The following is a 57671-nucleotide window of genomic DNA, read 5'->3' as shown; positions in this document are numbered from 1 at the left end:
CAGCTTCTTCGCTCAGGCGAAACGGGAGATTGATGATTCCTTTTTGCACAAAAGAAATTACTGCTGCTTCCCCTCCATAAACATTCTGTAAAAGAAAACAAGCTTCTGTAATCACCACTTCACAAGTTAACAAAGGGGGTTCAATCTGTTGAAACTGATTTGTCACCCACTGATGAAACTGCTCTCGACGATTGACTAAAGCAACTATTGGGCCTGTATCTAGCAGTATCCCTTGCTTCATTCTGCTAATGGTCTTTTAAGATACTCCTTGTTTGTCGAGAGATCCCCAGGGCCAGAATCCACACAGCCTACTAAGTCTCCTGCTGCTTCTAAAGCAGACATTAGCGTGCCATCATGGTGCTTAAACTCCACTATTGGTGATTTCAATTGGAGAAATTCTACAAAGTCAAGTACTTGCTGCTGCTTTCGTATCGATAAGGTTCTTACCTTTTGGGCAATAATTTGCTCTAAATCAATTGCTTTTGTCATCAGTCTTTCCTCTAGTCCCATCACTTTAAGTCTAAGTCCAACTGCCTCGGTGGTATTGAGCCGATATCTGAACAAAACGAAAATAGGGGCTGAAAAGGCTTAATTTCCGAATATGCAGCAATCTCGGCTCTATGCCATCAAGTCAAATTGTGTCGCTTTTGATGCCACTGCCACGCATGAGCAACAATATCTTTGATCAGTGGATACTGAGGTTGCCAGCCTAAGATGGTTCTGGCTTTCTCGCTGGTGCCAATGAGAATTGGAGGATCGCCAGGACGCCGATCGCGTTCTTCTACTGGTATCGAAATTCCTGCCACCTCCTCGGCAGCTGCAATTACTTCTCTGACAGAGAAGCCACTGCCATTACCTAAATTGAAAACTTCGCTATCGCCACCTTTTAATAAATATTCCAATCCCAAAATATGGGCATCTGCTAAATCATTAACGTGAATATAATCACGAATACAAGTACCATCGGGCGTGGGGTAATCGGTGCCAAAAATTGAGATGGATTCTCTTTTGCCTAAAGCTGTCATTAGCACCAAGGGAATCAAATGGGTTTCTGGATTATGATCCTCGCCAAGTAAACCACTGGGATTAGCACCAGCAGCATTAAAATAGCGGAAACGCACTGATTGGAAACCGTAAGCAACATCAAAATCAGCGAGAATCCGCTCTACCATCAGCTTAGTAGCGCCATAAGGATTAATCGGATTTTGAGGATGGGTTTCTGGAATGGGTACAAATTCTGGCACGCCGTAGGTGGCACAGGTAGAAGAAAAGACAAATTTCTTTACAGATGCCGTCAGCATTGCTTCTAACAGAGTCAAAGTGCCAACAACGTTATTGCGGTAGTATTTAGCCGGGTCAGTCACCGATTCTCCTACGTAGGCATAAGCAGAAAAGTGCATCACAGCAGCAATATCGCGGGTTTTAAATAAGTGATCAAGCAAGGCGCGATCGCCTGTATCCCCAACTATCAATTCTACCTGTAAAACCCTTTCTACCAGGTCACGATGCCCATAGACCAGATTATCAAGGATGACAACGTTATAACCCGCTTGCTTCAAAGCAAGCACCGTATGAGAACCAATATATCCAGCTCCCCCCGTTACTAAAATGGTAGGCTTTCCAGGCGACATAGTTTTTCCTTTTGAGTGGATTACTCAATTAATTTAGTTTACCGGTGTCACATTACTCTTCACGAAAATTATAAATATTAGACGCAGTGGCAAAAAATTGCACTAAAATCACTACGACGGTAGTCTTTGGGTGTGAGGTTTAAGGTATTTTAAGTCAAACAGTACGATTACAATTTGACAATAAAATAAATTCATTTCCCAAAACCTCTAGATTGACCCTTACGGTTGACGCTCCTAGCGTCGCGATCGCTAAGAAGTCGCTAGTTGTTTTATACAGGGAAATCATGCACGGCAGTTCCGCTTGGAGAGCCTCTGCGTTAGTGGTTATACTACTCCCACAGAGAAGCAAGCTAACAAGAGCGTCTTTGACAGGAAAAGCCGGTGGCGTGACAACCCCTATAAAGGTGGACTGCCTCACCACCATACTGGCTCACCGCACCAGAAAATTTGAGAGTTAATCTATGTTTCTATTGTTAAGCCGGGTACTGCTGTGGCTGCTGATTGGCACTATCGTATATTCTCTGTTCCAGCGATTTTATCCCTCTGGAAGTTTTGTCGGGCGATTAATCTTAGTCGTTATCTTGGTAATCGTAGCCCTATCATTTCTTAACCCCAATGAACCAGCTGTGGCGTCATTGTGGAGAATGCTGTCTTTTCCACTCAAGCCTCTAGGAGCCTCTGTTTTACTGATGATTTTTGCAGCTCAGAAAATCAAAGGAGGTGGGATAGAGAAACCAGGAGGATACTTAATCGGTTGGGCGCTGACGATTTTGCTGTTGGCAAGTACACCAGCAGTCGCCTATTTCCTTTATCGGGCACCTTTAGCAATGACGACAGGTGAAACCTATGTAGCAACTGCTGCACCAACATCTGGGACACTGGTGGCATTCGGGCAACCAACCACCACAGCAAACATCTCAGATGTAACAGGCGATCGCATTCTTTCTTATAATTTGAGAGTGCCTCCCTACCTATTACAAGGAAATGTTCAAGATATCCGCACACGCGGTTTACGACTTGAAGACTTTGTACCGGACGCGCAAACGTTGCAATTGACAACAAGAACTTGGGAAAGTTATCTCGTTGAAATTTACAGGTTCTTGCGTGTTCAACGGTAATAAAAAAACAACAGGGGTAAACGCAAGCTAAGTTCCAAAGCCAGTTATAAACCCTGTTTTACTTCTGAATTCTGAATTCTGAATTCTTCTGTAGCTGCCTTCTTGAACTAGCAGTTAATCTTCAATGATAAAGTTGCAAAATTGCTTTAATGGCAAAATCTCGACGAATCGCTAAACTCAGTGCTTACTTACGACCCCATTGGCGGGAGGCGTCCTTAGGGATTCTCGCTTTGTTGTCTGTAAATGCACTGGGCGTTTATATCCCTTGGTTGATTCGTGATGGTGTTGATAAACTCTCGACAACCTTTAACTGGAACCAAATACTACATTACGTAGTAATCATTGTCTTGCTCAGTTCAGCGATGTGGCTAATGCGGATGGCATCCCGCATTTGGCTATTTGGGGTGGGGCGTCAGGTGGAATTTGACCTGAAACAACGGATTTTTGAACACTTACTCAAGCTGGAACCGGCTTATTTTGCCAGTAATACTGCTGGCGATTTGATTAGTCGGGCTACCAGTGATGTGGACAATATCAAGCGGTTATTGGGTTTTGCAGTTTTGAGTTTGGCAAATACCGTGTTTGCCTACGCCCTGACACTGCCAGTCATGCTGACGATTAGTGTGGATCTGACACTAGCTTCTCTGGCAGTGTACCCTTTTTTGCTCTTATTAGTGAGTCTGTTTAGCGATCGCTTACGCAAACAACAAGCAGCAGTTCAAGAGCAACTCTCTGACATCAGCGAACTCATCCAAGAAGATATCAGTGGCATTGCCTTAATTAAAATCTATGCTCAAGAAGCAAATGAGCGTCGAGCCTTCGCTAAGAAAAATCAACAGCTATTAGCGGCTAACTTGGAATTAGCAAAAAGCCGAAATACACTGTTTCCTTTAATTGGCGGGCTAGCTAATATCAGTTCACTGGTAATCATTTGGCTAGGGACGGCGCGGATGTCTTCTGGAACCCTTCAGGTTGGGGACTTTCTAGCACTGTTAATTTATGTAGAGCGTCTAGTTTTCCCCACAGCCATTTTAGGATTCACAATTACTGCTTACCAACGGGGTGAAGTTAGTATCGATAGGCTTGAATCTATTCTCTCTGTCACACCGAAAATTCAAGACACAGCCGATGCAATACATTTACCAATAGCTGAACTTAAAGGAGAACTGTCAGCTAAAAATCTCACTTACATTTATCCTGGTTCCACTACTCCAGCTTTAGCAAATGTTAACTTTACCATTGCTCCCGGAGAAACCGTGGCCATTGTTGGGGCAATTGGTTCAGGGAAATCTACTTTGGCCAATGCTTTGCCGCGCTTGTTAGATATTGAATCAGGACAATTGTTTTTAGATGGACTGGATATTACTAAAATTGCTTTGACAGATTTACGAGGTGCGATCGCCTATGTTCCTCAAGATAGCTTTCTATTTAGCACTACAATCAAAAATAATATCCGCTACGGTGATCCACTTAGCGAACAAGAGCAGGTAGAATCTGTTGCTCAACTTGCCCAAATTGAATCAGAAATTAACAATTTTCCCCAGCAATATGAAACTATAGTTGGTGAACGCGGTATTAATCTTTCTGGCGGTCAACGACAACGTACTGCCTTAGCTAGAGCGATGCTGGTCAACGCTCCAGTGTTAATTTTGGATGATGCCCTCTCTAGTGTGGATAATCAAACAGCCACGCAAATCCTTAAAAATCTCTCTGGTGATACTGAACGCAAAACAGTAATTTTCATTACCCATCAATTATCGGCGGCGGCGGCAGCTGACCGAATTTTTGTGATGGAAAAGGGAAAAATTGTTCAGATAGGCAATCATTTAGAACTTGTACAACAACAGGGTTTATATAGAACTTTGTGGAGCCAGCATCAAGTTGAAGAATTACTCCACTAGTACAACATTGTGTAAGTCCTAACTATATTGATTCTGAATTCTGACTGCTGAATTCTTCTTCAAGATTAAGGACAGTTTTTTGTGTAGCGGATATAATTTGTCATTCAACAGTTGACAAATTAGCTTATTTGATCATATATGCTGGAATTTTTGCAAAATCTTTTTAGTGATAGCTCATTTATTCCACATGGACATTGTTACCTCTGGAAGCCGAGTTTAGTGTGGCTAAACATCATCTCAGATTCTCTGATTGCTTTGGTGTATTATTCTATTCCGATCATCCTTATTTACTTTGTCCACAAGCGAAAAGATTTCCCCTTCAAATGGATACTTTTCTTATTTGGAGCTTTTATCGTCTCTTGTGGTACAACCCATGTAATGGATGTATGGACACTTTGGCATCCAACTTACTGGCTGTCCACTTTCATCAAATTTATTACGGCTATTCTCTCAGTATATACAGCGATCGCACTGTTACCGATCATTCCCCAGGCTCTGGCTTTGCCAAGTCCAGCACAACTAGAAGCAGCTAATTACCAACTGAAACTGACCTTAAAAGAACTTGAAAATACGCAAGTTCAACTGATTCAAACTGAAAAAATGTCTTCATTGGGGCAATTAGTTGCGGGTATCGCCCATGAAATTAATAATCCTGTGAATTTTATTGATGGTAATATCGTTATTAGCGATGAATATAGTAAAAATTTACTCGATTTGATTACGCTTTATCAAGAATGCGATTGCCATTTTGGAGCAAAAATTCAAGCTTTTATTAAAGAAATTGACCTTGATTTTATTAAAGAAGACTTACCGAAAATCTTATCTTCCATGAAAATGGGAACCGAGCGGATCTCCAAGCTAGTCTTGTCCTTGCGTAACTTCTCGCGGCTAGATGAAGCAGACAAAAAAATAGTTGATATCCACGAAGGTCTTGATAGCACTCTCTTAATTTTGCAAAATCGCTTGCAGTCCGAAGGAAATTATCCAGATATTGAAGTGATAAAAGAATACGGCAATTTGCCTAAAGTAGAGTGCTATCCTGGACAACTCAATCAAGTATTTATGAATATCCTGAATAATTCTATTGATACTTTGAAAGAATCAATATTTGGTTGTCGTCTTTTCGGGGACAATCTCCAAAAAACTGGCAACCAACAACTGACAACTAACAATCCCCAGATTCGCATTTGCACTGAGGTTTTAGACAGCAATCAAGTGATAATTCGGATTACTGATAATGGCTGTGGGATGCCAGAAGCAGTAAAGCAAAAAATGTTTGATCCATTTTTTACAACTAAACCTGTTGGTTCAGGTACAGGTTTAGGGATGTCGATTAGCTACCAAATTATCAACAAGCATGGTGGCCAACTCAAGTGTATTTCTGCACCGCTTCAAGGCGCAGAGTTCATCATCCAGATTCCGATTCGGATAAAGTCTGTTTGATGGTCATTTTGTCTACCCATTAAGATGTAAGTCCTTAAGAATTACAGTATGCCCGTTCTCCTAATGTGACATCTAGCACGAATGGATTGTCATTACCTTGAAATTGCGCGATCGCATGACTGCGTTCTATTTCAGTAATATCAGGTAAGTCTTGTTGATTCCATTTACACAAAGTCTGACGCTGATTCTGAAAGTAATTTTCGTCTACTTTCTTAGCCTGATCTCGATAGATAGTGTAGAAGTAGAAAATTGACAAGTCAGCTAAAATTATCTCACCGACAATTTGGAGAAAGTAATTTCTGACATTTACTCTACTAAAATAAAGACTGTAGATTTTGAAATAGATGCCATGACAACCAATTTACCTATGAAATTGTCACACTTGCCCAGCAGTTTGCCATTAGATGGTGCTGTCCGCATCGAGCTAGTAGAAGGAGTGCCGATATTTCGAGCTTCCAGCTTAGTACAGGGACGAATTGAAGCCTTATTAACTAAACAAAAAGAATCTGCACTTACTTTAGAGGAAGAAAAAGAATTAGATGAATATGAAGAATTAGACGATTATCTGAGTTTGGTGAATCGGATGATCAGAAATTCATCGCTAACTCAAAACCAAAATTAATTATAGGGAATTAGAGATTTGTCTGCGAATCGTTACATTAGTTCCTTAGCTAGTTCTTTAACTAGAGCGACTTTGGATAATTGAGGCAATATAATCGCCGAATCACTTGCGGGTGTAGATTGGCTAACAAGACGAATAGTATCAGAGGTAGACTGGTTAGCAGGTAATGTAAACGCAGCAATCACCGGATCGTGGTCGCTAACAGGCTTACTAAAGCCAACATTTACATGTACAATGTCAATTTCCGGTTTAGCAAAACGGGAAAGATTTTCACTAACCAACAAATGATCAATAAGTTCAGGATTTCCCCGGAATTTGTAAGTAAACTGATCACTAACAGGTAAACGCTCCGTCAGATTTTCAAGAATGTTACCCTTCAAGGTCTTCAAAGGTAAAGAATCTAGTAAATCGTTTAAATCACCCAATACAATTACTTTGGCTTGCGGGTCAACTTGTAGTAGTTGCGCTACAAATTCATTAACGATTTCGGCTTGTTTCACTCGTTGAGCATCACTGGGAGAACCTCCAAGCTTGGAAAGAAAGTGATTAGCAATGATAAATACTTTTTGATCATTAAATATAAATTCTGCTGCAAGTGGCTTACGACTTTGATCAAAAGCACTATTTGTAGGGTCAATCCGACCTGGGTTAAGCGAGAGGTCAAAACCATTTGAACCTTCAGTAATAGCCACAGCATCTAATGAACCGCCTTTTCTAGGCAGTTTTGCTAGAGTTATCTGGTTGGGTTGAAACAATAAACCAATACGGATATTGCCTCCAGGTTCTCCACCATCTTGATCGTCATTGGGTGCAATGTCTACAAAGTTATATTCTGGACTACCAATATTTTCAAGCGCAGCAATCAGTTTTTGGTAAGTCTGGTTAGCATTAACAACGTCATCATTAATTGGCCCGTTGTTATCCTGAACTTCAATTAAACTGATCACATCTGGTGCATTCAGATTATTAACAATAATTTTGGCAATATTATCAAAGCGTCGATCTTTCGGGTCTAAATTCTCGACATTAAAAGTTGCAACAGTTAATACATCCTGTGAATTTTTCAGAGATGTTGTTTCACGTTCAGCAACTAAAGGTAAAGGAGTTGACAATTGAGCTATTGCACTAGCTTGCAATGGGCTAATCCATGCAAAGAAGATTAGAGGAATACTAAATAGTAGCAATTTGATGAATTTCATTCTCTCTGCCAATGAACCTACTTTCTAGATTAGTCTTTTTCCTAAAATAGTTCAGTTAAGATAAGTTTTAAGTTAGGTAAAGGGGAACATTCCACTAAAGAAGTCGGAAGTCGGAAGTAAAAGGGCGATTAGAAACCGCGTCTACACAAGCAAAACCCACCTTCGTGGGTTAAAAAACCTTAATTTTCTCTCAGTCCACGGAGGTAGACTTTGTTTGTGTAGCCGCGTTCGCGTCAGCGTGCCGGAGGCTCTAAGTTGACACGCATGAGCTACGTTAGTTTGTTTGGCTATGTGGGTAGTATAAATTACCGAAAAAACTAATTTGGCAGATGCTAATGTTCAAAACTAAATTCTCAGAATTCCGTGCATCAGGAGAATTTTATACATTGAAGCTAATACATCGGCATATTGGAGCGATCGCAGCTCTAATTTTAATTAGCTTACTGAGTTCATTAAGTGGAACACCAGTTAAGCATACCATATCTAACTGCTGGGAAGGCTTTCTCTGGGGACTGGCAGATCCAGTAATTAGCTTGAATTGTTTAGTTGGTATTATTGCTATTGGCTTACTCTCATCTGTATTTGTTCGTGGCGCTGTCATCGCTGGATGTTTTGTCTTAGCAGCAGTCTTGGGCATTGTAATTCATTTCTTCCAGCTAAATTTACCAGGCACAGAAATAGCGATGCCTTTGGCGGGCGCAGCGATCGCTATTTCTACCATCCTTTTTGGTACTATGCTGATGATGCCAAATCAACTAAACTTGATAGTATTTGCTCTAGTGGGCATCAGTGCAGGTTTATTTCAGGGTTACGCTGATGCTGAATCTATTATTGGGGCAGGAATGATCCCACTAATTGCCTATATACTAGGCATTACCTTAACTCTGTTTGTGGTTGCCATGAGTGCCAGAGAAATTGGTGTTGCAATGGGTATGAGAGAAATCAACCGAATTTTACCCTGGAAAATGAGCATTGCTGGCTTCGCTTTCTGTGCGATCGGCATCGTGTTTTTGAGCAATTTGATCATTTAAATCAAATATTTCAATTGGGTGGAATACATTCATTTGTGGGGGCGTACACTTAGCTGTACGCCCCCACTACGTGTTCAGGGTAAATGAAACTTTACCACTAGAAATTGTCTAGGACAGTAATTCAGTAATCCTGGAAGAACCTCTCCCCCAACTCCTCGACCTTGGTGTCAGCCTGCCGTTAGGCAAGCCCAGAGGGGAGTTTGGCTCCCCCAACGCTAGTAGGGAAGCAGGGTGGTTTCATACAACGAGAGAAAAATAATAATGATTTGTAGAGGGTAGAGAAAAATGGATAACTAACAAGTATGAATCTCATCGAACAATTGCAGCAAGTCCCAGACTATAGGCACATCGGGGGACGAAGACATGAATTATGGTTAGTATTATTGCTCATATTGCTCGGAGCAATGACTGGGTATTGGGGCTACCGTCCACTGGAAGATTTTACCTGCATTACACAGACAAAGCTTAATTGAGCTGTTAAACCTAGATGAGGCAATGAAGCCAGTCAATTGTTTTAATTCAAAGGTGTTACTCCTCAACTTGCAATCGTTCCTTACACACTTGTTGTACAACATCCGTAGAATCTTGAGATAAATCGTTCGTAGCGATAAAATCCGTTCTGTCGGTGGAGACAGTTACCCGGAACAGTTTCACTTTTTTGGCGGCTGGAAACTTCTTAATCTTAGCGATCGCACGCAACACCTGCCCAGTTTCTTATGTTTCATATCTAGCAAGCTTTTTGCCGTTTTATAACCGTCGAACTCACGTATATTTACGGGGATAATGACGCTCTGGGTCGGGGTTTTGGTAAGGCAAATAGAGCTGAAATATTGAATTTTTGAATTTCATACTTATATTCAGCAACACTGAAAGTTACAGGGGATATGGGAGTCGTGATTCTCCCTCTCCTCTGTTCTTTCTTTCTAGGGTTTCCAACCTGCTAGCAGATTTGGGTAAGCGGTTGGCGTCGGGAAGATTTTTTGGAAGCCAGTTTGACGCTCTTGGGGCTTTTCTTTGCTCATATTCCAGAGGGTTTCATAGAAAAAGAATGAGACTCCAGCAAAATTGCGATCGCATACTTTTTGCACATTAAGTTTTGTAACAAGGATTTAGCGCTGCATTGCGGTCTTGGGGTTTCCCCCGCCGCAGGATGCGCGATCGCTTTGCGGACGCACCAGAAGCGCACTAAAGGAGCAACTTTGCAAGACAGACCCCGCCACAAAACTTGCTTTTCTATTGAACCGGGGGACTTAAACTAAACCGTTTTTGGTTAAAAAACCATGACAGATTCTTAAGTGTTTGGCGGTGAACCTTCACTTACAGCTATTTTTAGGTAAATAGACCACGCAGTAGGGGTACACCAATGAGCAATGTTCCCTACCAACGTATTTGTATCATTATTTATGAAAGTGAAACGGTATTAGGAGTACCCTAAACTCCATTTGTTCTTTTAAAATTTGGAAGAAGTTGTAGTTGTGGAAGACAACAACTTTACTACATCAGCCCTCTCTCTTCATACTCTTTTTTTGGCGAAGGTATTGTCTTTAAAGAATACTTATTAAAAACATAATCACACTTTAACGGTGTACCACTAATCTGAAATGAAGTAAGTCGGCGCTAATATTTCAAGCTATGTTAAGAAATTTAAATCATGTACGGTGCGTAACGCTTTCAGCTAACGCACCGTCAACAATTCAAGGTGCGTTAGCTCATTGCACAATACACCCTGTTTCTACTTTAAATTTATATTTCTTCATATATGAATTTTGATCGCCAACTTACTTACAGCAGTTCATTCATTATAGTAATCTCATGTTGGACAAACCTCTTAGAAGAAAATGTTTAAACTACACATCAATTGGTGTAGTTATTATGGGGCTTACTGGAGTACCGATAGTCTCCACTTTTGCCCAGGCTCAGGAGATTAAGAGTCTCGATACTAAAACTCTCACTCCTATCAAGCACGTCATTGTCATTGTTGGCGAGAACCGAACCTTTGATCATGTCTTCGGTGTCTACCAACCGCGATCGGGTCAAACAGTGTCTAATCTGTTATCCAAGGGCATTATCAATGCTGATGGTACGCCTGGACCCAACTTCCAAGCAGCAACTCAATACAAAGCTTCCGTCACCGATACCTTCTCATTGAGTCCTGCTAACAAAAAACCCTATACAACACTACCACCGCCTAAAGCTGGCGGTGGACAAGTTGCAAGTGACACAAATCCGCCTCCCTTCAAGACCTTGGCTGCCGTCCAAGCTGCCAAACCTGCGCTGCTGCCGGAGGATTTCGGACTCCTACTTACCGGTGCAACTGGATTGCCGAGTGGTACTGTAGATACCCGAATCAGGAACGTGAATAAGTTACGAAGTGGTCCTTTCCAACTGACGCCTGGTGTGCCCTATGAGGCCTACGCAGCAAGCCCTGTACACCGCTTCTATCAGATGTGGCAGCAGGTGGATTGCGACATTAGCCATGCGAGTGCAAACAATCCCAGTGGTTGTCTTAAGGATCTTTTCCCTTGGGTCGAGGTGAGCGTCGGCGCAGGCAGCAATGGCAAGCCGTTTTCGACTTTCACCGATAGCGAGGGTGCCACCTCAATGGGCTTCTACAACGTCAATACCGGAGACATGCCATACTTCAAATCTCTGGCTGACAATTACGCAATCAGTGACAACTACCATCAACCTGTCATGGGTGGCACCGGCGCTAACTCAGTGATGATTGGTATCGGAGATGCCATTTGGTATAGCAATGGCAAAGGCAGTCCAGCCACACCGCCGCCAAATGAGATCGAGAATCCCAACCCGCAGCCTGGAACCAACAACTTCTACACACAGGATGGCTATTCTGGCGGCACCTACACTAATTGTTCTAACCCCAGCCAGCCAGGGGTTAGACCTGTTTTGAATTATCTGAATTCTCTCTCCTACAAACCAAAGTCCAACTGTGCGCCGAATACCTACTATCTCCTGAACAACTACGATCCTGGCTATTTTGGTAACGGAACGGTTAACAACGGGGTCACTAATAATGGCTTTGTGATCCCGCCGTCATCTGTTCGCACCATTGGTGATGCCTTGTTGGAAAAGAATATTTCCTGGCGGTACTACGGTGAAGGTTGGAACCGATACGTTAAAAATCCAAGCAGTAACACCAACGTCTATTGCAACATTTGCAACCCCTTCCAGTACGTGACGTCAATTATGACGAACGAGAAGGTACGGACGGAGCATTTGAAGGACACCACGGATCTGGATAACGATATTAACAACAATAAGCTGCCCGCAGTCTCCTTTGCGAAACCTGGTGGCTTACTTGACGGTCATCCAGCATCTTCAAAGTTTAATCTGTTTGAAGCTTTTACTAAGAAGATTATCAAAGAGGTTCAAAGCAAGCCCGAACTCTGGAAGGACACAGCAATTCTGATCACAGTTGATGAGGGTGGTGGATATTGGGATTCTGGCTACATTCAGCCCATCGACTTCTTCGGCGACGGAACACGGATTCCTTTAATTGTGGTGTCGCCATACTCTCGCGGTGGTCGCGTTGTTCATACGTATTATGACCATGTTTCGATTCTGAAGTTTATTGAGAAGAATTGGGGACTGTCGCCACTCACCAATCGTAGTCGTGACAATCTACCTAATCCTCAGACCCGCCGCGCAAATCCTTATGTACCGATTAACGGCCCCGCAATCGGCGACTTGATAGATATGTTCGACTTCTCAAGACCAAATTCACGGGGATAATGACACTCTGGGTCGGGGTTTTGGTAAGGCAAATAGAGCTGAAATATTGAATTTTTGAATTTCATACTTATATTCAGCAACACTGAAAGTTACAGGGGATATGGGAGTTGTGATTCTCCCTCTCCTCTGTTCTTTCTTTCTAGGGTTTCCAACCTGCTAGCAGATTCGGGTAAGCGGTTGGTGTGGGAAAAATTTTCTGGAAGCCAGTTTGACGCTCTTGGGGCTTTTCTTTGCTCATATTCCAGAGGGTTTCATAGAAAAAGAATGAGACTCCAGCAAAATTGCGATCGCGTACTTTTTGCACTTGTGTCTGAATCTGTTGCATCGGTACGGATCTGTTTTTCAATCCCGCCAAAATACCTATACTCACTGGAATATGGCTCTTTGCCGCTTTCACTTCTGGATACTCTAATTCACTAATAAAAACATTCAACTCATCCCGATATATCTGCAAAACCAAATCTTCAACAATTCCCAACCGTTCCCACTCCTGCCAGTCTGCTAAAGAGAAGTCGTAGGAAAAACGTTGAGGATTCGGAGCAACGGAAACCAAGCAATCTTTTTTAGTAGCTTTGATGCTTTTGAATACCCGTTTCATAAACTCGGTGATTTTGTTAGCTCTCCAACTTACCCATTCTGGATATTGAGAGTCTTTCGAGGGAGCTTGACCACGGTGTTCTTTTTTATAAAGCGCCACTGTATAGGCATCGTACCCTAATTCTGATGGTAAGCCAAAATGGTCATCAAATTGAATGCCGTCAATATTGTAATTTCTAACAATTTCAACGATTAAATCTTGGATGAACTGTTGTACTTCTGGGCGAAAGGGATTTAACCAGACGCGATTATCATTCCCGTCTTTGACAATCCGAGTCCCATCACTGCGACTGGTGAGCCATTGGGGACGATTTTTAGCTAATAGAGAATCCGCCGGTGCCATGAAGCCAAATTCAAACCAAGGTATCACTATTAAGCCTTTTTGATGTCCCACATCGACAATTTCTTTGAGGATATCTCGCCCTTTGAGTCCAGGTGTGGGATCGAGCGATCGCCCGATAACTTTGGCTGCAACTTTGCTAGGATACAATGTATATCCCCAATTCCAAACCGCCGGATATATTGTGTTAAAATTGAGTTGGTCAAGGCGTTGCAAAGATCCCTTGAGGCGATCGCGCTCAAATAACACATCACTATCAATATTTGTTAACCATACTCCCCTTAACTCAGATGTGGGCGTTCGTGGCAGATTAATTTGAGCGTTCAAGGGGAACGATAGCATCACCGTAGCTACCATACTCAAGGTAACGATAACGGGAAACAAAAGAGACTTTCTGCTTTGGCGAATATCCCACCAAGAATGAAACTCAACACACCACTTTACAAACCTTTTCATCATTTGGTTACAGACGTGATCAAATTATGAACAATCAGCATGAATAGCGATCGTTTCGATTGTAAGCGCTAAAACAATCGCTATTTCAATCCATCAAAACAGAGTTCTGACTCCTGAATTCTGACTCCTGAATTCTGATTCATTATTGGGCGCTGACTGCAATCTGATTCCAGGCTTTGACTGCTGCTTGTAAATTCTTTGGCAGGTTATTTTGAGAAATATCGTTGTATTGAACCGTACCCTCTTGGCTGGTGAGAGTGAAGGTGATATAATCAGCAGAGCCACTGGGGGCTGGGTAACTCAGATTCTGGAATTTACTAAATTTAGAACCTTCTAAAAATCTCTGAAATTGTTGCACCTGTTGCACGGAAACACGGCGAACAGTACGCTCAGAATCATTGGCATCACCAATCTGCACGCGAATCAATCGCCCATCTTTGAGTAAAACAGTCTCGTAGGTTCTGCCAGTAATACCACCACTGGAGATTTGCCGAAATACTACATCTCTATTTAACGGTGGTGGTAACTCGCTGACTGGAATTTGCACAGGGGCTAGTGTACTTTGATTAGCTTTTTCATTCAGCCTGACTGCGGAACCTGTTTGATTGGTATGATAAGTCCAGTTTTGTTTGCCATTAGATACCACAACCAGCCAACCCGGAACTAACGCTTGGGTGCAGAGTTCATCAGATTGAGGCAGTTCCAAGCAACCATTGCGCCAAGTCTGTTGATTATAATCAATAATTTTCAGTTCTTTGGTTAAAATTCCCTGTCTGCGGGCTAAATCTCGCAGTACCGCGTTAGCTACTGGACGTGGCAAGCCGTTTGGTTTAACATTGTCTTTGAGAACTTCATTGCTTGTTTCTACGGAGAAGTTCGCAGAAGCAGCTGTAGCCCCTTTGATAAGTATTGAACCACTAGCAACAGACAAAATTCCAGTCAAAATCAAAGCAGTGAAAATTCGCCCTTGATTAGTGTTAAAGTAGTTTTTCTGCATGATTTTCATAGTAATATAGAACTAAGAAATAGTATCCAACTACAAATGCACAATATAAAGCACATAATTCCAGAACTTCACCAGTTGGAATTAGTTTAATATCTTTGTTCTGAAATAGATATAAAAACAGACGCAGATGTACTAATTGTTAGTTCCTTATACAAATTCTAGATGAAAATGCACTAATTGAACCTCGCATGACTAGAAGTCACGAGTGTGTGGCTTGAAGAAATCAAAACGCCCTCTAGTCCTACGGCAATCAATTAAGAATTCAGAAGCTCAGGTTTCATTGATTAGGTGGGCTGAATTAAATAATTCGTAATTCGTAATTCGTAATTAAGTTTTGTAACCGGGATTTTGAACAAGACTTACATACTTGCGTGATTTTTGAACCGGGGGACTTAAATTAAACCGTTTTTGGTTAAATATAAAACTGCTGTAGCAACTGGCTGCCCTACACCTATTCCATCTTCTAAGAAAGGAAAATAGCTTGCGAGGAAAGCTGGTAACGCTTTTTGTCTCACCTTAGTCAGCGAGGATTCAATAAAAGTAATTTTAGAAAAGAATGAGACAGAACCGTAGCTTAGATTTTGTAATCTCAGCCAATATTAGGCGCTGATGGCTTGTTGTTCAGATTCAACGAACTGATTTTGAGGTACATCAAATCTAATGGTACTAGCTGCCCAGTCTTTGAAATCGGGTGCTAGCCAGACTAGCTTGCACAGAATTTCATCATTGACCCACAACACCAAGGGAAACCGAAACTGTTTCCGAAATTCATCTCGCATGATGTTGGTACTGATGATTAGTTGGTTAATTGCAACTACAGATTCTAAACCCCGTACCATCAAAGCTTCGGGTTGAGTAGTACCAATTGCAGTTGTAATCGCTGTATACAATGTGTCAGCCGCAGATGAGAGCAGGACTTGGTGGATATCTGCTGATGAAAATTCTCTTAACAAATTCAGCACTTGCTGCTGCCTTGGAACAGAGTTACAACAGGCTAATAACAGTGAAAACTCTCCACCAGAAACCATCATCGCCCTTGCCAGCCTCTTAGTGGCTGCTGTGCCGTTTTCCGAATTACTTAAGCTGATCATTAAAAAATCCTGCTTCTAATTTTCAAAAGGTGTGAGTGATATTCAGTGATTCTACCCGATTAATTTTTACTCAAAGGTGTTATTGGGGTAGCTTGGATGAGCTTTTCTCTGTAATACTAAGTATTATATAACGAATAAGGATATGGTGTATTATCTCAATATTCACAATTCAGGGATAATGTAAAGGTAGTATCAACGCAATGTAAGTAAAAGGGGTCAGGCAAAGAATTAGCAGTTGAATTATCACTGTATTGTCATAGATTTTCGCATTTCCCAGCAATTAAGTAATTATTTCTTAAGATAAGGTTAAAAAAATGCTCGGTAAAAGCTTAACAACAAACGTTGGAAAATGGGAGAAAACTTAACTGGCTAATAGCCAGCTATCGCCTACGATCATAGCTGGCTACAAATTATTTTCCTTTACCAAGCCACTTCGGGGCGGGTGTAGAGTGTGGAATAGTGAAATGGTATCAGCTGAAGATGCGAAAATCTCCCTCCATTAAAATTAATTAAAATTAACGTTTCTTTACCACGTACTATGCTACTTGGCTGGATTATTATCCAGAACAGACTTGTCTACGACTCGTGATGCGTAAAGCCCCTGTCATTCATGCAGGGGATATAAGCGAGTAACCGAATAAATTGGTCATGGTATGAAACAATTAAGTGGGCATGGCCACAAGTCCATTGGGCTACATGATATCAGACGGGTTATACCTGCAATCATTGTTTGACCCCAGAATCCCTCGTTTTCTAAACGGGGGAGTGTGTCAAGAAAATGACTTTGGGAAGCAACAACCTAATAATTAGCAATAATAGGTAGTGAAAACCCAAAGTAACTCATCCATTTGATAGAATTGTAGCTCGAAGATGTCGCCTTGTTAGGAATTATGTTTTGTTGACATCCTCCCACCGCTAACCCTTGCGGGTATAGCGGGGGATTCCAAAAATCACTTATTGGGTTTCCTCTTTCCACGAGTTGACTTGCATAAAATTGACTTTTGCTTGATTGAGCCTATAAAACACTCGGCATCGCAGAACGAATTGCACTAATAAAATTTTGGGCATAATTCTGCGTTGAGAAATCGAGGGCGCGTTGTCGTGCAGCCATTCCCGCACTCTGGGCAAATTCTTGCTCGTCAAGAAAGCGGAGAATTGCGATCGCTAATTTATCTGCATCGCCGTAAGGTGTTAATAGTCCATTCATGCCATCGGTAATAATCTCTGTCGGGCCGCCTGCACTGCCAGCAATTACAGCTTTACCCAGCGCCATTGCCTCAATAATCACAATCCCAAACGGTTCTTTATTTGAGGCATGAACAAATACATCCATCGCCTGCACCCACTCAGGGATATTACGCTGTAGCCCAGCCATAATTACTTGGTCTTTCAAACCTAATGCGGCGATTTCTGCTTTTAAGAAGCCCTCATAATCCGGTTCCAAATCGTGTTTACCGCCAACCACTACACAATGAGCATCAGGGTACTTCTGTAAAATTTTGGGCATTGCTTGCACCAGTACGTGCATTCCCTTCCATCGTTGCAATCGTCCAACAATTCCAATCAACGGCCCGTGTAAAGGTAAGCCCAACTTCCGCCGTGCTTCTTCTGGAGTTGGTAAAGCATTAGGCTCAAATCGGTCTAGTGCTACACCAGGATAAACCAAAGGTGTTGGTCTGTGAGGCCAAATCTCTGCCTGTGCTTGCTTGCCATCTTGAGAAAGGGTGATAATTGCCCGCGCTGGGATTAAAGTTGCGATTCGCACCAACCAAGTTTTGTCACTAGGTACTTCTAGTTGATACCACAGAGCAGGCAAGCCCGCCAACATCGCCGCCAAACCTCCAGATATATGCGTAATCCACATCCAATTGACAATTATATCTGCACGTTCGCGGCGGGCGATCGCGGCTATCCGAAAAACAGCGCCAATAAAACGGTGAATTTGGCGTAAACGTCCACTTTCCACAACTCGCGCATCAATACCAAGAGACTTTACTTGTTCTACCATCGGGCCGTCTTCTAAAAATATCACCAGCCACTCAACATCAGCATTACGTCCCTGCTGTACCAAATCCCAAAGCATCATTTCACCGCCGCCTCGTTGCTCGGCTAGTGGCATTACAATAATTACTTTCATAATCTATAAGAGTCCTATTTAAGTTGTAAAATTTATCAGAATCTCGACTTATTAGAGAAGTCGGGAATCTGAGGATTGGTATAGTACTTATGTCCTGCCATAGCCATAGCTAAAAATCCCCAAAGAATCATTCCTGCCACGCTTAACATCCCGCTACCAATAACTAACTGTGCAGAAGAACTGATGCCAATAGCGCGGGCAGCACTAATAAAACTATCAAAACGACCTTCACCATAGTTGCTAACACTAATAATCAACAAGAGTAATCCACCCATATAAAAGATGGCTCCAAACCAACCAAGGGTGAAAAACATATCTAAAATGCCACTATCAATTACCACGACTTCAATTTGACCAGTTTTTTCGTTGACTTTCCAGATATTTCCTAAGCCATTACCTAGACCATTAGAAAGGGCTAAACCAAGGTTTTTGTCGTAACTTCCCGATCTATCTTTAAAACTGTTATCTTCTTCAAGATTAGAAAAAGTTTGCAACCGGGCTGCTACAACCCCAGCAATTGGCTGGATAGTTGTCAATGGCACAACACAAATTGCCATGACCACGATTATGGTAATTAAACGCATTTGAATCCGCGCTTTGACTGAACCCATAATCATAATTATTCCAAATAACCAGCCTCCCCAATTAGTACGTGCTTGTGTCAATAGGAAGGATAAGTAACCAACAGCTGAAGCCGGAAAAATTAAGTTTCCTGAACTGGTAAATAATAACAGCAATCCAGCTTGCATGACGGAACCAAAGGGGCCAACTGAGTGCAATGTACTCCAGACACGCATCCCAAAAGGTACAGGGTTTCCAGAACTCATGAATAGTTTTGATTGTATAAGCCAGTATCTATCCCACTCAGGAGCTACCACAAATTGATATACGCCATAAGTTCCTAAAATCAACACACACCAGAGGAATGTTCGGTGAAAGTTCTGGCGATAGCTGGGATAATCTCGCCAGTTTATAAATAAGTGAAAAGCGAAAATGATCGGACTGAGCCAATCCATTAATCCGCGTGCGACAGGGATAGGTGGATTGTAAATCAGACCGATTAGAAAGCCATAGAACACTCCGATAAAAGCCAAAACAAACGGCAAGCCCCCTTGACGAGAGGCGCGGGGAAAGTGTCGTAAGAATGTGGCTATGGTGACAAACACCACTAAATAGGGTGCTATGAGCATTTGACGGGTAGGGTCCCAGCCTACCCGATAGTCAACTAAGCGAGTAGCTAAGGGCGTGAGAAACCAGATCCACCAGGTAAAGCTGATGTAGAGAATGGGATGCCGCAAGTATAAAAATACGCCTACTGCTAAAGCTGTCACCGGATAAATTAGGCGCAATGCGGCAGTAGCACCAGCAAAATAACAAACTACAGTCAGTAATACAAAACCAGCGATCGCCATCCAACCCTGTAGCGATCGCTCTTCGGGAGAATAGCTTTCTTGTAAAAAACTATTGAAAAGTATCTGCTTAGAAGTCATTCAATTTTAGATTTTGGATTTTAGATTTTGGATTTACACATAAGTAAATTTGAAGGATGGAAAGGAATTCACAATGAAATAATCGGTCTGCAATTACGAATTACGAATTACGAATTGTTTATATCCTTGCCAACGTCCACGCCAGGATGCTAACAACTTCTTACCCGCCAACTGCCTTTGGCTAGGTAAAAATCTCAGCCATTGTACTAAGCCCAAACTATCGCACGTACCCACGAATATTGCCCAGAATAAAAATACAATTCGACGGATAAATGGCAAATGCTCTAATAAAACTAAAGTTTCATTATGGACTAAATTAATAAAGGCAATTTCATTAAAGTTGTTTCGCTGATCTTCATCAAAACGTTGTGCCGGATAGTGATCAACAGCAACGTTAGGATCATAAATTATCTTCCAACCAGCCCGCTTTAATGTCAGAGTGAATGCCATTTCAAAGTGTACCTGCGCTCCTGTACCGCGCATCCGCTCATCAAAGCGCAATTGCCCGATTGCTTGGGTACGAAAACTCATGTTTACGCCTTTGAGAATATCGACTTCGCGGGGTTCTCCCACTCCCAGGTGATGGTTGCCAATCACTCGCCCAAACCACTGCAACTGTCCAACTACCAAGCGGGATTCGTCTTCTAATTTGCTGCCGTGGTGTATCCAATCACGCCCACCAAGACCACCAATGCAACGATCGCAGATAAAGTGAGCGGTAATGCGCTCTAACCAATCTGGGTGAGGTGCGGCATCATCGTCAGTAATAGAAACAATATCGCCCTCCACTGCTGCTAGTCCGGCGTTGAGAGCTGCTATTACCCCCGGTTGTGTCACTTTCACGGTATGCAGTGGCAAATTGTGTGCGTTGAATTGGGCGAGAAATTGCCAAGTTTCTGCATCCGTATCGCGGACAACCACTATCACCTGATCAACGGGTTTAATTTGCTCCTGTAGCGCCAAAAGGCAGCGTGATAGGTCTTGTGGACGGCGATAAGTCGGTATGAGAACCGTGTTTCGCATTCTTGCTTAACTCCTCGAATAGATCCACATAAGTTTGCGCCATAGTAGTCCAGCTATATTGTTCTGCCACAGAGCGAGCTGCTTGACCCATCTGTTGCATAAGATAGCGATCGCTCACCAAAGACATCAACGCCACAGCTAAAGCATCAATATCATCTGAGTCGGGCAAGACGATGCCACATTCTGGTGTCACCAACTCTGCACCTCCGGTAGCTGTGGCAGTAATTACTGGCAGTCCTGAAGAAAGTGCTTCTAACAATACGAGGGTGCAAGCTTCGTATCGGGAAGGAAAAACAAATAAATCTAGTGACCGCATAATTTCGGGGATATCACGTCGATATCCCAGAAAATGCACGCGTTCACTTAACCCCAACGAAGCCGCTAATTGAGGAAAGGGGCTACCTTCGATATGACCCACCACCGCCAGATGTAAATCGGGAACTTTCACCAAAGCGTGCAACACTGTATCTAAATTCTTTCTGGGTGTGCGGATGTCTCCAGCGAATAATGCTAGGATGACATTCTCTGGTAAACCTAATTTTTGGCGAAAGCTTTCACCAGGGGCAAACTCTTCTAAGTCAACGCCATTGACAATTACCCGAATCCGAGAACGCGGCACACCAATGTTGACTAATTCCTCAGCTACCTTTTCGGATACAGCTACAACAACCTGCGCTTTTTGGAAAGCCTGTTTTTCCCAACGGGCATTAAAAGCCGTAAACAACCACTGGTAAAAACCATATAAATCGCGGCGATTGCGGGAAATATGAACAGGCGATCGCAACCATGAACTGTGGACAAAATGTACAGCATTCACATCAGCCGCAGCCAGATTAATTGCTCCATTGACTTTAACTAAATCAATGCCAGAGCGATGTTTACGCAACCAATCTGCACTTGTTTGGGCAAATATAAAATTACGAACAAATTCTGTAGGATAGCTTTTAACTGGAATTCTAATCCAATTAACTTGACTATTTTCTTCTAGTTCTGGTGCGACTTCACTAGCTAATAATGTCAGATGATGACCACGACGAATTGCTTCATTCGCAACCTCATAGTTTACCCGTCCTTGACCATCACCTTTTTTGATTTTATGAGTAACAATACAAAGTTTCATATACTACCTTTCTTAATGATAAACCTATTGCATAAATTCTATTTAGCTCACGCGGAGGAGAATCTTTTTTTCTTCCCTTTGCGTCCTTTGCGTCCTTTGCGGTTCGTTAAAAAAATACCTTCCACAACTCAGACAATACTCTTATATAGCGGTTATCGAGTAGGTAGTGAACCCCACCCCCAACCCCCTCCCCGCTCTTCGAGAGGGGACTATGATGTACCTCATGTGATTAGGAAACGCTATATTATTTCGATATTTTAATTAACTTACTTGCAAAAAATCGGGGAGTAAAACTAAGACCAAGTGCCGCTATAGTTCGCACATTAAACTTTTGTTTTTTCAATACCTGCCAAAAATAAGGACGCGCTGTTGCTATCTGTTCACTTCGTAGCAAACCAATTCCCAAAGTTGTATTAGCTTCTAACCATTTCTGTTGAAAGTACCTCCTAAATTCCTGTAGACGAGAATCTTCCATAAAGACTTGATAACAAAACATTTCGCTTTTAGCTTTGCGAATTTTTGCTTGCACATCTCGACTACCACTGAGCATAGTATCAGTTTGCTCATGGGCACGATATCGCGTCAATCTTTCTGGATAGTAGTAAGCGCCATAACCAGATATACAGCAGAGATAAGTTAAATATAAATCCCACATTCCGCCAACTTCTGGGGGAATAATATCCCAATCCACAAAATTATTGCGAATCACACAAGCCGCCGCAGTCGGTATACTTTTATCTATTAACCCAATTTTATAGAAAGGTTGATGAATTCCTGGTGTTAGTTTATCTCGCTTGTAACCGCGTGTATTTTCTTCAGTTCCAACATGATTAATTATGCCATTAGCATCGATGATATATTGGTCGCAGAAAGCGATAATTAACTCAGAATTTGCTTCCAGAAGTGGTACAAGCTTTGCTAAAAAATCTTCATTCCAGATATCATCGTCATGGAGACTAGCAACATATTTACCTCGTGCGATCTTGAAACCATGTTGCTGATTAGCTAACATACCCACATTTTGCTGATGTCGCCAAAATTTGATGCGTGAATCACCAAAAGATGCGACAAGTGCTTGTGGATTTTCTGAACTACAATTATCAGAAATAATAATTTCAATATTTTGATAAGTTTGTTTTATAGCACTAGCGATCGCTTGTTTGAGATACTCTGGTCGATTATAGGTGGGAATGATAACGCTAACTAAAGGTTGTTGGTATTCTTGATGCAATGACATATTTTTCTCTATTGATTTTTTCTAGATAAAAGATGCAGCATTTGAGGTTTTTAGTGAACTATTTCTGTCTTGTCAGGAGAATAAATAAGAATTTTTACGAACCGCAAAGTACGCAAAGTACGCAAAGAAAGATAAGGAAGTCAGCTTATTTAGCTTGAGGGAGACTATATAATTTTTTAGCTGTAGAAGTAAATTCAGCGATTGTTTTTGCATAAATTGTTCGCAGATTATTTACATGAGCATCCATTGTAAATTCCTTCATCAATAAAGCATGACCTTGTTCGCCCATGTATCGGCTTTTTTGATGATCTATATACAACTCATTAATGGCATCAGCCAGCTTTTTGATATCATTAGCTGGAACAAGAATACCCGTTTCTCCATCTCGTAAATGTTCTGGAATACCTCCGACTGCACTACCAATTACAGGTCGATAACGAGAGTATGCTTCCAGAGTTACAAGACCGGCAGGTTCAGGCCAAACACTAGGAAAGATGACTGCAAAACACTGTTGATAAAGTTTATTTATTTTATCGCGATCGCACCAACCATGCCAAGTGATGCGGTTACTCAATCCGAGGGTGTTTGCTAACTTTTCTAAGCTGGCTCGTTCCCATCCTTCACCTGCAATATCAAGTTGAATTTGCGGGTTTGTATGTATTAAGGTTTTGAGTAACCATTCCAGACCTTTATCAGAAACAATCCGTCCCGCAAACAAAATTCTATGATTTTGGTGAACTTCTAAACTTAGGGGTGCAGTTGCTATTTGCGGTACAGAGATTCCACAGTGTAGCGTTACAGTTTGCTCAGGGGGTACACCGTTTTTAATCAACTCTTGCCGCACATATTCACTATTAGCAATGAAAGTAATTTTTATCTTTTTTAATACATCTAAAAACTGATGAGTGGTTTGAAGTTCTCTAAAACTTCTTAAAGGTTTACGGCTACCACATTTATCTACCAACTTCCCCCAGGTACATCCTAAGTAAGAGAAGTTGCGATCGCAGATTGTCCGTTGCCCTGCTAAATACTTTGTGCCACTAGGACAGTAGAATGAGTGATTATGAACGCTGAAGATCGTAGGACATTCGCCTGTCAGCTGCAATAGCAAATCTGGGCTGTGGATATGTAGCAGTTTAAACTGGCTTTGATCAACATTTTTAAGCGATTTTATCACGCGATCGCTAACATCAGGTGGTCGATGTTCAAACAAAGAACCTAAATAAGTTTCAACACCTCCGCTCCCACCTATGTCAAAATTTGAGCATTGATAAATCAGGTTTTTCTCAAAAGTTTCCCCGTGCAATTGTTTCTTGTTTTGCTTGGCATTATTGATTAATTTAGGCATTATTCACCAGTTATTTTCACGTCCTTATTAGTTGGATTGCTCATATAAATAGAGTCTAGTCATCATCGATTTATATGCCAACATTAAACCAAAATTTGTGTCTGACATCACTAACATAATGCCTCAGAGCATTTTTTTTACTAGCAAATTTATCTGGATAAATGAACTGATCTTCTACATTTAGAACATATTGTTTTGAGCAGAGAGGCTTACCATGATTATGGTGCATTGTCAAATGCACAATTGTTTGCTCAGTAAAATAAGTGGGTTTTTCTTGAAGATTTGCTAAACGTTCGATAGCAAAACTCCAGTCAAATTCATGCCTAAATAATATAAATCCACCATTTACTGGATTTGACTTCTCAGAATCATCATAAATAATTCGTTCGTCTAGTGACATAGAACAATCAGGTAGATAAAGAGAGTATTTTTCATTGGAGTTACTCAAATTAATTAAGTCAATACCGCCGGGAAAAAATAAAATATCTGAATCAGTGTAAATCGTAGTACCATTAATAGGAATTGACATTAATGCCGCCAATTTTTTGCCCATTGGATGCAGTTGAGCATAATCAAGAACACATTGAGGTAAATCCGTTCTCAGGAAGTTTTGTAAAAGTATTACCTGAACGCAGGGATGGATGCGGCGGAGTAAATTACAACTAGAGTCAGTGTAACTGCCATCAGAAACTACAGTGAATGTATCTGGAATGCCAACATGACGGATGAAGGAGCGAATACTTGCTACTTGTTCAGGCAAATCGCGTTCACATGATAAGGCATAGACACTTATCGGAACTTGCCGAGTTTGTTTGATTGGGATGCTGACAATCTGAGAAACGGCTGTTTTATATAGGGAGCGATTAAATTTACCCTGAATTTTAGCAGTGTGGTAGCCTAGATTCACCATTTATTTTTCCTTGTCAAAACTATAAATAATTGAGCAGGGTAATGAATTCGTAATTTACGAATTACGAATTACGTTCGCGTAGCGTGCCGGAGGCTCTATTACGAATTACGGTATTGCATATTGTGATATTCCCAAAGCTTGCCTTTGAGTTCCAGAAGTTCTTGATACTTACCTTGCTCTACTATCCGTCCCTGTTCTAAAACTACAACTTTATCTGCTTTAGAAATGGTAGAAAGACGGTGAGCGATCGCAATTACTGTTCTACCAACAGATAGCTTTTCTAATGAATCTTGAATTAAGCGTTCGGATACCGAATCTAAGGCGCTAGTTGCTTCATCCAAAATCAAAATTTCTGGGTTCCGTAGTAAAGCACGCGCAATCGCAATTCGCTGTCTTTGTCCTCCAGATAATCTAACACCCCTATCTCCCAATTGGGTATCAAAACCTTCGGGCATTTCTAAAATAAATTCTAGTGCATTCGCTAGTTTAGCAGCTTCTTGAATTTCCTCATTAGTGGCTTCTGAAGTACCGTAAGTAATATTCTGCCAAACATTAGCATTGAAGATAAAAGTATCCTGACTAACGACAGCTATTTTGCGACGTAGGGAGTTAATTTCAAACTCCCGTATATCAACTTCATCAATGTAAAGATATCCATCTGTAGTATTATAAAATCGAGGAATTAAATCAGCAAGAGTTGTTTTCCCAGCCCCAGATGCTCCGACTAATGCTGTCATTTTTCCCTTTTCAATGGTTAGGGTAATATTATGCAGCACTAGATTTTCATCGTCGTAGCCAAAATCTACAGATACTAAATTAATTGACCTTTTCAAAGAATTAAACTTGATTGTTCCATTCTGAAAATAATTTTTATCCTCACTTTTTAAGAGGTTTTTAACGTTGTCTGCTGAACCTTGTAAAGTACTAAGAAATGCTCTTGTGCCATTAATATCTTGAACGAAAGGGATAAAACGAAATAGCACAAAGAAAAATGTTAATAAAGAAGCAACTTGTAGCGTTCCATTCGTAACCAGGCTAGTGAATGCCAAAATAATCATTCCGACCAACACCGTAGTAGCGACCCCTTCAGCAATTGGCTTGACAAGTGTCCAAGTGAAGACAACCTTAGTTGTAGTACTGATTATCTTGTCGCTAGCTTTGTAGTAACGCTGGCGCTCAAATTCTTGAGTACCACAGGAGTGAACAGTGCGAATGCCATTAATAAATTCTACGGCTGTTGATGTGAAATTAGCATTAGCAGTTGTCACGCCAAAACTTGATTCTCTCACCCTGGCATTTAGATTAGATAATCCAACACCTAAAAGGGTAAATAATAATGCTGAAATGAGCGTTAGCTGCCATGATATCAAAAACATTGATATTAAGTAGACAAAGGTTGTTAATCCTCTCGTCACTAAAAAGGCTCCGCTACTAAAACCCTGTCTGATCCTTTCGATTTCTGTGGTAATTGTGTTAATTAGTTCACCAGAACGAGTTTTGGCAAAGTAACTTAGCGATAAGGATTGTAACTGTTCAAAAATTTGCTTACGTAAGCGATCGGCAAGATGTAGTTGAGATAATTCAGTATAGACTTGAGAAAAATAATTGAAGGTGGCACGTAACCAAGTACTCAATAAAATCAGCAAAGATACACGGTACAAACGATTAATTGCTGATGTCTTAGCTCCCAAAATCCAAATATCAAACCAGTCTATTCCTGTTTGGACAGGTTGAGCATTAGGACTAGTTAAGCTTTGCAAAAAGGAAAGTAAGAAACCAATGCTCACACCTTCAAAAGTTGCTGCCAGAATCGAGAATATTAGAGCTAAAGTTGCAATTTTGCGAAAGTGTTTAAATTCTCGCAATATCAAATAGTTGTCCTGCCAGAAGCTGGTAGCTTTGAGCAGATTGCTGAGTGGTTGAGGAAGTTTGAAAAGCATTGATTTTTATAACAATAATTTGGCAAGGTAGATAGACCGCTATAGATCAATACGGTTTAGTTAAGGCTTTACTCTTTGTCAAAGTGAATTTTTTAACGAACCGCAGAGGCGCAGAGGACGCAAAGGAAGAGAGGGGAGAAATGCTTAATTAAACTGTATTGCGCTATAGATTCTACGTGAGCAATTTTTGTTTTAGCCCAAGTGCGGTAGATGAAATCATCAATTACCGCACAGATAAATTACAGTGTTTGGCTATCCAGATGTAACCGGTGAGACTGTGCCTCTACTTCCCATGAAGTCGTAATTTCTGGTAGTTGATTTAGCTGTACTGCATCTTCTAAAGTCCAACAAGAAGATCCGGTTAAACTCATGTCACCTCGCAGCACGTTAAATAACTGTGGTAAATTGTCAAGACTGTATTTACGCATCCAACGCCCTAGCGGTGTGATGTTGTGATTTGCAGCCGTGCAAAACTTAATCGCCCGAAAGAGTTTACCCCGTTCTCCAACACGCCACTCACGACAAAAAAATGACCCTGGCGAGTAAACCTGCATTAATACAATCAATCCCAACATGACTGGACTTACTAATAGCAACAACAGTAAAGCAGCAATCCAATCAATTAGTCGCTGCAAGGGTTGGTTAGGCAGTTTATTGCTAGCGGGTATGCTTAGGAATATTGGTTTTTGAGCTTCTTCACATGCTTCTGCCCAAAACTTGAGCAAAGCCTCACCCAATTTTGGATCTATGCTTACCAGACTTACAGGAGAATGTTCTAAGCATTCTACTAGCGATCGCTTACTATCTAATGAGGCTAGATATGGTTGTTGAACTCGTCCAAGCGGCTTCACCAACAGCTTACCCCGTCGCCAATAGAGTGTGCAGTACCCACGATTATCTTGGTGTGGCTGGGTTACATCATATAAATTCTCTAGAGTTGGAATTATTGAAGTTGTCATATGTCTTTGGGATTATACAGGAGTGAATTGCTGAGGAGTTATCAAAGGCTATCAATGCCAAAGACCCAAATCCGCATCTTGTTGTAAGTCCAAAAAGTTTGAATAATTCGTAATTCGTAATTCGTAATTATTCACTTATTAAAAAAACTCTCCGCGTCAGCCTAAACAATGAGTCTTGAAGCGAACATGACATTAGATGTAGTCTAAACCCCAGTCTGAAACAAAGCTAATTGTAGAGTTGGGAGTCTTGAACCCTATGCTTAATTACGAGTAACGCTACTATTAATATTCATGGGTAAATTATGATTTTCCGGGAACTACTGACAGTAGAGAAATGTAGAGGGAAATTACCCATGAATCTATATCTACGTTTAATTACGCTGAGGTGTTCATTGTGTCGATAGATTTAACAAAACCAGTCCACTGTTCTCTTCTAGCCTTTTTGAAGGTGCTTTAATCTCTAGATTATAAGACTATGTAGAAATAGCGATCGCTCAAATAAATTCTTTATTTACTCTTTAAAAAGCCAGTGATTTCTCTGATAACCCATAAAGATAGCATAAATATACTGAATTTTTCCTGATAGCAACAAAATTAAATTTTGGTTATTATCTCGTTCCCAGTCTCCGACTGGGAATGCCCCTCATTGAGGCTCCGCCTCCCTGACTCGCGGCAGAGCCGCTTTTGATCTGCATTTCCAGCCAGAGGCTAGAAACGAGAAAGATCCCCGACTTCTCTAAGAAGTCGGGGATCTATAATCTTGCTGTACTAATTACTTTTCTACAGCTTGGCGCAGAGCTAACTGCTGTTGTTTGATATAAGGTACGTAATTACTGCTAGAGTTTGATACCCCATTAGCTACAACCCCAATCAGATTTAACTTACTTAACATGGCTGTCGCTTGATTAAGCTGACTTCGCGTTACAACGCCAATGCTTGCCACCATGACCACGCTACGACAAGATGATGCGGTAAGCATGGCATCGACCAAGCCAAGAACTGGGGGAGCATCTATGAGTACCAAATCGTAGTTTTCCTCAAATGCTGCCATCAATTGCATCATCCGAGGGGAACTCAACAGATTAGCTGGATCAGCAGGTTTTGGCCCAGCAGTCAGAATATCGATGTAGGCGGAACCTGAGTATTGAAAACTAATTTGGTTGGGTAGAGTTGCATCACTCGCCAATAGAGTTGAAAGCCCCTGCTCATTAGGAAGATTCAGTTGTTCATGCAGACTAGGATCGCGTAAATTGGCATCAATTAGCAACACCCTTTTGTGTAAACGAGCAGCACTCATTGCCAAACCCAAGGCCAAAGCTGACTTACCCTCATCAGGTAAAGCTGAGGTGATCATCAAAGATTTCAAGTTAGTAACAGTATTTAAAAGTTCAATGTTTTTGTAAATCAGATCCAGCGATTCCCAACGTGGTGGAGATTGCAATACCTGAATTGTCCAAGGGGAAAGAACTTCTGGCTTACCAAAAGGCAATTTGATCATTGATTCTTTGGGTTTGGCTGGTGGTAACTTGGGAGTTGTTCCCAACAACGGCATGGCCATTTGCTTCTCTAATTCAGCAGTGGTGTGAACTGCATCATCAGCCGATTCCCGAATAAAGGCAGCAATGCCTCCTAACATGAACCCAACCACAGCACCTAACAGCAAATTCTGCTGAAGATTGGGGCCTAATTGTGCGCCTTTTTGAGGTTCTTCTACAACTTCCCAATTAAATCCACCCTTGGAAAGTTCTTGCCGCAATTGCTGTTCTGCTCTTAAAAGCTGCTCTAATCTTTCACGACTAAATTGCAACTGCGGTAGCATCCGATTGTAATAAGCTAACAGAGGTGGGAAGCGTTTAATTTCAAGACGCAGTTCGTTTTCTTTCTGAGCCAAAGTTTGATCGCGAGCAGTTAAAGCAACTATAGTGGTCTGGGTTTCCACTAGCTGACCAGCAAGGCTAAGATCAATTTGCCCAAGCTGTCCTCGTTCAAGAAGAGAATCTCCAGAAGTAACTCCACCAGTAGGCTGTCCGCCTAAAGTTCTTCCTACCTCTTGTTGCAATAATTCCTTCTGGCTCTGAAGCTGTTCTTTGAGCTTTTGCACACTTGGAGTTTGATCTGTAAAGCGTAAGCGTTCTTGTGCTAGTGCTAGTTCGGTTTTTTGGATTTCGTTCAGTAAGCCTTGATAGCGAGTAGACTGACTCAGACGAGAAGCAACTAGAGCATTCTGGGGAGAACGGTTAAGTTGTTCTTCCAAAGATTTTTGGCGTGCCAAAGCTTCCCCATATTGAGCGCGAGTTGTCTGTCTTTCTTGGGCAATATTATTCAAAGCTGTCTCAATCGCTTTGGCCTGTGACTCTGGATCAATTAAGTTCTGATTTCTCCGAAACCTTTGTAAATTTGTCTCAGATGCGTTTACTTCTTCACTGGCTTTACTTAACTGTTCCCTGATAATTTGCAGACCTTTTTGCAAACGCGAATTCTGTTGTTCTTTGTTATATTCCACATAAACTTGTCGAATTGCACCCAGAACTTTTTGTGTCTTTTCTGGATCTCCAGCAGTGTATTCAACTTGAAATATTTTAGTAGCGACATTATCTTCTTTGCTCCTTAATTGAGTTAAGACCAAAGAAGCTTTGATTTCAGTTGAACTTATATCTGGATAATCAGACTGAAGTTTATTAACTGCTTTTTGGATAAGTCCCGAACTCTGCATCAAGTTAAGCTGGGTGGCAGTATCTATGACCACATTCGAGTCAGTAAACTGGTTGTCTAACCCAGCACCTTCTGTCTTACCTTGATAGTTAGGTTCTACTAGCAGTTGCATTGAACTTTTATAAGTAGGTTTTGTCTTAAAAGTTACCATGCCTGCAAGAGCAATAGAACTAATTAATACTGCTAAGAACCAAGGAAATCTCCTCACAAATACGGCAAACAATTGACCGTAACCTACTTCACTTTCAGAAGCTGGAGTTATCTGAGGATTTAGACTAGTTTGAACCACTTTTATTATCCTTGTCTTCGAGATTTACGCTAAGAGATTCTCCGAAGAATACCTATTTTTTTTAACAACCCGCCAAGAGGAGAGAAAATAAATAGGTAATCTTATAGTGGAAAGAGATTCAGAAATCAAATGAATAATTGATGCACGCCACAAGCTTGATTAATAATTTGCTCAACTTTCCCAAAGAATGCCTTCTCTGAAAAGTTTGCTACTGCATGATTACGGATGCGATCGTAATCCCAAGAAATGCCCTTGGCTTCTAGTAATGCAACTTGTAAAGATTCGGGTGTTTGCCTTTTGAAAAAGACTCCTGTTTCACCTGATATTTGAGTATCTAATACTCCACCTGCTCCATAGGCGATGACTGGTGTGCCGCTAGCATTAGCCTCTACTGGAACTAATCCGTAGTCTTCTAGGGCTGCGACAATAATAGACTTGGCTTTGGAAAACAAGTCTTTGCGGGTTCTATCACTTACGTGTCCCAAGAACTCAATATTTTGTAATGCTTTAGATTTTAACCGTGCTTGTTCTGGCCCGTCACCTGATATTAATAACCGCCATCCTAGCCAATTGAAAGCTTCCACTATTATATCAAGACGCTTATAACTAATCATCCGGGCTGAGGCCAGATAATATTCATCTTTTATATCTGAGAAAAGAAATTTACTAGTATCAATTGGATAGTTTACCATCATTGCCTTTTTGCCATAAATATTTTCAATACGGCGGGCAACAACACTAGAATTAGCAATGTAAAGGTCAGGTTCCTGTGCATATTTCAGGTCTACCTTTCTCATTACTTGGAACACTTGTTCGATTAAAGGAGCAAAATATCTATAGTCTCCGTACTCTCTTAAATAAGTTGTTGTATCCCATAAGAAACGGGTGACATTATGGCAAAAACAAATGTGGTGGGCATTGGGATTTTTTCGCACTGCTTTGGCGAAGCTGGTGCTACTGCTAATAATTAAATCGTAGTCTTGCAGATCCAAGGCACGAAAGGCAGGAAAATATAGAGGAGCCATCGACCTGAAATATTTTGCTGCATAGGGAATCTTTTGCAAGAAAGTTGTATTAACTATGCGATCGCCTAGATCAATAGTTTTTTGTGGATCGTACAAAGATGTGAAAATATCTGCTTCGGGATAGCGTTTACAAAGCAGTTCAAACACACGCTCTGCCCCACCTCGCTGGGTTAAATAATCATGGACTAGAGCAATTTTCATGAATTTGACCTAAAGTTTCGATCAGGTTTGTTTCAACGCTCCCCAGCAAGTTACTATCAACAACTTTAGTGTCTCGCAGTTAAATCGGCGGTTAGAAACCGCGTCTACACAAGCAAAACCCACCTCTGTGGGTTAAGAACCCTTGATTTTGTATTAGTCCGCGCAGGCGGACTTCGTTTGTGTAGCCGCGAATTCTGTTCGCCCTGACTCTACGCCCCTACAGCCAATTCATTTGGTGCAAATATTTTTGAAACCGATATTACCCAACTGCTACCAAGATTTTTTCGGGAGCGAAATAAGTGTTTTGCTCAGTTCGGAGTTGGTCGCAGAGTCTGCCTTCAGGTAATTCTACATCCTCGTATGTGAGGACTTGATCCTTAGAAATATCTCGTTTTAGGCGACACCCTTCAGCTAAACCAATTGGTAAGAGATTTTGCTGTTGGACAATATCGGAATTTTCACATTGTCCGTAGGTCATGTAGTAGCCGATGCCATCTAAGGTTTCTCCTGCTTTCAGGTCGATTTTGGCGGTGGTGATAACATCTACTAGCGGGCCTGCGAGTGGAGACATAACGGCATCACCGAATAGGACAGCACGCGCTACGGACAAGGGAACTTCAAAATGACAGAGGTGATAAGGAGTATAGAAGCTGTAAAGAGGGCCTTCGCCTAATTTGTATAAGTTGAGATAGTGGCGTTGCTTGGGGTCGTCGTGAGTGGCAAATACATATACGCCTGGGCCAGGTTTTGCTCCAACTACATAATCGACAATGCCGCCCAGTTCCTTGAGTTGTTCAACATCATATAACTGGGTCATTTCATCGACATAACCATTGAAGTCATATCCCAACATTCCCCGTTTGGCGACTTTCATGCCTGTGGCATTGGCAACGATCGCTTGTTCAAAGGAAATTTTGGTTCCGTCGGCAAAGCTAGCCACCATGTGAGGCTTTTGACCCCAACGTTTAGCAAATCCTTCCTGGGTGGTGGGATTGCGATAGGGGTCTTGAAGTCCTTTAATGTTACCGCACAATAAGGGAGTTAAACCAATGCTTTTTACAAAGCGGTAAAGGTTCATTTGTACCCCTGGCTGATCGCCATCACAAGCGCTGAGGATGACGCCTGCTTTGTCGGCATACACTTTCAGAATGGGGCCAATGGTGCCATCGAGTTCGGCATTCATCATGATCACATGTTTGCAATGGGCGATCGCTTCCATGACGATCTGAGCGCCAAATTCCACTGCACCTGTGACTTCGATTAGTGCATCGATGCCCTCAGCGCGACACAGTAACTTAGCGTCTTCCGTGACTGCATATTTACCGTTAGCGATCGCATCTTCTAATTCGCTGACAGTTGCAACAACTTGAATCTCCTCAATTCCGGCTTCCGAATAAGCTTGCTTGGCTGCCTCAATCTTACGATTGGAGATAGCAACTAACTCCATTCCTGGCACTGAATTGACAATTTGGTTGGCAATTCCTCGACCCATAAAACCAGCCCCAATCATTCCCACTTTGATGGGATTGCCTGCTGCTGCACGGGCTTGTAAGGCGCGATCGATAATAATCATGAACTAAACTCCTTTTTGGAACTGTTTATTGTGATACAAATCTCGATAATTTTGCACTTAATAATTTGTTACAACTTAATATTAAGTAGATTTTCATCGGGAATTGAGATTAGCGACATCTTGCACCAAGCGACTAGAAGTCGCAGCTACACAGGCAAAACCCGCCTGCGCGGGTTTGAAACCCTTAATTTTGATTAGTCCACGGAGGTGGACTTTGTTTCTGTAGCCGCGATTTCTAATCGCCAGGGCTAAGAACTAGCTGTTTGCTAGATGCTATCGAACCAGTCTGTTTTTTCTGGCTATGATTTTCGATAATTTGCTCCACAGCATTTCTGTAGGCTTCGGCAAACTTTTCTTTGGTATGATTTGCTCTTGCATATTCCCATGCCTTCCGAGACATCAGCTTTAGGTCTTCAACAGGCAAATTGGAAATACTTCTAACTTTCGCCTTAATTTCTTCAAGGGAAAGATTATCAAAAATCACACCAAAATCATAAACATCTACACCAGATTCGTAGCTTAAAATCGGAATTAATCCGGCTTGTAAGCTAGTTATTACTGCTCCTGCTTGTCCCTCAGAAACGGAAGGATAAACAAGTCCCAAACAATTATTTGTAATCTTTAAAAAGTCAGGGCTGCTAACATCAATCCAACCATAGGTATGAATGTTGGGTGTTTCGTATAATTCTTTATAGAAAGCTTGCTCAAACTCTTTGTCATTACTTACCGGGCCACAAACTGTTAAATGGTATTCCGGCATTTGGGCAAAGGCATCTAAAACCAAGTCTAATCCTTTGAGAACTAAAGCACTACCACCAAACCATATAAAATTCTTTCTTACCGCTTCAAAGTCTTTCTCGTCGGGAGAAGGATAAACGAGTGACGAAGAAATGGGAATACGATACATTGGTTTGTTGGCATATTTGAATGTATCAACTGTGAAATTGTTGCCCAATACGGTACCGTAATCGGCATATTCAATTCCCAAGTTGGGCGTTTCAAATCGCTGTGGACGTAAGGTAATTCCTCGGCGTTGTTGGAGTTCTAGAAGTCTGTTGCATTCAGCTGCATTGCGGAACACCATATTAGCAATGTCGATATGGAAGATTTTGATGCAATCTTTATTCAGTTTTGGTGCAAGCGCTTCTAAACGATGACGGATATCAATGAAAAATGCATAGTCTTTTTGAGGAACGAATTTATCATTGTGGAATTGGATAACATCAACGTTATAGCCCATGTCTAAAAAAGTTTGGGCGATTAGTAGACATTCCCAGTTCCAACTCTGGTCATTGGGGATAGGCTCACCTGGTTTTATGAGGAATGGTTCAATCCGATAAGAAAGAAGTACATTTCCTTTGGAAGGCTGTTTAGGCTTTAGGGAAACAACCTGTAAGGTCTTAGCGTAATTGATGCGAGCTTGGAGTTTTTTGGAGACAAAAGAGATAGTATTACCGACACGAGATAGAATATTATTTGGCATTTATTTCTACCTAAATTAATTATTTTACTCTCACTAAAGACGCAGATAAAGAGCCTATAGTTATCTGGAAGTTGTACCGCCAACAGTCATCATTCTCAACAAAGGCCAATTTAAATCTTTCTCAGATATTTCAGTCACATCTAGAGGCCAATCAATATTAAAGAATGAGTCGTCATAGCGTAAACCTCTTTCATACCCTGGCGTGTAAAATTCACCCACTTGATATACGACTTCAGTCTCATCTGTGAGTGCTTGATAGCCGTGAGCAAACATTTCTGGAACATACAAGGCGCGGCGGTTTTCTGGAGTTAATTCTACACCGATGTGTGATAAAAAGCTGGGAGATTCAGGACGCATATCAATAATTACGTCATAGATTGCGCCTTTAGTACAGCGAATTAATTTCGTTTCTCCTGCTGGCAGAATTTGATAGTGCATTCCCCGGATAGTGCCTTTTTTGTAGTTAAAAGAGAGGTTACATTGAGCAACTATTGGCTTTAATCCGTGTGCTTCAAATTCTTGAGCGCAGAAAGACCGAGCAAAAAAACCACGGTGGTCTGGTTTTTCTTCTAAATCAATAATGAATGCGTCTTTGAGTGCGGTTTCGGTGAAAATCATATATTCCTTTGAGATGAATGTTGAGTACAGAAAATAAACGAACCACAGAGGCGCAGAGGGCGCGGAGATATGAGAGTTTGAGAGATATTTTGTATCAGTCCTAAACTTATAAATTTCATAGAGTGCAACCCTTTTATTTTCTTCTCTTCCTCTGTGTTCTCTGCACCTCTGCGGTTAATTAAATTAGATATTCTTCTGGCGAGAAGAGAGTAATTTACGTTTTCAAGTCGAAACTTGAACTGCATCTGATGCAGAACGTAACTCTGCTCTGGGATAAGTATCATCCCAATATTGGGTGCAGAGGTCTGGTCGTTCGGGAGGGTTGGCGGTATAACAAAAGAATAGCGCTGACCGGTCTTCTGTGCGGACTGTGCCGTGATGCAAAGCATTTTTCGTATCTACAATAATAACTGTACCTGCTGGGCCTGGGCAGGATTTCCAAGCTGATTTGGGGATGACTGGTTTTACTTCTTCATCATCAATACCCATATAGCCTGACTTCCAAAGTTTGTAGTAAAGTCGAAAATAATTCCAACTAAATAAGGGAGTTAAAGAGCGGGGAATGTATTCAAAAGGCCCAGTTTTTTCTTCTACATCATTCAAGTAAATAAAGATTTTGATAATCCGACGGTCTTCTGCATCGCTATGCCATAGCAGCGTCCCAAACTGATGTTTATTATTGAAATCTTTGCGTAAATGTACACCATGAAAAGCAATGGGAAGACCGATATAATTTTCGATGATATTTAGCAGTCTTTTCTCTATCCCCCAAGCATAAAATTCTGGTAAACCTGTAACTGTGGAAATTTGTGGCCACTTTTGTTCTAGATGGTCGTTGTTTGCATTTTCCATCTGAGACAATTGATGGTAAGCAGCTTTGAGCAGTTCAGAGCTAGAGTTTAACCCTAAATCTGCCAGTGTTGTGACGTAAACACCATCTTTTTTGAGAGCATTAAAGATGTTGCGATCGCGTCCTTCCAATGCTGGCAAATTTCTGCTATGCTTCCAACGGGCTATGTAATATTCAAAGTCAGAAGACAGTGTAGATATTTTGCGTTTAATTGCGGTAAACATGGCGTAAATACCTTCTATTTTTTGATGTGTATTTGTCAGTAATTTAGTAGCTTATGACTTATAGTTCCGCACTTCTTGAGTAGGTATTTCACTTGATTCTGCTAACCCTAACTCTTTAGAAACCATCACATCAAAAGCACACAAGCTGACTAAAGCCAAAAATGGAACTACTATTTTGATGGCGGACATAGGCCATCTTCTTAAAGCACCCAAGAAAACTTTCAAGTTGACTTCTTTACCGTTCTGCAAAAGCATCCGCCTGCAAAACTGCTTAGAATATCCATTCTCTTCCAATTTCAAAATCACTTCGGGTATGTGTTTGTATTGCATTAACAGTGCAGATTTTGGCTCTTTCTGCCAATAACTCACACCAACAACACATTCCAAATAAGTTTCTTTAGTGACAATTACACTGCCATTGGCAGCACAATATCCGGCTAAATATGCTAAAGATATCCAGTTATTTTCAGCATCTTGCCAATTTTGGAGAGCGCGTTTCACTAGGTCAGTGCGGTAGACTGTAGCAGTCAGAAAAATAACTGCACCGACACTTTTTGAGAAACAATGCTCAAATATAGCTTTACCATCACCAGCACCATCTTCACTATCTACATCAAACCAGCGATTACCAACAATTGTTGGTGGATGAACTGGTTCACCACTAATTTGGTTTCGACCGGAAAAGTTGAGGAACAATAATGATAAATCTTCATGTTGCTTAAGTTTACTAATCACATAAGCAATAGCTCTATCTTGAATTGGGTCATCATCACCAATTGTCCAAACATATTTTGTTGTTGTATTATTTAGGCAATACATAATATTTTTGACAACGCCTAAATTCTGATAATTTTTATTTGACTTGAATGTAATATTGCTAAGTGTTGCTTGCCATTTTCGGATCACCTCTTGAGTCTTATCTGTTGAACAATTATCAGAAACTAAAATTTCACAGTCATCTTCAAAACCTTTGATAGCTTGAGCCAGCCATGCTAACTGTTTATCAAGTAACTCAGCACGATTGAATGTAGGAATGGCAATGGTAAGCAATTTATTCATATTCAATTAAAAGATGTAGTTAAAAAGAATCGGCAGTCACAACAGCTTAGTACAACATTTCATTAATTCCTAGCGAATTCTCTGCGTTTAAATTTCAACTCGGAATTTGCCACGATTTTATCCAACAGTATACTTACTAATTAATCAGCTGCTTTTTAGTCTAATTGTTTGTAGTTTGATAGCAATATTTGCAAAGCAGATACGCCTTTTAATTACTTTTTAAAAGCTGCCGATTATTTGGCCAGTTAAATAATTAGTAACAAAAGGCGCTTTTATTGCTGCTGTTTAGTAATTACGACGCTATTAAAAGCTTATCCGGAACAGAACATGGATAAATTTTTACTTCAGGAATTGGCACTACAAACTGTCCACCCCATTCGCCAATAAATGCCATTTGTTCCATAATTTCTTCCTTGAGATTCCAAGGTAAAATTAGGAGATAATCTGGTTTAGTTTCGCGGATTTTATCTGGTTCAAAGATGGGAATATGAGTTCCAGGTAAAAATAAACCCTGCTTGTAGGGATTGCAATCTACTGTGTAATCGATAAAATCTTTACCAATCCCACAGTAATTGAGCAATGTATTGCCTTTAGCTGGTGCGCCATAACCAGCAATTGATTTACCTTCTGCTTTAGCCGTCAAGAGGAAATTTAATAGCTTGTGCTTTGTTTGTTTGACTTCTTTGGCAAATGTAATGTAAGTCTCTATCCGATGCAGTCCAGCAGCAATTTCTTTTGCTTTCAAATGCCTAACTCGGTCGCTAATGCTGGGATTATCAGCGTAGTCATGTTTGGCATAAATTCTTAGTGAACCGCCATGAGTTGGTAATTCCTCCACGTCAAAAAGTTGCAAATTGTGTGCTGCAAAAATTTTTTCGATAGTCAGGAATGAGAAGTAAGAAAAATGCTCATGATAAATCGTATCAAACTGATTTTCTTGAATGAGTTGTAAAATGTGAGGAAACTCCATCGTCAAAATGCCATTGGGTTTGAGGATGAGTTTCATCCCAGCAATGAAATCGTTTAGATCCGGTACATGAGCTAAAACATTATTACCTATCAAAAGGTCAGCTAATTTTCCTTGTATTACGAGTTCTTTGGCAGTTTCAACTCCAAAAAACTTGTTGATACTAGGAATGCCTCTGGATTCAGCAACTTTAGCGATATTTGCGGCTGGTTCTATTCCTAGAACTGGAATTTGCTTTTCTAAAAAATATTGCAGTAGGTAGCCGTCATTGCTGGCAATTTCAATAACTTGGTTATGATGATTAAAACCAAACCTTTCTACCATCATATCGGTGTAAGTCTTAGCATGTTTTAGCCAACTTACCGAGTAGGAAGAAAAGTAAGCATAGTCGCTAAAAATGTGATCTGGAGTTTCAAACTGTTCTAATTGAACTAAGAGAGTTTCTTCAGAAACATAAGCATGGAGAGGATAAAATTTTTCGGCATTATTTAGCTGTTCTGCCCTAAGATAAGCATTGGCTAAAGGTGACATTCCTAGATCAACAAAGGTTTGGTGCAGAGGTTGACCACTGAAACGACATTTTGCGATCGCCATAATTTTAAACTCACTGATTGCAAATAATTTGATAAAGGAAATAAGTCCGAATAAAATATTATTAATTTCGGAAATATTGATGTTATTAGTGTGTAAATCTTGATTTGATCGGCTCGTAGTTTGCACTTTATTGCTAAAGTCCAAACTACAAATAATTACTATAATTCCATTATTTACACACTAATAAGGCAGGTCTAGCTACTTTTTATTCCAGAAGAAATTTTTGTCAATTTGCTCTGTACGAATCAGATACTCTAGCTGCTTTAAACGAGTAAATCCTCTAAATAAGAACGTATCTTCAGCCATATCAATTTGACTGAATAAATCAAATAGCTGCTGGGCACCAAGTCGGGCATTCCAATCACACTTAAATCCGGGTAGAATTGTGTTGATTTTCTCGAAGGATACCCGATAGCTGCGGTTATCTGTGCCATTGTCACCAAAGGACAATTTACAATCTGGGAAAATATCAGCAATAATTTCAGCGATTTCTTTAACGCGATAGTTGTTTGCTGTATCTCCCACGTTGAAGATTTGGTTATGTACAATGTCCCGTGGTGCTTCCAAAGCGCAGACTATTGCTTTGCAAATATCCAGTGCGTGGACTAATGGCCGCCAAGGTGTACCGTCACTGGTCATTTTGATTTGTTTACTAGTCCATGCCAACCCTGCTAAGTTGTTTAAAACAATATCAAAGCGCATTCTGGGAGAAGCACCAAAGGCTGTGGCATTCCGCATAAAGGTGGGAGAGAAGTCATCGTCAGCCAGTGGTCTGACATCTTTTTCTACCAGAGTTTTGCATTCTGCGTAGGCTGTTTGGGGATTAATCGAGGATTCTTCTGTGACATCACCTGCGGTAGCAACACCATAGACACTGCACGAAGACATATATACGAAGCGACGCACACCCATAGCCTTAGCCAGACTAGCCAGACGAACTGAACCTACATGATTAATTTCGTAGGTAATTTTGGGTGCCAATTGTCCGGCGGGGTCGTTGGAGAGTTCCGCCATGTGAACTATTGCTTCGACACCTTCCAAATCATCAGGGGTGATGTTGCGGATATCTTTGTTGAGGGTTTTAGGTGTTACCCCACTAGCGTTGTACAGCCAACCAACTTTATAGAAACCAGTATCTAGACCGATAACTTCATGTCCCCGTTCAATTAATAGAGAAGGTAATAATGAACCAAGATAGCCTTCTGTGCCAGTTACTAATATTTTCATTGTGGTTAATACCTTTGTATTGATGAGTTAAATTCTCCGTTTAGTAGGGTCGCACAGATGTACGTCCAAAGGAAACGCTATAGCGTTTTTCGTTTGTATGCAATAGCTCGACATCTCTCTTAAAAAGAGAGAGGCTTTGAATCTTACTCCCCAACGCTACAAGGGTTGGGGTTGGGGGTTAGGTCTGTATTGGACTCAACACAGAAGCGCTATATATGACTCGGTTAAGAGTCATTACGTAGTTGCTAAAACCTTTTGCAGGCTTACCCATTGGGTAGTAGCACTCTATAGCGCAATACAGTATTTCTTCCTTCTCTTCCTTTGCGTTCTTTGCGTCCTTTGCGGTTCGTTAAAAAAATTGACTTTGACAAAGAGTTAAGCCTTAACCCAAGCATATTGCTCTATATGCACTACACTTTTTTCTTGTGGGATGGCTATCTTACCCGTTCCTTGTATTTCCGGGCGAACAAGATGCCTACTTCACAAGATTCATCCCTTATTCAGCAGCACCGGAAGTAATAACTAAGTTATCTATGCAGTTACGACATTATCTAGATGCGAGAGTTGGGGAATCTGAGTTACCAGCGCTTTGCCAATTTCTAGAGAAGATGTGGCAGCAGGAGAAGGAGCATTGCAAACATGGATGGAGTTTTGACCAGAAACAATCAAAAAGTCGTCTACAAGCTTGCCATCGTTCATTAAAGCTTGAGCGCGAACTCCTGCATGGGTGGGAACTAAATCTTCTGCTTGGACTTCGGGAATTAGTTTTTGCAAGCTTCTGGTAAACGCTGCTTTATTAAAGGAACGAATGATTTCTTGAATCCCTTCATCAGCGTGTTTTGCTGCCAATTTCCAGAAACCAGGATAGGTGATGACTTCAAGAAAATCCCGCAGGTCAAAGTCGGTTTTTTTGTAACCTTCGCGTTTGAGCGACAGAACCGCGTTTGGCCCTGCATGGACGCTACCATCAATCATCCGGGTAAAGTGGACACCCAGGAAGGGGAAATCTGGATTGGGAACTGGGTAAATTAGTGTCTTGACCAGATAGCGTTTTTCTGGGGTGAGTTCGTAATATTCTCCCCGGAATGGGACAATTTTTGCTTGGGGTTCCACTTGACCTAACTTGGCGGTGCGATCGCTATGCAATCCAGTACAATTGATTACAAAGCGCGTTTCAAAGTTACCGTTGTTTGTTTCCAGTACCTGATTTTTACCACTTGGGGAGATTTTCAGAACTTTTGTATTCAGGTGTAAATCCCCACCCTGTTGTTGAATTAGCTGGGCATATTTCAAACAAACTTGCTTGTAATTAACAATACCAGTTGAGAATACCCGAAGTCCACCTACACATTTTACGTGAGGTTCAATTTCCTTGACTTCTTCCGGGCTAATTCTCTGGACTTCTATGCCATTATCTAAGCCACGTTTGTAGAGATTTTCTAAGCGTAGTAGCTCTTGTTCTTCAGTTGCAACAATTACTTTACCACAAACTTCATGCTCAATTCCATGCTCTTGACAGAATTCTACCATAGAGCGAGAACCATCACGACAAAATTTAGCTTTGAAACTCCCTGGCTTGTAGTAAATACCAGAATGAATCACCCCGCTATTATTGCCGGTTTGGTGAAATGCCCATTGGCTCTCTTTTTCTAGTACTAAAATCCGGGCATTGGGATAGCGTTTTCCTAAAGCCAACGCTGTCGAGAGTCCAACTATTCCCCCACCAATAATTGCAAAATCATACATTAGTATTATCGCACTTAAAATTACAGTAAATCTTTGAATTTGGGAGTGGGGAGTTAAAACTCATAACTCCTGTACAGACGCGATTAATCGCGTCTCTCCCCCTACCAAACTTTCCAAGGAGCTTGATTGGTGTTCCATAGCCCCTCTAGATAGTTTTTATCGCGTAAAGTATCCATCGGTTGCCAAAACCCATGATGTTTAAAAGCAGATAGCTGTTCCATATCAGCTAGCTTTTCTAATGGCTCTTGCTCCCACACCGTAGAGTCATCAGCAATCAAATTGATTACTTCTGGTTCTAACACAAAATAACCGCCATTAATCCAAGCTCCATCACCTTCAGGTTTTTCCCGAAAGCTGGTGATTTTAGTTTGCTCATTTCCTAAGGAAATGGCTCCAAAACGTCCGGCTGGTTGAACGGCTGTGAGTGTTCCTAAGGTATTTTGTTGTTTATGAAACTTCACTAGCTCGGTGATATTAATATCACTTACACCATCACCATAGGTAAAGCAAAAAGTTTCATTACCAACATGTTCGCTGATTCGCTTTAAGCGTCCGCCTGTCATTGTATTATCACCCGTATTTACTAAGGTGACACGCCAGGGTTCAGCGTAACCAGAATGCACGTTCATCTGGTTAAATCGCATATCAAAAGTAACATCTGACATGTGTAAGAAATAGTTAGCAAAATACTCTTTAATTATGTAACCTTTGTAACCACAACAAATGATGAAGTCATTAATGCCGTGGGCAGAGTAAGTTTTCATTATGTGCCAGAGAATTGGCTTACTACCAATCTCAACCATCGGCTTGGGTCTGATACTAGTTTCTTCACTGAGGCGTGTACCAAGCCCTCCAGCCAAAATCACCGCTTTCATGCAATTACCTCGGAGATTTGTAGAGATATTATTATCAGGAAAGAATAAAGCCGCCAGTCGCCAGAATTCAGAATTTAATTGTGTGCAATTGGTGAGGCCGCGTGAGTGGCGGGTCTGAATTCCCCACTTTCTTGTTCTGATATCATGTCCGGGCAATTAAGCATAATACCCGGAACCCCAAAGAGCCAAAGCTGCGCTTTAGCTCCCCTCCCCGTCGGCGGGGAGGGATTGGGGGTGGGGTTCTTTTATTATGGGTAATTTGGCGGACATGATATGATTTCTGACTTCTGAATTCTTCTTCAATTGACTTTTTCGAGATGAAGAGGATGCACTTAGATAGAGAAAAATTAATTTCTGATTTCTTTATTCTCAGTCAACAATCTAACTGTAATTTTCGGCAAAATTATGAAGGAAATATAAATTAAAATCTTTTCTATATAAAAGCTCGATGAATATCTATAAATACGGAAATAAATTACTAAATTCAAGAAAAATTTCACCCATAAAACAACTAGGATTAGCTGGCGCTAACCCTAGTCAGGCTTGATTTGTTCAATCAAAACCAATAATATTTCAGTAACAAAACTTACTTGTTTTTAGTTAGTTTTTTCCACATTACTTGAGGTTTGGAATAAAGGGTCACATTTGTTTTCTACGACTACGCACATATTACTGAGTGCTTGCTGATAATTATCCATATCATCTTGCTCAAGGAAGATTTTGGCAGATGCCTGTATATCTTCGATAGCTTTCGTCTGGTTTTTGTTAGATTGACTACCGCCATATTGTGCTAGTTCATAGCGAACCATACCTCGTTTGAGATATGCTTTTGCTAGTTTGGGGCTAATAGTTAATGCTTGGTTAAAGTCAGCGATCGCTAGATTATATTCTTGCTCATAATTGCTGCTATATTGAGCAATTTGATAATAGACAGCACCCCTCTGAAAGTAAGCTTCAGCTTTGGATACATTAAGTTTTATTGCCTCACTAAAATCTGCGATCGCTTTTTTGTAAGCTTGTTGAGATTCACCGCTATATTTAGCCATTTGGGCGCGGACAATCCCCCGTCTGATATAAGCTTCCATTTCATTACTATCCAGACCGATGGCCCGATTATAGTCAGCGATCGCTAGGTTATACTCTTGATCAGGATCGTTGCTATATTCGGCGAGCATATAGCGGGCATTGCCCCGATTTACAAGAGCTTTGGTTTGATTGGGCTGGATTGTGAGAGCTTGGCTATAATCTGCAACTGCTCCTTCGTAGTCTTTCAGGTTATAACGGGCATTGCCACGATTTACAACCGCTATGGCAGATGTAGGTTGTTGTTTAATTGCTTCGCTAAAGTTGGCAATTGCTTTTTCGTAGTCTCGCTCTTTGTAAGCAGTGTCACCCTGCTGATAGTAATCAGTGAAGTTGAGGATGTTATTTGTCTGGCGAGACTTCAATGTTTGTTGGGTGTAAGCATTTTGGGAAATCAACGGCTGAGTAAATTTAATCATTACGTCCGCATATCCCAATAAACCAAAACCTAACAAGCAACAAATAACCGGGTACAATTTTGACTTCTTGGAAGGTTTATAAGGTGAACGGTTTGAGCTAATTACTGGTTGCCAATAATTAGCTACGTGCGATGGCATGGCTCGCTGTGGAAAGCGCGGTGTCTGAGTGTAGTGCTTTTTCGCTTTGATTCGCGGTTGTAGATGTTCTTTAGCTTCTATAGCGCGATGTGATGGGAAAGGGTCGCGTCCACCTAATCGCACGGTACGTTCACACCACGGGCAGCTACGCATGTGGCTGTTGTAGCGATGCTGAGGATTTGTCGTGCAGGTAATCAGGGAATCTTCGGCTTCAGCTATTGCTGAGAGCCAAGTCTGGGCACTGGGGCGCAGCAGTGGGTTGTTGTGACCCGCTTCAAAACAACGGACAAATAATTCCTGTAAGGCGGGATGAAGAATTTCCCAAGGGGGTGCAATGGGTGTAGGTAGGTAGGGTACGTGCCGCTTTTCGCTGTAAGTGAAATGACCCGATGCAATGCGGGCTTCGTAGGGCGGTGGCTCAATAGCACCTTGAAAAATCCCCGAAAATGGGTGAGTGCCTTCCATTAAGAGTTGAAATACTAGCACCCCTAACCCAAATAAATCATGAGAGATTTCGCGATCGTGCTGGGCAAAAGTTTTATTCTGGAGTTCTGGTGGGGTAAACTCTGGTTTACCTACTGGGCAGCGATAAACAACATTGTTGTTTCGGTCGGGTACTTGGAAAGAGTCTGTGTCTATCAAAGTCACCAGTGCGGTGTCACTGACGAGAATATTTGACTCATTGACATCACCAATGCAATATCCACTAGCGTGCAAAGCTGCAAAAGCCGCCGCTAGATTCCGAGCCGTGCGGAGTAGGTACTGATAGTTGAATAGGGGGCAGTGTTGGCGACGGGTTCTGGGGTTGTAAAAGTCGATAATTGGCCGCATCCCGTGAATATGTGGCATCAAAAAGCCAAGAATGCTATTTTTGCCATCTGCCGCCCGTAATAAATCCTCTGGCCAAGCGATAGAGATATGCCCCAAACTCGCCGTCGGATTTTCTGGCGGGTTGGCAAGCATCGCCTGGAGTTTATCAGCATGGGCAGTCGTTGGCTTGTGGTAAATCTTCGCCACCAAGTTGCTATCGGATGGCACTGCATAAACACAAGCTTCACCGCCACGCCCCAAACTGACATTGAGGCTGAGAATTTCTTTTCTAGGGGAACAACGTAGTACCTGCATAATGAAATTACCGCTAACGGGAGTTATGTAAGATGTGAAACCTGTAGATGTATTGCTTATGAATCGTTGAATGCAGCTATAATGAGTGTCAAATCATCATCAGTGCGTTGTGTAATCCGTTCTGAGCGTAAAAATTTTATCAACTGCTCCTTCGCTTCAGTCTTATCCTTGGTATTAGCTACAAATTCAAACAGGGGAAAAAAGAACGGTTTGTGAGGTTCGCCAACAACCATATTCAAAGCCAGCATTTGTAGTCCGTCGGTTGTAATCCCAACATTTACAATGTCTGTGCGCCATAATCTCATTTGCACTGCATCTAAGGCATTAGGCGAAGTCAAAAAAGTGGTTTCGTTAATGTATTCGCCGCTATCAGGTATAGTCAGTGCGAGGAGGTTGCCCATGCTATCTTTTGCCACTGCCAAACCATCACCTATCTGTGCCACAGCAGCAACTTCTGGTGTGGCAACCATCATAATTAAGGTAGTTGCTAAATCTTGAGGCTGTTTGTCACAACTAGCCGCCTCAGCATCGACAGCTTTTTTAGCAGCTAGTATGGCATCATTTAAAAGCGATCGCACCAATGAATCATCATTCAACATTTGCCGCGTCAGCTCTTTGGTGGAAATGTTTTCTATTGCTGTCTCCACAGCAATCATCGCTCCCACTTTCCCCAGGCTAGCAGAACCCGCGCCATCTGCGGCGGCGGCCACCAAAACATTATCTGACAATATCTGCCAGTGATGAGCATCCTGACATAACTGCTTGTTTTTTAAGTGACTTGTACCACATACAGACGCAGCCACAATCCGCCATTGAGTAATCTGTTTTGATATGTTCATAGATTTTTTGCCAGCAGCTTGATGTTTACACAGCTAGCTGCGATTTTTGATTAAACAGTCCCCCAACCAATCGGCGGTAGTGCTACCTGTTCGTCCACCTGCGAATGAGAAACAGCTGACATACTAGTTGACAACCAGACAAACATCTCGATAAAATTTAATCCTTTCAGCTTCAAGGGGGTACGCACAGTTATTTGATTTAAACGCGTCATATTCGCATTTTCTACACCCACTGTAAAAAATGCTACACGCTTATTTGCTTCATCTCCCTGTAAGCGCTGGGATGCTTGCTCTACCACATGCTCTAACTCGCCTTGCGGTTCTCCATCGGTAATCATGAATACCCAAGGACGATAGTAAGCAATCCCATTGGCACGATACTGAGATTTCCGTTCTTGAATTATGTCTAAAGCTTTATGAATTCCTGCACCCATCGTAGTCAAGCCCTGTGCTGTCAAAATAGGTGGATTGAATTGATCAGCAGTCACAAAGTCTTGTATGACATTGATATTACTATCAAAAGTGACGATCGCCACTTCCACCCGTCTGGCAGCTAAGGAATTTTTGACTAATTCATCCTTTAAACTCAGTAAACCCTGATTTAAAGCCTCAATCGGATCTCCTTGCATCGAACCAGATGTGTCTAGTAACAGCACACAAGGACAACGTGGTTCTGGGTTCTCAGCAAATTCTACTACTTCATCAAGTCTTAAAGTATCATGCATAACTTTTTGTGTTATGTTAAAGTTCAAAGCTTTATTTTCCTTCTCTTAGAGTATATAATTTCAGTCACCCAGGCCATTACACAATATAGTATCCATTGGGAAATGCTCTAAATCTTTATTAAACAAATTATTTTCATGAATTTCTCTATATATTTCAGATGAACTGGAGTACAGCTTAGTTTATCAAAACCCAGGATTAGCTGTTGTAATCTATCTACCAAAAACTTATATCCATTAAACCTACAGTACAATAAATACGTAAACTTTCCTAGATAAGTTTTTAAAGATTTTATGTAGGAGAATCGGTCTTTTACAGAAAAGTGATTAATCATAATTAAGCTGATTAGCTCTGGAAGTATACCACTGTAACTGGGCAAACTTGGAATCAAATTTGTCTCTTGAAGATAGTGGGCATAAATAAACGTCATTATTAAGGTCTTCAGCTAATAGTTGTCGATAGTGAGTAGAGCTTAGAAGCAATTAACATCTACTGATAGTCTAGCCATGATCAGTGTTTAGCTTTATTCATACCCACCTACTTATTTTTTAGCTGTAAGTAGAACGTGCCAAATGTAACAAAAAAATTAAAAAGTTTATAAATTTTAATATACATATTTTAAAATAAATAATTTGTCCATAGAGAAATATTACAAAGAAGAGAATACTTCATAGCTCATATTTTCAATTTACAAATGTTCGGTTGTTGATTCCGTAAAAAACTTGAAAAATATGAATAATTCTGGTGGATTCACCACACTACGTCCTCTAAGTTTGTTAAGACAGTTATCCAATTGCTCCGACAGTACTTGTTTGCAAGCATTGAGTAACTCAGTTTCTTGGTCGATTTACCTAGAACAGGGCAAAATAACCTACGCTACCCATTCAGTAGAACCTTTTGATCGATTAGAACGTCATTTGCGTCGCCTCAGCCACCAAATTCCACTGCTTACTAGCGAGGTTCGTGTTCAATTACGTCTGATGTTTGAACCTGACTCACACAGTCAGTCAATCAAACATGATAATAATTCCAGAAGCCACCCTCCTGAGTATCAGGCTATATCCTGGCTTGTTAGTCAACGACATCTACATTCTACACAAGCAGCACTGCTGGTTCAAGAATTAGTTAAAGAGGTGATTGAATCATTTTTACTGATTAAAAAAGGTACTTATGAATTAACAGAATCACTGAATAGAATGCCAAAAAATTGTCGGCTAGATACAGAAAAAATTCTCGAACATTGTCAAGCACGATTAGAGAATTGGCAGGCTTTTGTTCCCCAAATTTCTTCTCCATATCAACGTCCATATCTGTTGATTAACAGCAAAATTCAGGAGAAAGATTTACCAACCCTTCAGCCGTATTTAAATAATTGGATGAAGGGTTTTAGCCTGTGTCATCTGGCTGTAATTTGGAATCAAGATGAAATCCAAGTGGCTCGCAATTTATACCCTTACATTGTTAATGGTGCGATTATCTTGCATGAACCCGATCCACCATTTGATAAATTACCAAAAATATTTGAGGTGCGATGTCTACAACGGCCTACGCCTACGCTTTTCCCGAAATTGATTACAGAGTTAGTTGGCACCAAAGAAAAACTAACTATCACCATCAACCATTACCCAGATATTTCTGAAGGGAATATCGCTCCTGTTCAGCGATTACTACAGATTGCTGCTCCTCCAAAAGCAAATTTTCAGAAACCAACAATATCAAATAATATAAATGCTGCTTCCCAAAGAGTAACGACTGCTACTGTAGCAGCAGAAAAAGTCCACAAAATCGTTTCTGTAGATGATAGTCGCACAATTCTGAAAGCAATTAGCTATTTCTTAGAAAATGAAAATTTTTCTGTAGTGACTATCAACGATCCAGTAAAAGCCGCTTTGTCAATTATCAGGCACAAACCAGACTTAATTTTACTGGATTTAAACATGGTAGGAATCGATGGTTATGAGTTGTGTCGAATTATCCGAAATAATTTAATTTTTAAGAAGACTCCCATAATTTTTGTGACTGGGAATAAAGGAATTGTAGACAAAGTAAAAGCGAAACTGGTAGGGGCATCTGGATATCTTACTAAACCATTTACCCGCACCGAATTACTGAAAATAGTTTTCATGCATTTGACTTAAATTAACCGCAAAATCTAGTTGTCACGTCCAGGTTTTGCGGTCATTCAACAAAGGCATAAGTGACAGACTCCTACACTGACTGCAAGCAGTACAGTGTAATTGCTGTGCATAGGCGTTGAGCTTTGTTTAAAGTCCACGGAATGCCCTACCGTAGACGATGAATTTCTTACGGATTATTCCAGAAAGAAGCGCATAAATTGGGGCAAACTGCTGGTTTAGCCACCCCAAATTTTCTCTAAAACTGCGTTTGGTGAAACATCCGCCGTTTTTCCCGTGGGAGATTCAATGGCCAGGAATTTATCGTTTTTCGGCAACAACTTCGCTGGATCAGTAGGGCCAAATAGGGCGATGGTATAGGTTTGAACTGCAACACTTAGTTGTAGTGCCGCACTATCAGTAGACAACATCAAATTTGCCCCAGCAATTATGGCAGTTAACTTGCCAATATTATCTGGGGCTGTCACCTTGATATCTGGAGAAGACTCCAGAAGCGATCGCACAAACGGCTGTTCGTCAGACCCCTTAATGACCACCACAGCCAGATCCGGCTGCTTTTGTTGGAAGTTTTCAATAATTTGCTGCCACTTGCCGACAGGGTAGATTTTATCCAGTTCTTTAGCCTGGGATAACTGGCCAGAACCGCCATTAATCAAGATATAGCCTGTTTCATGCACCCCTAAACGTTTTTGTTCCTTTTGCGCCCACTCAATATCTGGTTTTGGCACATTTACTGCTAACTCTGGGACAGGGGTTTGTATGCCCAATGGTTGCAGCAAATCGTGATATACTTCTGCCGCATATTGAGATGGTTTGAAAGGCACAGCATGGTTAAGAAAAACCGAGCCTTTGCCTTGGTAGCCAATGCGTACAGGAATTCCCGTCAACCAGAGTAAAAGACCCACCAACCAATTTTGCTTAACAGCAATGACAACATCGTATTCGCGATCGCGAATTGTGCCCACCAAGTTACCCCAATCTGCCAGACTGTTACGGTCTTGAAAATCAAAGGTCAGCACCTCGTGAACGGACTTGCTCACTCGGTAGGCAGCCTTTGACCGGGGTTCAACAACGACATCTATCTGAGCGTTAGGGTAATGGCGCTTCAGGTCATCTAGAGTCGGAAACAAGAGAATTTGGTCGCCAATTCCGCCAGGTACAAGGGCTACTACTCGCATAATATTTATTGACGCTTACTCGCTCCCTATTTTAGGGGAAAATATATAGCTTAAAGATTGAGGAATTCTGTGTATTTACTAATTCCAGCTGCGGGAATGGGAAAAAGAATGGGGAGTAACCGCAATAAACTCCTACTGCTCGTGCGATCGCAACCAATTATTGCTTGGACTCTATTAGCCGCAGAAGCCGCCACTACAATCAGTTGGATCGGGATTATTTCTCAACCTGCTGACTGGCCAGACTTCAAAGCAATTATCGCCGATCTGAAGCTGACTAAACCAGTGGAATTGATTCAAGGTGGCTCCACCCGACAAGAATCTGTTTACAATGGCTTGCAGGCGCTACCAGTAGCCGCAGAGCAAGTCTTGATTCATGATGGCGCCAGATGTCTAGCCACACCAGATTTATTTAACTCTTGTGCTGAAGCCATTCGCCACTGTCCCGGTTTAATTGCTGGTGTGCCCGTCAAAGACACCATCAAAGTTGTCGATGAACAAGGCATAATTCAAAAAACACCCGACAGACGACAACTATGGGCGGCACAAACTCCCCAAGGATTTGATGTCAAGTTGTTGAAACAGTGCCATGCTGAAGGTGTCCGTCAAGGTTGGGAAGTAACTGACGATGCCGCTTTATTTGAAAAGTGCGGCATCGAAGTCCGAATTGTCGAGGGAGAGGAGACAAATTTAAAAGTGACTACTCCCCAAGATTTGGCGATCGCAGAATTTATTCTTATGGGCAGAGGCTTTTGAGGGAGATGAGGGGGATGAGGGGGATTGAGAATTTTAGATTTTAGATTTTAGATTTGGGATTAAAGAATTGAAATTTAATCCAAAATCGTCAATCCCTTCGGCTTGGTGCAGTCACTCATGGGGGAAACCCCCAAGACCGCGCTGCTTCACCAAAATCCAAAATTGAATTGCCCAATGCCCAATCTTTAATTTGATACTTTCAAAAAATATTTTGACAATCTACGATATAATGCCACACACTTGTTGATTGTTAGTTGTCATCTGCTAATGACTAATGACTAATGACTAATGACTAATGACTAATGACTAATGACCAATGCCCAATGCCCAATGCCCAATGATTAAATGATTACAGCCACAGCGACGAAGATAGAAGCAATTCTCTATTTAAAGGGTAAACCCTTGTCGCTCGGCGAAATCGCCGAGTATGCCGCGTGCGATCGCGCCACTGTCAAGGAAGGGATAATTGAACTAATGGACAACTATGCCCACCGAGATAGCGCCTTAGAGGTAATAGAAACCCCAGATGGTTATAGTTTGCAACTCCGATCTGACTTTCATGATTTGGTGCAAACGATGATACCAGTAGAATTGGGTGTAGGTGCATTGCGGACTTTGGCAGCGATCGCCCTTAATAGTCCCATACTCCAGAGCGACTTGATTAACCTGCGCGGTTCAGGAGTATATCAGCACGTTCCAGAACTCGTCGAACTTGGTTTCATCCGCAAGCGCCGAGATAGCGATTCTCGTTCCTACTCGCTCCAAGTAACGGCGAAATTTCATCAGTATTTCCAAATCGAACAACTCCCGCAAATACTTTCCACCAGCCAAAAGGAAGAACAATTAGAACTAGAACTAGAACTAAAGGGAGTGGGGAGTGGGGAGTAGGGAGTGGGGGGATGAGGGGGATGAGGGGGATGAGGGGGATTAAGGAGAATAACCAATGCCCAATGCCCAATGCCCAATGCCCTTTCTTCTTAAAGACTTATACCCGTGGTGAATGCGCTACTCTTGTTCTATGGTTTAGAGTAGAGTTAGCAATTAAGCTAAATAAAACTGCCAATGGTGTTTAATCCTGATTTTTTGAATGACAACTCTGAGGAACACCCTAATCAACTTCTTTCCGACCACTCTGGGGAATATCCCAATCAGTTGCTCAAATATCTACAGCATCAGTCTCCTGATGTTTTAGCTAGGATTGCTCAGTCCGCCAGCCCCGAAATTAAGCAAATTATTTCGCAAAATGTCCAAGGGCTAGTGGGAATGCTCCCCGCAGAAAATTTCAATGTGCAAATCACAACAGATCGGGATAACTTAGCTGGGCTTCTAGCATCGGCCATGATGACGGGGTATTTTCTGCGCCAGATGGAACAAAGAATGCAGTTAGAGCATTTGTCTAATGGTCAATAATCAATAGTCAGTAGTCAAACATTCTGGGACTATTGACCAAATAATTACTAATTTGTAATTCGTAATTCGTAATTCGTAATTAAAAAACGTACAGCAAGCCCACACTGAATTTTTAATTCAGTGGTCAACAAGACAGTGGAGAGTGCAAGCTTCCACTGATAGCGGAGCGTAAAGCCTTCTCTTCTCCCAAGGGGAGACGCACTCGCGTTCGAGAGGCAACGCCTTCGGCATAGCTTCGCTTAGAGCAAGTCCGCAAGCGTCTTGTAACTACGAATTACGAATTATCAATTACGAATTATTTTGACTACTTCCTTTCAGGATAAGCTCCTAATTCCACTTTGAAGGTTTGAATTTTACCATTGCGGTTGACTTCGATCGCTAATATATCCCCAACTTTGCTGAACTCTACCAACTTCTGTACTTGGGCTGAGGTTTTGACGAGTTTGCTGTTAACTTTTTGAATCACGTCTCCAGGAAGAAGTCCTACTTGCTTGGCTGGAGAATTGTCTGTAACTCCTCTAATGACAATCCCAGCTTCCTGCTGAATGTTTAGCTGATTTTCTTGATTAATTTGCTGTTTTCTGGTAGGAGAAAGGTCTGCCATTTCAATACCTAAGAAGGGATGATCCACATGCCCTTTAGTAAAAAGTTCATTGGCAACGCGGGCGGCGGTTTCAATGGGGATGGCGAAACCGAGTCCTTGAGCATCAGCGCGGATGGCAGTATTAATACCAATCACTTCGCCTTGGGCGTTTAACAAGGGGCCACCAGAATTACCAGGATTAATTGCGGCATCAGTTTGGATAAAGCTGACTCGCTTATCTGGGACACCAACTTGAGCGCTGGTGCGATCGGTAGCGCTGATGATGCCAATAGTGACAGTATTATCTAAACCCAGAGGATTGCCAATAGCGATCGCCCACTGTCCCGGTACTAAGTTTTGCGAATTGCCCAGTTTCGCAGTCGGTAAATGATTTGCTTTTATTTTCACGACTGCCACATCTGTCACAGTATCAACTCCCACCACCTTCCCCTCTAAACTCCGGCCATCCTTGAGGGTGACTTGTACTGTATCTGTATCTGCTACCACATGAGCGTTAGTGAGTAATTCTCCATCTTCGCTCAAAATAAATCCCGATCCTGTACCGCGCTCAATGCGTTCTTGGGGAATTGGTTCCTCATCCTCTCCAAAGAATCGCCGCAAGAGGGGATTTTTCAAAGCGTCAGAGATCGGATTGGCGACTTTGCGGGTGGCATTAATTCGCACTACAGCCGGGCCAACTTTTTGCACTGCCGTCGCAATAAAATTCACATTATCGCCCCCAGTAGCCCCAATCGCTCCATTAGGAGAATTCGGAACTACGGATTCTGGAGGCGAAGCCATTGTTACATTTTTTAACTGTTGGAACGAGGAATATTGTGGTAGGAGATAGCGACTGCCAAACAAACCTGCACCACCGCCAATCACCAATAAAAACACATAAACCGCCAGTTGCTTTAAGGATAACTTCATAATCATTTTGCTTAAGGACAGCAATGCAGTTGCTAATTTCTAAGTGTAGTCAAGCTAACGGCAAGTGGACAAATCAATTTACTAGAAATTGGGCATTGGGCATTGGGCATGGGGCATGGGGCATTGGGCATTGGGTATGGGGCATTGGGCATTGGTTATTCTCCTCATCTCCCTCATCTCCCTCATCTCCCTCATCTCCCTCATCTCCCTCATCTCCCCACTCCCCACTCCCCACTCTTCCCATCTAAAATCTAAAGTTAATGCGCTCTTGACGTTTATACATGACTTTACCCTTTCGTCAACTGTTTCTCTGTAGCTTAGTTAGCGCCTTGGGCCTAGTAAGCATACTGCCAAACACTAACAGCGCCAACGCTGCTGTCAGTGGTTGCCCAACTCCAGCCTTATCTCGCTTCCAACGCCATAAAGTTGTTCGTGGCGAAACTTTGGAGAGCATAGCGCAGCGCTACAATCTCATACCTACAACTATTATTGGCATGAATCCAGCTTTGCAGAACGGTGCGATCGCTGCGGCGGGTTCTACCTACGTAGCCGTTGGTAGTGTACTTCAAATTCCTCCCTACAATGGGGTTGTAGTCGAAGTGCCTCGCGGTGAAACTTGGCGACAAGTGGCGGCAAAATACAAAGTTCGTGCTGATAGCCTTTTTGAGGTAAATGGCTGCCAACAAGACCCCAGAATTGTGTTTGTTCCGGGGGTAAATTGGTCGCCCAATGGTGTTGTAACTAAGTCCCCTTTACCTACTAATACAGATACGCCAAACCGTGCATCCCTATCTGGATATCCCTTGGCACAAGTGGCAACGATCGGATTAGCTTACGGCTGGCAAATTAATCCGGCGACAGGTCAAGTTTTCTTTCATAGTGGTGTTGACTTATTAGCACCAGTTGGTACTGATGTGCTAGCGATCGCATCTGGAACCGTAGCCTTTGCCAACGAGCAAGGTACTTATGGCAAGTTGGTCATTATTAACCACAGTGGCGGACTCCAAAGCCGTTATGCTCAACTTGACAATATCAAAGTTACTGTCGGACAGCAAGTGAAAAAAGGAGACATATTGGGAACCGTAGGTACCAGTGGACAACCAAGTTCCAGTCAACCGCATCTCCATTTTGAAGTGCGTTCTAGCTCATCTCTGGGTTGGGTAGCGGAAGATCCAAAGGGTTATTTAAAGAAATGAGGGAGTGGGGAGTGGGGAGTAGGGAGTAGGGGATGAGGGAATAGGAAATAGAGAAGAAACTGAATTACCAATGCCCTATGCCCAATGCCCTATGCCCAATTCCCAAATTCGCTAGATTTTACAATGTGCATTCCTGCTTCTGCAAACCTTGTAAATGCTGCATCTGCCTGTTCTGTGTAGTCTACAACACCGGGAACAACAACAGGGGAAGTACAATCTTCTAGCAGATAGATTTTTTGAGCAAGGGCAGCATCTACCTGTTTAATTTCTGTTAATAAATCGTCGATTGTCCAGGCGACACAGTGACTTTTAGCTTGACCACCGATAATGACAGCATCAAATTCTAAAAGTTGTTTTATCAGGCGCGTGTTTTTTTGAGCAAGTGGACGTTGCTCAAAATCTTCCAACACTTCTGGACGTAAGATGGAATAATTTTCTGTTAAGGGATTTTCACCTTTAATTTCAAATTGTGTCTGACTCTGACGAGCAATGCCGTGAAAAAATATCGCTTCTTCTACCGATGAAACTAAAGCATGACCAATACCACCCAACATAGAATGATAAGGCCAAATAATCAGAGGATATTTCCCATCCTGACTTAGTTGCTTAACGTAATGGTAAGCGTGTTTTTCTAATAATTCATAATCCCCATTAGTAACACTGTTAGCTACTGCTGGGTTAACTTTCCAAATACCTTGTTCGATATCAAAAGCAGTGATGCTAGTCGCTGCTGGGGTGGGATGTTCTCCGGCGGCGTTCACCCAAAAGATCGGATGGAAAATTTGCGTTGCTGTGTGGGTGTCTAAAGTAGGTATAATTTTTGTAATTACTCCCAAGTTGCGATAGATAAAATCACACAATCTGACGTTATCATCCACCGCCGCAGTACCGGATTTTCCACCTACAAATAATTCAAATCCAGGAATGCAGAAGGTGTTTTGGACATCAATTAATAGTAAGCAAATGCTGGTTTTATCTAAAGATGCAGGTTTGATATCGTGTTGTTTTGCCCAGATTTCAGCTTCGGCGGCACGTTCTTGGTAAGGTACGCGCCAAACTTCGCCGATTTTATCGGGGTTAAAGTGGGGAGGAATGGATAGTTGGGTTGTTATTTGGGTGTTCATTTAAAATCTGTACTTATTCTCTAATTATTCGGCTTGCCTTAGTTAAAAATAATGCTGAATTTAGTAAAGGTCATCGTGCGAACCTAAAGTTAACAACAAAATTTCTTCCTCTGGTGATTCAATATTTATAGCGGTTCTCGTTTACGTGAGGTACACCCGTAGGGGCACGGCATGCCCATTGGTGTCAACTTAAGAAGATTTTGCCCAAATTTGTTGGGTGTAAGCGTCAATCTCTCGATG

General features: G+C 41.6%; 48 protein-coding genes and 2 pseudogenes (1 of these 50 running past the window's edge). 13 read left to right on the top strand and 37 right to left on the bottom strand.

Annotated elements, in window-relative coordinates; translation table 11 throughout:
- The 3 genes from V7L05_RS23280 to galE all read right to left on the bottom strand — a co-directional run.
- Window positions 1-241: the 5' portion of a type II toxin-antitoxin system VapC family toxin gene (locus V7L05_RS23280; RefSeq protein ID WP_335167506.1), read on the bottom strand. 176 nt of this gene lie to the left of the window's left edge; the window shows 241 of its 417 coding nt (coding positions 1-241); its start codon is at window positions 239-241; its stop codon lies off the left edge, out of view.
- Window positions 238-489, bottom strand: coding sequence for a hypothetical protein (locus V7L05_RS23275; RefSeq protein ID WP_335167504.1), 252 nt, complete (start codon window positions 487-489; stop codon window positions 238-240). The genes V7L05_RS23280 and V7L05_RS23275 overlap by 4 nt, the downstream gene beginning before the upstream one ends.
- A 137-nt stretch (window positions 490-626) precedes the next feature.
- On the bottom strand, window positions 627-1631 hold the full coding sequence (galE, locus tag V7L05_RS23270) for a UDP-glucose 4-epimerase GalE (protein ID WP_335167502.1): 1005 nt from the start codon (window positions 1629-1631) through the stop codon (window positions 627-629).
- A 461-nt stretch (window positions 1632-2092) separates the two neighbouring features.
- Here galE and V7L05_RS23265 point away from each other — a divergent pair, with 461 nt between their 5' ends.
- The 3 genes from V7L05_RS23265 (at window position 2093) to V7L05_RS23255 (ending at window position 6093) form a co-directional block, all read left to right on the top strand.
- The gene (locus V7L05_RS23265) at window positions 2093-2749 is read left to right on the top strand and encodes a hypothetical protein (protein WP_335167500.1); all 657 of its coding nucleotides are present in this window, start codon (window positions 2093-2095) and stop codon (window positions 2747-2749) included.
- 149 nt (window positions 2750-2898) lie between these two features.
- Window positions 2899-4650, top strand: coding sequence for an ABC transporter ATP-binding protein (locus V7L05_RS23260; protein ID WP_335167498.1), 1752 nt, complete (start codon window positions 2899-2901; stop codon window positions 4648-4650).
- Between the two features lie 150 nt (window positions 4651-4800).
- Window positions 4801-6093, top strand: a complete 1293-nt coding sequence (locus V7L05_RS23255; protein WP_442937880.1) for a sensor histidine kinase — start codon at window positions 4801-4803, stop codon at window positions 6091-6093.
- Window positions 6094-6127: 34 nt separating this feature from the next.
- Here V7L05_RS23255 and V7L05_RS23250 read toward each other — a convergent pair whose 3' ends face one another.
- A complete protein-coding gene (locus V7L05_RS23250; protein ID WP_335167494.1) occupies window positions 6128-6349 on the bottom strand; it encodes an endonuclease in 222 nt (73 codons plus the stop codon).
- A 93-nt stretch (window positions 6350-6442) separates the two neighbouring features.
- Here V7L05_RS23250 and V7L05_RS23245 point away from each other — a divergent pair, with 93 nt between their 5' ends.
- Window positions 6443-6715 (top strand): hypothetical protein, encoded by a 273-nt coding sequence (locus V7L05_RS23245; protein WP_335167492.1) that lies wholly within the window; start codon window positions 6443-6445, stop codon window positions 6713-6715.
- 32 nt (window positions 6716-6747) lie between these two features.
- Here the strand turns inward: V7L05_RS23245 and V7L05_RS23240 are convergent, their stop codons facing one another.
- Window positions 6748-7914 carry an endonuclease/exonuclease/phosphatase family protein gene (locus V7L05_RS23240; RefSeq protein ID WP_335167490.1) on the bottom strand — a complete coding sequence of 389 codons (1167 nt, stop codon included), beginning with the start codon at window positions 7912-7914 and terminating at the stop codon, window positions 6748-6750.
- Between the two features lie 335 nt (window positions 7915-8249).
- Between V7L05_RS23240 and V7L05_RS23235 the strand changes: the two genes are divergently transcribed.
- Complete coding sequence (locus V7L05_RS23235) at window positions 8250-8945, top strand: HupE/UreJ family protein (RefSeq protein ID WP_335167488.1); 696 nt, start codon at window positions 8250-8252, stop codon at window positions 8943-8945.
- A 302-nt stretch (window positions 8946-9247) separates the two neighbouring features.
- Complete coding sequence (locus tag V7L05_RS23230) at window positions 9248-9418, top strand: transposase family protein (protein ID WP_335164452.1); 171 nt, start codon at window positions 9248-9250, stop codon at window positions 9416-9418.
- Here V7L05_RS23230 and V7L05_RS34830 read toward each other — a convergent pair.
- Together V7L05_RS34830 and V7L05_RS23220 are read right to left on the bottom strand one after the other, a co-directional pair.
- Window positions 9383-9635 (bottom strand): annotated as a pseudogene (locus V7L05_RS34830) (hypothetical protein); the annotation flags it as partial. The gene V7L05_RS23230 and the pseudogene V7L05_RS34830 overlap by 36 nt on opposite strands.
- A gap of 233 nt (window positions 9636-9868) precedes the next feature.
- A pseudogene (locus tag V7L05_RS23220) lies at window positions 9869-10033 on the bottom strand (glycoside hydrolase family 10 protein); the annotation flags it as partial.
- A gap of 724 nt (window positions 10034-10757) precedes the next feature.
- On the opposite strand from V7L05_RS23220, the gene V7L05_RS23215 reads away from it, so the two are divergent.
- The gene (locus tag V7L05_RS23215; protein WP_335167486.1) at window positions 10758-12698 is read left to right on the top strand and encodes an alkaline phosphatase family protein; all 1941 of its coding nucleotides are present in this window, start codon (window positions 10758-10760) and stop codon (window positions 12696-12698) included.
- A 139-nt stretch (window positions 12699-12837) separates the two neighbouring features.
- Here the strand turns inward: V7L05_RS23215 and V7L05_RS23210 are convergent, their stop codons facing one another.
- The 26 genes from V7L05_RS23210 to V7L05_RS23085 all read right to left on the bottom strand — a co-directional run bounded on the left by V7L05_RS23210 (window position 12838) and on the right by V7L05_RS23085 (window position 48124).
- Window positions 12838-14091 (bottom strand): glycoside hydrolase family 10 protein, encoded by a 1254-nt coding sequence (locus tag V7L05_RS23210; protein WP_335167570.1) that lies wholly within the window; start codon window positions 14089-14091, stop codon window positions 12838-12840.
- A 142-nt stretch (window positions 14092-14233) separates the two neighbouring features.
- Window positions 14234-15097, bottom strand: coding sequence for a hypothetical protein (locus tag V7L05_RS23205; RefSeq protein WP_335167484.1), 864 nt, complete (start codon window positions 15095-15097; stop codon window positions 14234-14236).
- 599 nt (window positions 15098-15696) lie between these two features.
- Window positions 15697-16188: a hypothetical protein gene (locus V7L05_RS23200; RefSeq protein WP_335167482.1), complete on the bottom strand. Its 492-nt coding sequence runs from the start codon at window positions 16186-16188 to the stop codon at window positions 15697-15699.
- Between the two features lie 1015 nt (window positions 16189-17203).
- Window positions 17204-18325, bottom strand: a complete 1122-nt coding sequence (locus V7L05_RS23195; RefSeq protein ID WP_335167480.1) for a glycosyltransferase — start codon at window positions 18323-18325, stop codon at window positions 17204-17206.
- Window positions 18326-18360: 35 nt separating this feature from the next.
- Window positions 18361-19815 carry an O-antigen ligase domain-containing protein gene (locus V7L05_RS23190; RefSeq protein ID WP_335167478.1) on the bottom strand — a complete coding sequence of 485 codons (1455 nt, stop codon included), beginning with the start codon at window positions 19813-19815 and terminating at the stop codon, window positions 18361-18363.
- 93 nt (window positions 19816-19908) lie between these two features.
- On the bottom strand, window positions 19909-20838 hold the full coding sequence (locus V7L05_RS23185) for a glycosyltransferase family 2 protein (protein ID WP_335167477.1): 930 nt from the start codon (window positions 20836-20838) through the stop codon (window positions 19909-19911).
- On the bottom strand, window positions 20756-21958 hold the full coding sequence (locus V7L05_RS23180; RefSeq protein ID WP_335167474.1) for a glycosyltransferase family 4 protein: 1203 nt from the start codon (window positions 21956-21958) through the stop codon (window positions 20756-20758). Before V7L05_RS23180 ends, V7L05_RS23185 begins: the two co-directional genes overlap by 83 nt.
- Window positions 21959-22202: 244 nt before the next feature.
- On the bottom strand, window positions 22203-23195 hold the full coding sequence (locus tag V7L05_RS23175; protein ID WP_335167472.1) for a glycosyltransferase family 2 protein: 993 nt from the start codon (window positions 23193-23195) through the stop codon (window positions 22203-22205).
- A gap of 145 nt (window positions 23196-23340) precedes the next feature.
- A complete protein-coding gene (locus V7L05_RS23170; RefSeq protein ID WP_335167470.1) occupies window positions 23341-24543 on the bottom strand; it encodes a glycosyltransferase family 4 protein in 1203 nt (400 codons plus the stop codon).
- A 70-nt stretch (window positions 24544-24613) separates the two neighbouring features.
- Window positions 24614-25453 (bottom strand): hypothetical protein, encoded by an 840-nt coding sequence (locus V7L05_RS23165; protein ID WP_335167468.1) that lies wholly within the window; start codon window positions 25451-25453, stop codon window positions 24614-24616.
- A gap of 98 nt (window positions 25454-25551) precedes the next feature.
- Entirely contained in the window at window positions 25552-27393 is a 1842-nt protein-coding gene (hepA, locus tag V7L05_RS23160; protein ID WP_335167466.1) for a heterocyst formation ABC transporter subunit HepA, read from the bottom strand.
- Window positions 27394-27632: 239 nt separating this feature from the next.
- The gene (hepC, locus tag V7L05_RS23155; RefSeq protein ID WP_335167464.1) at window positions 27633-28352 is read right to left on the bottom strand and encodes a heterocyst development glycosyltransferase HepC; all 720 of its coding nucleotides are present in this window, start codon (window positions 28350-28352) and stop codon (window positions 27633-27635) included.
- Between the two features lie 772 nt (window positions 28353-29124).
- Window positions 29125-31353 carry a GumC family protein gene (locus V7L05_RS23150; protein WP_335167462.1) on the bottom strand — a complete coding sequence of 743 codons (2229 nt, stop codon included), beginning with the start codon at window positions 31351-31353 and terminating at the stop codon, window positions 29125-29127.
- A gap of 125 nt (window positions 31354-31478) precedes the next feature.
- The gene (locus tag V7L05_RS23145) at window positions 31479-32579 is read right to left on the bottom strand and encodes a glycosyltransferase (RefSeq protein WP_335167460.1); all 1101 of its coding nucleotides are present in this window, start codon (window positions 32577-32579) and stop codon (window positions 31479-31481) included.
- A 259-nt stretch (window positions 32580-32838) separates the two neighbouring features.
- The gene (locus tag V7L05_RS23140) at window positions 32839-34152 is read right to left on the bottom strand and encodes an NAD(P)H-dependent oxidoreductase (RefSeq protein WP_335167458.1); all 1314 of its coding nucleotides are present in this window, start codon (window positions 34150-34152) and stop codon (window positions 32839-32841) included.
- Window positions 34153-34387: 235 nt separating this feature from the next.
- Window positions 34388-35635 (bottom strand): glycosyltransferase, encoded by a 1248-nt coding sequence (locus tag V7L05_RS23135; RefSeq protein WP_335167457.1) that lies wholly within the window; start codon window positions 35633-35635, stop codon window positions 34388-34390.
- 60 nt (window positions 35636-35695) lie between these two features.
- Entirely contained in the window at window positions 35696-36253 is a 558-nt protein-coding gene (rfbC, locus tag V7L05_RS23130; protein ID WP_335167455.1) for a dTDP-4-dehydrorhamnose 3,5-epimerase, read from the bottom strand.
- A gap of 222 nt (window positions 36254-36475) precedes the next feature.
- A complete protein-coding gene (locus tag V7L05_RS23125) occupies window positions 36476-37327 on the bottom strand; it encodes a phytanoyl-CoA dioxygenase (protein ID WP_335167453.1) in 852 nt (283 codons plus the stop codon).
- A 51-nt stretch (window positions 37328-37378) separates the two neighbouring features.
- On the bottom strand, window positions 37379-38386 hold the full coding sequence (locus tag V7L05_RS23120) for a glycosyltransferase family 2 protein (protein ID WP_335167452.1): 1008 nt from the start codon (window positions 38384-38386) through the stop codon (window positions 37379-37381).
- Window positions 38387-38678: 292 nt separating this feature from the next.
- The gene (locus V7L05_RS23115) at window positions 38679-40073 is read right to left on the bottom strand and encodes a class I SAM-dependent methyltransferase (protein ID WP_335167451.1); all 1395 of its coding nucleotides are present in this window, start codon (window positions 40071-40073) and stop codon (window positions 38679-38681) included.
- Between the two features lie 72 nt (window positions 40074-40145).
- A complete protein-coding gene (locus V7L05_RS23110) occupies window positions 40146-41174 on the bottom strand; it encodes an NAD-dependent epimerase/dehydratase family protein (protein ID WP_335167449.1) in 1029 nt (342 codons plus the stop codon).
- A 531-nt stretch (window positions 41175-41705) separates the two neighbouring features.
- Window positions 41706-42920, bottom strand: a complete 1215-nt coding sequence (gene lhgO, locus V7L05_RS23105; RefSeq protein WP_335167447.1) for an L-2-hydroxyglutarate oxidase — start codon at window positions 42918-42920, stop codon at window positions 41706-41708.
- A 101-nt stretch (window positions 42921-43021) separates the two neighbouring features.
- On the bottom strand, window positions 43022-43795 hold the full coding sequence (gene rfbF, locus V7L05_RS23100; protein ID WP_335167445.1) for a glucose-1-phosphate cytidylyltransferase: 774 nt from the start codon (window positions 43793-43795) through the stop codon (window positions 43022-43024).
- A 596-nt stretch (window positions 43796-44391) separates the two neighbouring features.
- Window positions 44392-46560, bottom strand: coding sequence for a tetratricopeptide repeat protein (locus tag V7L05_RS23095; protein WP_335167443.1), 2169 nt, complete (start codon window positions 46558-46560; stop codon window positions 44392-44394).
- Window positions 46561-46616: 56 nt separating this feature from the next.
- Window positions 46617-47399 (bottom strand): PP2C family serine/threonine-protein phosphatase, encoded by a 783-nt coding sequence (locus tag V7L05_RS23090; RefSeq protein WP_335167440.1) that lies wholly within the window; start codon window positions 47397-47399, stop codon window positions 46617-46619.
- Window positions 47400-47449: 50 nt separating this feature from the next.
- Window positions 47450-48124: a vWA domain-containing protein gene (locus V7L05_RS23085; RefSeq protein ID WP_300415531.1), complete on the bottom strand. Its 675-nt coding sequence runs from the start codon at window positions 48122-48124 to the stop codon at window positions 47450-47452.
- 729 nt (window positions 48125-48853) lie between these two features.
- Between V7L05_RS23085 and V7L05_RS23080 the strand changes: the two genes are divergently transcribed.
- Window positions 48854-50260 carry a response regulator gene (locus tag V7L05_RS23080; RefSeq protein ID WP_335167438.1) on the top strand — a complete coding sequence of 469 codons (1407 nt, stop codon included), beginning with the start codon at window positions 48854-48856 and terminating at the stop codon, window positions 50258-50260.
- Window positions 50261-50475: 215 nt separating this feature from the next.
- Here V7L05_RS23080 and V7L05_RS23075 read toward each other — a convergent pair whose 3' ends face one another.
- Window positions 50476-51435 carry a glycosyltransferase family 9 protein gene (locus V7L05_RS23075; RefSeq protein ID WP_335167437.1) on the bottom strand — a complete coding sequence of 320 codons (960 nt, stop codon included), beginning with the start codon at window positions 51433-51435 and terminating at the stop codon, window positions 50476-50478.
- A 69-nt stretch (window positions 51436-51504) separates the two neighbouring features.
- On the opposite strand from V7L05_RS23075, the gene ispD reads away from it, so the two are divergent.
- From ispD to V7L05_RS23055, 4 genes are all read left to right on the top strand, one after another.
- The gene (gene ispD, locus V7L05_RS23070; protein WP_335167435.1) at window positions 51505-52188 is read left to right on the top strand and encodes a 2-C-methyl-D-erythritol 4-phosphate cytidylyltransferase; all 684 of its coding nucleotides are present in this window, start codon (window positions 51505-51507) and stop codon (window positions 52186-52188) included.
- A 345-nt stretch (window positions 52189-52533) separates the two neighbouring features.
- A complete protein-coding gene (gene scpB, locus V7L05_RS23065; protein ID WP_335167434.1) occupies window positions 52534-53076 on the top strand; it encodes an SMC-Scp complex subunit ScpB in 543 nt (180 codons plus the stop codon).
- 29 nt (window positions 53077-53105) lie between these two features.
- A complete protein-coding gene (locus V7L05_RS23060) occupies window positions 53106-53261 on the top strand; it encodes a hypothetical protein (protein WP_335167433.1) in 156 nt (51 codons plus the stop codon).
- Window positions 53251-53598, top strand: coding sequence for a DUF760 domain-containing protein (locus tag V7L05_RS23055; protein WP_334949950.1), 348 nt, complete (start codon window positions 53251-53253; stop codon window positions 53596-53598). Before V7L05_RS23060 ends, V7L05_RS23055 begins: the two co-directional genes overlap by 11 nt.
- A gap of 304 nt (window positions 53599-53902) precedes the next feature.
- Here the strand turns inward: V7L05_RS23055 and V7L05_RS23050 are convergent, their stop codons facing one another.
- Together V7L05_RS23050 and V7L05_RS23045 are read right to left on the bottom strand one after the other, a co-directional pair.
- Complete coding sequence (locus V7L05_RS23050) at window positions 53903-55111, bottom strand: HhoA/HhoB/HtrA family serine endopeptidase (RefSeq protein WP_335167431.1); 1209 nt, start codon at window positions 55109-55111, stop codon at window positions 53903-53905.
- Window positions 55112-55184: 73 nt separating this feature from the next.
- Window positions 55185-55346: a histidine kinase gene (locus tag V7L05_RS23045; RefSeq protein WP_335167429.1), complete on the bottom strand. Its 162-nt coding sequence runs from the start codon at window positions 55344-55346 to the stop codon at window positions 55185-55187.
- 46 nt (window positions 55347-55392) lie between these two features.
- Here V7L05_RS23045 and V7L05_RS23040 point away from each other — a divergent pair, with 46 nt between their 5' ends.
- Window positions 55393-56307, top strand: a complete 915-nt coding sequence (locus tag V7L05_RS23040) for a LysM peptidoglycan-binding domain-containing M23 family metallopeptidase (RefSeq protein ID WP_335167427.1) — start codon at window positions 55393-55395, stop codon at window positions 56305-56307.
- A gap of 89 nt (window positions 56308-56396) precedes the next feature.
- Here V7L05_RS23040 and V7L05_RS23035 read toward each other — a convergent pair whose 3' ends face one another.
- The gene (locus tag V7L05_RS23035; RefSeq protein WP_335167426.1) at window positions 56397-57431 is read right to left on the bottom strand and encodes an isochorismatase; all 1035 of its coding nucleotides are present in this window, start codon (window positions 57429-57431) and stop codon (window positions 56397-56399) included.
- Window positions 57432-57671: the final 240 nt, after the last annotated feature.

Source organism: Nostoc sp. (genome assembly GCF_036917755.1).
Lineage (GTDB): Bacteria > Cyanobacteriota > Cyanobacteriia > Cyanobacteriales > Nostocaceae > Nostoc.
The sequence above is the reverse complement of the archived record's forward strand: the minus strand, read 5'-3'. Positions and strand labels throughout refer to the sequence as shown.

What these genes read in the sequence shown, in the direction of transcription:
- V7L05_RS23170 (WP_335167470.1), bottom strand. Translation starts at nt 24,543, where the DNA reads ATGCCTAAATTAATCAATAATGCCAAGCAAAACAAGAAACAATTGCAC.
- V7L05_RS23085 (WP_300415531.1), bottom strand. Translation starts at nt 48,124, where the DNA reads ATGCATGATACTTTAAGACTTGATGAAGTAGTAGAATTTGCTGAGAAC.
- V7L05_RS23215 (WP_335167486.1), top strand. Translation starts at nt 10,758, where the DNA reads ATGTTGGACAAACCTCTTAGAAGAAAATGTTTAAACTACACATCAATT.
- V7L05_RS23240 (WP_335167490.1), bottom strand. Translation starts at nt 7,914, where the DNA reads ATGAAATTCATCAAATTGCTACTATTTAGTATTCCTCTAATCTTCTTT.
- V7L05_RS23050 (WP_335167431.1), bottom strand. Translation starts at nt 55,111, where the DNA reads ATGAAGTTATCCTTAAAGCAACTGGCGGTTTATGTGTTTTTATTGGTG.
- V7L05_RS23135 (WP_335167457.1), bottom strand. Translation starts at nt 35,635, where the DNA reads ATGCCAAATAATATTCTATCTCGTGTCGGTAATACTATCTCTTTTGTC.
- V7L05_RS23265 (WP_335167500.1), top strand. Translation starts at nt 2,093, where the DNA reads ATGTTTCTATTGTTAAGCCGGGTACTGCTGTGGCTGCTGATTGGCACT.
- V7L05_RS23055 (WP_334949950.1), top strand. Translation starts at nt 53,251, where the DNA reads ATGGTGTTTAATCCTGATTTTTTGAATGACAACTCTGAGGAACACCCT.
- V7L05_RS23175 (WP_335167472.1), bottom strand. Translation starts at nt 23,195, where the DNA reads ATGTCATTGCATCAAGAATACCAACAACCTTTAGTTAGCGTTATCATT.
- lhgO (WP_335167447.1), bottom strand. Translation starts at nt 42,920, where the DNA reads ATGTATGATTTTGCAATTATTGGTGGGGGAATAGTTGGACTCTCGACA.
- V7L05_RS23230 (WP_335164452.1), top strand. Translation starts at nt 9,248, where the DNA reads ATGAATCTCATCGAACAATTGCAGCAAGTCCCAGACTATAGGCACATC.
- V7L05_RS23095 (WP_335167443.1), bottom strand. Translation starts at nt 46,560, where the DNA reads ATGCAGGTACTACGTTGTTCCCCTAGAAAAGAAATTCTCAGCCTCAAT.
- V7L05_RS23210 (WP_335167570.1), bottom strand. Translation starts at nt 14,091, where the DNA reads ATGAAAAGGTTTGTAAAGTGGTGTGTTGAGTTTCATTCTTGGTGGGAT.
- hepC (WP_335167464.1), bottom strand. Translation starts at nt 28,352, where the DNA reads ATGACAACTTCAATAATTCCAACTCTAGAGAATTTATATGATGTAACC.
- rfbF (WP_335167445.1), bottom strand. Translation starts at nt 43,795, where the DNA reads ATGAAAGCGGTGATTTTGGCTGGAGGGCTTGGTACACGCCTCAGTGAA.
- galE (WP_335167502.1), bottom strand. Translation starts at nt 1,631, where the DNA reads ATGTCGCCTGGAAAGCCTACCATTTTAGTAACGGGGGGAGCTGGATAT.
- V7L05_RS23140 (WP_335167458.1), bottom strand. Translation starts at nt 34,152, where the DNA reads ATGATTATTATCGATCGCGCCTTACAAGCCCGTGCAGCAGCAGGCAAT.
- V7L05_RS23275 (WP_335167504.1), bottom strand. Translation starts at nt 489, where the DNA reads ATGACAAAAGCAATTGATTTAGAGCAAATTATTGCCCAAAAGGTAAGA.
- V7L05_RS23245 (WP_335167492.1), top strand. Translation starts at nt 6,443, where the DNA reads ATGACAACCAATTTACCTATGAAATTGTCACACTTGCCCAGCAGTTTG.
- V7L05_RS23180 (WP_335167474.1), bottom strand. Translation starts at nt 21,958, where the DNA reads ATGAAACTTTGTATTGTTACTCATAAAATCAAAAAAGGTGATGGTCAA.
- scpB (WP_335167434.1), top strand. Translation starts at nt 52,534, where the DNA reads ATGATTACAGCCACAGCGACGAAGATAGAAGCAATTCTCTATTTAAAG.
- V7L05_RS23165 (WP_335167468.1), bottom strand. Translation starts at nt 25,453, where the DNA reads ATGGTGAATCTAGGCTACCACACTGCTAAAATTCAGGGTAAATTTAAT.
- rfbC (WP_335167455.1), bottom strand. Translation starts at nt 36,253, where the DNA reads ATGATTTTCACCGAAACCGCACTCAAAGACGCATTCATTATTGATTTA.
- V7L05_RS23075 (WP_335167437.1), bottom strand. Translation starts at nt 51,435, where the DNA reads ATGCGAGTAGTAGCCCTTGTACCTGGCGGAATTGGCGACCAAATTCTC.
- V7L05_RS23185 (WP_335167477.1), bottom strand. Translation starts at nt 20,838, where the DNA reads ATGCGAAACACGGTTCTCATACCGACTTATCGCCGTCCACAAGACCTA.
- V7L05_RS23200 (WP_335167482.1), bottom strand. Translation starts at nt 16,188, where the DNA reads ATGATCAGCTTAAGTAATTCGGAAAACGGCACAGCAGCCACTAAGAGG.
- V7L05_RS23110 (WP_335167449.1), bottom strand. Translation starts at nt 41,174, where the DNA reads ATGAAAATATTAGTAACTGGCACAGAAGGCTATCTTGGTTCATTATTA.
- V7L05_RS23035 (WP_335167426.1), bottom strand. Translation starts at nt 57,431, where the DNA reads ATGAACACCCAAATAACAACCCAACTATCCATTCCTCCCCACTTTAAC.
- V7L05_RS23145 (WP_335167460.1), bottom strand. Translation starts at nt 32,579, where the DNA reads ATGAAAATTGCTCTAGTCCATGATTATTTAACCCAGCGAGGTGGGGCA.
- hepA (WP_335167466.1), bottom strand. Translation starts at nt 27,393, where the DNA reads ATGCTTTTCAAACTTCCTCAACCACTCAGCAATCTGCTCAAAGCTACC.
- V7L05_RS23125 (WP_335167453.1), bottom strand. Translation starts at nt 37,327, where the DNA reads ATGTTTACCGCAATTAAACGCAAAATATCTACACTGTCTTCTGACTTT.
- V7L05_RS23205 (WP_335167484.1), bottom strand. Translation starts at nt 15,097, where the DNA reads ATGAAAATCATGCAGAAAAACTACTTTAACACTAATCAAGGGCGAATT.
- V7L05_RS23235 (WP_335167488.1), top strand. Translation starts at nt 8,250, where the DNA reads ATGTTCAAAACTAAATTCTCAGAATTCCGTGCATCAGGAGAATTTTAT.
- V7L05_RS23060 (WP_335167433.1), top strand. Translation starts at nt 53,106, where the DNA reads ATGAGGGGGATTAAGGAGAATAACCAATGCCCAATGCCCAATGCCCAA.
- V7L05_RS23195 (WP_335167480.1), bottom strand. Translation starts at nt 18,325, where the DNA reads ATGAAAGTAATTATTGTAATGCCACTAGCCGAGCAACGAGGCGGCGGT.
- V7L05_RS23190 (WP_335167478.1), bottom strand. Translation starts at nt 19,815, where the DNA reads ATGACTTCTAAGCAGATACTTTTCAATAGTTTTTTACAAGAAAGCTAT.
- V7L05_RS23080 (WP_335167438.1), top strand. Translation starts at nt 48,854, where the DNA reads ATGAATAATTCTGGTGGATTCACCACACTACGTCCTCTAAGTTTGTTA.
- V7L05_RS23120 (WP_335167452.1), bottom strand. Translation starts at nt 38,386, where the DNA reads ATGAATAAATTGCTTACCATTGCCATTCCTACATTCAATCGTGCTGAG.
- V7L05_RS23090 (WP_335167440.1), bottom strand. Translation starts at nt 47,399, where the DNA reads ATGAACATATCAAAACAGATTACTCAATGGCGGATTGTGGCTGCGTCT.
- V7L05_RS23040 (WP_335167427.1), top strand. Translation starts at nt 55,393, where the DNA reads ATGACTTTACCCTTTCGTCAACTGTTTCTCTGTAGCTTAGTTAGCGCC.
- V7L05_RS23260 (WP_335167498.1), top strand. Translation starts at nt 2,899, where the DNA reads ATGGCAAAATCTCGACGAATCGCTAAACTCAGTGCTTACTTACGACCC.